Annotated in this window: 36 protein-coding genes, 1 tRNA gene and 2 pseudogenes (1 of these 39 only partly in view); 22 read left to right on the top strand and 17 right to left on the bottom strand. The window is 73.8% G+C overall.

Annotated features, from left to right (window positions below):
• Together ACH5AR_RS03890 and ACH5AR_RS03885 are read right to left on the bottom strand one after the other, a co-directional pair.
• A protein-coding gene (locus tag ACH5AR_RS03890) for a nucleotide disphospho-sugar-binding domain-containing protein (protein ID WP_396299781.1) crosses the window boundary here: on the bottom strand, positions 1-1,005 show its 5' portion. Its footprint begins 144 nt before the window's first position; only the first 1,005 of its 1,149 coding nucleotides appear in the window; the start codon lies at positions 1,003-1,005; its stop codon lies off the left edge, out of view.
• Positions 1,006-1,060: 55 nt separating this feature from the next.
• Complete coding sequence (locus tag ACH5AR_RS03885) at positions 1,061-1,783, bottom strand: class I SAM-dependent methyltransferase (RefSeq protein WP_396299780.1); 723 nt, start codon at positions 1,781-1,783, stop codon at positions 1,061-1,063.
• A gap of 161 nt (positions 1,784-1,944) precedes the next feature.
• Here ACH5AR_RS03885 and ACH5AR_RS03880 point away from each other — a divergent pair, with 161 nt between their 5' ends.
• From ACH5AR_RS03880 to ACH5AR_RS03870, 3 genes are all read left to right on the top strand, one after another.
• On the top strand, positions 1,945-3,084 hold the full coding sequence (locus ACH5AR_RS03880; RefSeq protein WP_396299779.1) for an aromatic ring-hydroxylating dioxygenase subunit alpha: 1,140 nt from the start codon (positions 1,945-1,947) through the stop codon (positions 3,082-3,084).
• A 261-nt stretch (positions 3,085-3,345) separates the two neighbouring features.
• The gene (locus tag ACH5AR_RS03875) at positions 3,346-3,591 is read left to right on the top strand and encodes a DUF397 domain-containing protein (RefSeq protein WP_396299778.1); all 246 of its coding nucleotides are present in this window, start codon (positions 3,346-3,348) and stop codon (positions 3,589-3,591) included.
• Positions 3,592-3,709: 118 nt separating this feature from the next.
• Positions 3,710-4,657: a helix-turn-helix domain-containing protein gene (locus ACH5AR_RS03870; RefSeq protein ID WP_396299777.1), complete on the top strand. Its 948-nt coding sequence runs from the start codon at positions 3,710-3,712 to the stop codon at positions 4,655-4,657.
• Positions 4,658-4,710: 53 nt separating this feature from the next.
• Here ACH5AR_RS03870 and ACH5AR_RS03865 read toward each other — a convergent pair whose 3' ends face one another.
• The 3 genes from ACH5AR_RS03865 to ACH5AR_RS03855 all read right to left on the bottom strand — a co-directional run bounded on the left by ACH5AR_RS03865 (position 4,711) and on the right by ACH5AR_RS03855 (position 7,015).
• Complete coding sequence (locus ACH5AR_RS03865) at positions 4,711-5,514, bottom strand: SAM-dependent methyltransferase (RefSeq protein WP_396299776.1); 804 nt, start codon at positions 5,512-5,514, stop codon at positions 4,711-4,713.
• 168 nt (positions 5,515-5,682) lie between these two features.
• Positions 5,683-6,180 (bottom strand): hypothetical protein, encoded by a 498-nt coding sequence (locus tag ACH5AR_RS03860; protein ID WP_396299775.1) that lies wholly within the window; start codon positions 6,178-6,180, stop codon positions 5,683-5,685.
• Between the two features lie 274 nt (positions 6,181-6,454).
• Entirely contained in the window at positions 6,455-7,015 is a 561-nt protein-coding gene (locus tag ACH5AR_RS03855; protein ID WP_396299774.1) for an EF-hand domain-containing protein, read from the bottom strand.
• A gap of 262 nt (positions 7,016-7,277) precedes the next feature.
• On the opposite strand from ACH5AR_RS03855, the gene ACH5AR_RS03850 reads away from it, so the two are divergent.
• The 6 genes and pseudogenes from ACH5AR_RS03850 to ACH5AR_RS03825 all read left to right on the top strand — a co-directional run bounded on the left by ACH5AR_RS03850 (position 7,278) and on the right by ACH5AR_RS03825 (position 13,526).
• The gene (locus tag ACH5AR_RS03850; protein ID WP_396299773.1) at positions 7,278-7,565 is read left to right on the top strand and encodes a hypothetical protein; all 288 of its coding nucleotides are present in this window, start codon (positions 7,278-7,280) and stop codon (positions 7,563-7,565) included.
• Between the two features lie 190 nt (positions 7,566-7,755).
• Positions 7,756-9,474, top strand: coding sequence for an FAD-dependent oxidoreductase (locus ACH5AR_RS03845; protein ID WP_396299976.1), 1,719 nt, complete (start codon positions 7,756-7,758; stop codon positions 9,472-9,474).
• Positions 9,475-9,561: 87 nt separating this feature from the next.
• Positions 9,562-9,678 (top strand): annotated as a pseudogene (locus ACH5AR_RS03840) (MarR family transcriptional regulator); the annotation flags it as partial.
• Between the two features lie 743 nt (positions 9,679-10,421).
• Entirely contained in the window at positions 10,422-12,155 is a 1,734-nt protein-coding gene (locus ACH5AR_RS03835; RefSeq protein ID WP_396299772.1) for a peptidoglycan-binding protein, read from the top strand.
• Positions 12,156-12,870: 715 nt separating this feature from the next.
• Positions 12,871-13,302 (top strand): hypothetical protein, encoded by a 432-nt coding sequence (locus tag ACH5AR_RS03830; RefSeq protein WP_396299771.1) that lies wholly within the window; start codon positions 12,871-12,873, stop codon positions 13,300-13,302.
• Positions 13,299-13,526 carry a hypothetical protein gene (locus ACH5AR_RS03825; RefSeq protein WP_396299770.1) on the top strand — a complete coding sequence of 76 codons (228 nt, stop codon included), beginning with the start codon at positions 13,299-13,301 and terminating at the stop codon, positions 13,524-13,526. Before ACH5AR_RS03830 ends, ACH5AR_RS03825 begins: the two co-directional genes overlap by 4 nt.
• A 72-nt stretch (positions 13,527-13,598) precedes the next feature.
• Here the strand turns inward: ACH5AR_RS03825 and ACH5AR_RS03820 are convergent, their stop codons facing one another.
• The 10 genes from ACH5AR_RS03820 to ACH5AR_RS03775 form a co-directional block, all read right to left on the bottom strand.
• Entirely contained in the window at positions 13,599-14,729 is a 1,131-nt protein-coding gene (locus tag ACH5AR_RS03820) for a nucleotide disphospho-sugar-binding domain-containing protein (RefSeq protein ID WP_396299769.1), read from the bottom strand.
• A gap of 62 nt (positions 14,730-14,791) precedes the next feature.
• Positions 14,792-16,147 carry an acetyl-CoA carboxylase biotin carboxylase subunit family protein gene (locus ACH5AR_RS03815; RefSeq protein WP_396299768.1) on the bottom strand — a complete coding sequence of 452 codons (1,356 nt, stop codon included), beginning with the start codon at positions 16,145-16,147 and terminating at the stop codon, positions 14,792-14,794.
• A gap of 166 nt (positions 16,148-16,313) precedes the next feature.
• On the bottom strand, positions 16,314-18,344 hold the full coding sequence (locus ACH5AR_RS03810) for a PEP/pyruvate-binding domain-containing protein (RefSeq protein WP_396299767.1): 2,031 nt from the start codon (positions 18,342-18,344) through the stop codon (positions 16,314-16,316).
• A 374-nt stretch (positions 18,345-18,718) separates the two neighbouring features.
• Complete coding sequence (locus ACH5AR_RS03805) at positions 18,719-20,401, bottom strand: ABC transporter ATP-binding protein (protein WP_396299766.1); 1,683 nt, start codon at positions 20,399-20,401, stop codon at positions 18,719-18,721.
• A complete protein-coding gene (locus tag ACH5AR_RS03800; RefSeq protein WP_396299765.1) occupies positions 20,398-21,387 on the bottom strand; it encodes an ABC transporter permease in 990 nt (329 codons plus the stop codon). The genes ACH5AR_RS03805 and ACH5AR_RS03800 overlap by 4 nt, the downstream gene beginning before the upstream one ends.
• The gene (locus tag ACH5AR_RS03795) at positions 21,384-22,445 is read right to left on the bottom strand and encodes an ABC transporter permease (RefSeq protein ID WP_396299764.1); all 1,062 of its coding nucleotides are present in this window, start codon (positions 22,443-22,445) and stop codon (positions 21,384-21,386) included. Before ACH5AR_RS03795 ends, ACH5AR_RS03800 begins: the two co-directional genes overlap by 4 nt.
• A 37-nt stretch (positions 22,446-22,482) precedes the next feature.
• On the bottom strand, positions 22,483-24,201 hold the full coding sequence (locus ACH5AR_RS03790; RefSeq protein ID WP_396299763.1) for an ABC transporter substrate-binding protein: 1,719 nt from the start codon (positions 24,199-24,201) through the stop codon (positions 22,483-22,485).
• Between the two features lie 145 nt (positions 24,202-24,346).
• Complete coding sequence (locus ACH5AR_RS03785; protein WP_317620150.1) at positions 24,347-24,439, bottom strand: Ms4533A family Cys-rich leader peptide; 93 nt, start codon at positions 24,437-24,439, stop codon at positions 24,347-24,349.
• A gap of 158 nt (positions 24,440-24,597) precedes the next feature.
• Positions 24,598-24,879 carry a hypothetical protein gene (locus tag ACH5AR_RS03780; RefSeq protein WP_396299762.1) on the bottom strand — a complete coding sequence of 94 codons (282 nt, stop codon included), beginning with the start codon at positions 24,877-24,879 and terminating at the stop codon, positions 24,598-24,600.
• 965 nt (positions 24,880-25,844) lie between these two features.
• Positions 25,845-25,921: transfer RNA gene (locus ACH5AR_RS03775), tRNA-Met, on the bottom strand.
• Positions 25,922-26,544: 623 nt separating this feature from the next.
• On the opposite strand from ACH5AR_RS03775, the gene ACH5AR_RS03770 reads away from it, so the two are divergent.
• The 3 genes from ACH5AR_RS03770 (at position 26,545) to ACH5AR_RS03760 (ending at position 29,200) form a co-directional block, all read left to right on the top strand.
• Complete coding sequence (locus tag ACH5AR_RS03770; RefSeq protein WP_099897249.1) at positions 26,545-26,748, top strand: cold-shock protein; 204 nt, start codon at positions 26,545-26,547, stop codon at positions 26,746-26,748.
• A gap of 367 nt (positions 26,749-27,115) precedes the next feature.
• On the top strand, positions 27,116-28,663 hold the full coding sequence (locus tag ACH5AR_RS03765) for a DEAD/DEAH box helicase (protein WP_396299761.1): 1,548 nt from the start codon (positions 27,116-27,118) through the stop codon (positions 28,661-28,663).
• A 156-nt stretch (positions 28,664-28,819) separates the two neighbouring features.
• A complete protein-coding gene (locus tag ACH5AR_RS03760; protein WP_396299760.1) occupies positions 28,820-29,200 on the top strand; it encodes a CBS domain-containing protein in 381 nt (126 codons plus the stop codon).
• 36 nt (positions 29,201-29,236) lie between these two features.
• Here the strand turns inward: ACH5AR_RS03760 and ACH5AR_RS03755 are convergent.
• Both ACH5AR_RS03755 and ACH5AR_RS03750 read right to left on the bottom strand, forming a co-directional pair.
• Positions 29,237-29,317, bottom strand: a pseudogene (locus tag ACH5AR_RS03755) (riboflavin kinase); the annotation flags it as partial.
• Positions 29,318-29,677: 360 nt separating this feature from the next.
• The gene (locus ACH5AR_RS03750) at positions 29,678-31,024 is read right to left on the bottom strand and encodes an MFS transporter (protein WP_396299759.1); all 1,347 of its coding nucleotides are present in this window, start codon (positions 31,022-31,024) and stop codon (positions 29,678-29,680) included.
• A 931-nt stretch (positions 31,025-31,955) separates the two neighbouring features.
• Between ACH5AR_RS03750 and ACH5AR_RS03745 the strand changes: the two genes are divergently transcribed.
• The 10 genes from ACH5AR_RS03745 to ACH5AR_RS03700 all read left to right on the top strand — a co-directional run bounded on the left by ACH5AR_RS03745 (position 31,956) and on the right by ACH5AR_RS03700 (position 57,498).
• Entirely contained in the window at positions 31,956-38,033 is a 6,078-nt protein-coding gene (locus ACH5AR_RS03745; RefSeq protein ID WP_396299758.1) for an acyltransferase domain-containing protein, read from the top strand.
• On the top strand, positions 38,030-39,880 hold the full coding sequence (locus tag ACH5AR_RS03740) for an amino acid adenylation domain-containing protein (protein WP_396299757.1): 1,851 nt from the start codon (positions 38,030-38,032) through the stop codon (positions 39,878-39,880). The genes ACH5AR_RS03745 and ACH5AR_RS03740 overlap by 4 nt, the downstream gene beginning before the upstream one ends.
• Positions 39,881-39,920: 40 nt before the next feature.
• Entirely contained in the window at positions 39,921-41,687 is a 1,767-nt protein-coding gene (locus ACH5AR_RS03735) for a beta-ketoacyl synthase N-terminal-like domain-containing protein (protein WP_396299756.1), read from the top strand.
• Positions 41,688-41,689: 2 nt separating this feature from the next.
• Positions 41,690-42,934 carry a cytochrome P450 gene (locus ACH5AR_RS03730; protein WP_396299755.1) on the top strand — a complete coding sequence of 415 codons (1,245 nt, stop codon included), beginning with the start codon at positions 41,690-41,692 and terminating at the stop codon, positions 42,932-42,934.
• Positions 42,931-43,623 (top strand): formyltransferase family protein, encoded by a 693-nt coding sequence (locus ACH5AR_RS03725; RefSeq protein WP_396299754.1) that lies wholly within the window; start codon positions 42,931-42,933, stop codon positions 43,621-43,623. Before ACH5AR_RS03730 ends, ACH5AR_RS03725 begins: the two co-directional genes overlap by 4 nt.
• Positions 43,624-44,277: 654 nt before the next feature.
• The gene (locus ACH5AR_RS03720; protein ID WP_396299753.1) at positions 44,278-48,675 is read left to right on the top strand and encodes a LamG-like jellyroll fold domain-containing protein; all 4,398 of its coding nucleotides are present in this window, start codon (positions 44,278-44,280) and stop codon (positions 48,673-48,675) included.
• An 86-nt stretch (positions 48,676-48,761) separates the two neighbouring features.
• Positions 48,762-55,220 carry an RHS repeat domain-containing protein gene (locus tag ACH5AR_RS03715; RefSeq protein ID WP_396299752.1) on the top strand — a complete coding sequence of 2,153 codons (6,459 nt, stop codon included), beginning with the start codon at positions 48,762-48,764 and terminating at the stop codon, positions 55,218-55,220.
• A gap of 113 nt (positions 55,221-55,333) precedes the next feature.
• Positions 55,334-55,867 carry a hypothetical protein gene (locus ACH5AR_RS03710; protein ID WP_396299751.1) on the top strand — a complete coding sequence of 178 codons (534 nt, stop codon included), beginning with the start codon at positions 55,334-55,336 and terminating at the stop codon, positions 55,865-55,867.
• Between the two features lie 66 nt (positions 55,868-55,933).
• The gene (locus ACH5AR_RS03705; RefSeq protein WP_396299750.1) at positions 55,934-56,539 is read left to right on the top strand and encodes a DUF4291 domain-containing protein; all 606 of its coding nucleotides are present in this window, start codon (positions 55,934-55,936) and stop codon (positions 56,537-56,539) included.
• A 200-nt stretch (positions 56,540-56,739) separates the two neighbouring features.
• A complete protein-coding gene (locus ACH5AR_RS03700) occupies positions 56,740-57,498 on the top strand; it encodes an alpha/beta hydrolase (RefSeq protein WP_396299749.1) in 759 nt (252 codons plus the stop codon).
• The last annotated feature ends 173 nt before the right edge of the window (positions 57,499-57,671 follow it).

Below are 57,671 nucleotides of genomic sequence, written 5' to 3'. Positions count from 1 at the left end.
CTCGGCCACCAGCCCGATGCCCCGGGCCGGCAGCAGGTCGGCGCCGGTCTGCTGGTAGGAGCCGCGGGGGATGACGCACTGCGGGATTCCGGCGGCGGCCGCCGTCAGCAGGGTCCCGCTGCCGCCGTGGTGGACGATCGCGGCGCAGGTGTCCAGGAGCAGGTCGAGCGGGGCCCATTCGACCAGCCTGACGTTGGGCGGGACGTCGCTCAGGAGCGCCGGGTCCCCGCCCCCGAGGGTGACCACGAACTCGGCGTCCACGCCCCGGGCGGCCTTCAGGAGCGGCTCCAGGACGGCGATGCCGCCCCACTGGGCCTCGATGGTGCCGAGCGTGACGGCGATCCGGGGCGCCCGCGGGCGCTCCGTCAACCAGCCGGGCAGCACGGCGCCGCCGTTGTAGGGCACGTGGCGCAGCAGCCCGGCCCCGGGGGTGCGGCGCTCCTCGGGAAGGAGCGCGGTGAGGCTCGGGGGGAGGGTGGTGAGCGCGACCGTGGCCGCGGGTTCGCCGGTGACGCCGTGGCGGTCCCAGTGCGGTGCCGTCCCGGCGCGGAGCAGGGTGCCCAGACGGGTGCCGCTGTCGTACGAACCGAGCCGGGGCTCGACCAGCGGCACGCCCAGCGCGGCGGCGACCAGCCGTCCGGCCGCCTGGAGGGGCGGTGCGACCACCAGGTCGGGCGGCCAGTCGCGGGCCGCCGCGAGGACGCCGTCGACCATGACCCCGGACACCCGCGCGAAGAGCGTGGCGAGTTCGGCGTCGTCGGGGTCCTCCGCGAACATGGGGTGGTCGGTGGGAACGCCGTCCCCGTTCTCGCGGGGCAGGTAGACCGGCAGGTAGTCCAGGCCCGGGGTGACGTCCACGACGTCGAAGCCGGCCTCGGCCGCGGCGAGGCTGAGCCCCCCGGTGGCGTACCGGACCCGGTGGCCCGCGGCGCGGAAGGCCTGGGCGAGGGGGATGGTCGGGAAGAGGTGGCCGAGGCCCGGGGAGGTCACGAACAGGACGCGCATGCTGCTCCCAGCTGGGGTGGTCGGGGCGGTCGTCGGCGGGCGCGGTGCGGGCGTGTCACGGGCTCCCCGGAGCGGTCCCGAGGAACAGGCCGCGGCCGGCGTGCAGGCCGGGGACGTACGTGACGTCGAGGCCGGCCGCCCGGAACGCGGCCTCGTAGGTGGCGCGGGGGAACAGCGAGATGCGGTGGGTCTCGGAGAAGTGCCGGACGCCGCTGCGGGGGTCGGCCACCACGTAGTGCACGTCCATCCGGCAGGCGTCGCCCGCCCGCGCGGAGTGCGAGACCCTGGCGACGGTGCGCCCCGCCACGGTGGCGACGTCCCCGGAGACGTAGCCGTCGAGGTAGGTCTCGGGGAACCACCAGGGGTCGACGGCGACCACTCCCGCCGGCGTCAGGTGCCGGGCGAAGGCGGCCAGGGCGGTGTGGAGTTCGGCCGGGTCGGCGGCGTAGCCGAGCGACCCGAACAGGCAGGTGACCACGTCGAAGCGGGAGTCGAGCCGGAAGTCGCGCAGGTCTCCGGTGTGGACGGGAACGTCGGGCAGCGCCCGCCGGGCGGCGCGGACCATCGGCTCGGACAGTTCGAGGCCGGCGACCCGGCCGAAGAGGCCGGCGAAGTGGCGCAGGTGCGCCCCGGTGCCGCAGGCCACGTCGAGCAGGGAGTCGGCGTCCGGCCGCAGGGCGCGCACCCGCCGGGCGAGGTCGTGCGCCTCGGCCGCGTAGTCCTTGCCGCGGCTCTCGTGGATCAGGTCGTGGATCTCGGTGAGGTCAGCCCCGTACATGGACGGATCGTCGGAAGCCGCGCTGGAGAAATCGCCCAGGGCGGATGGAGGCGCCGCGCGGCGGCGCCGAGGGCGGGTCCATCGCGATCCGACCGGTTCACGAGTGCGCGCGGCCACCCTCGGCCGGAACCGGACGAAGCCGGACCGAAGGGAGGACCGACGTGGACATCGGTGAGATCACGGCGGAGCTGGAGCGGTATCTGGGGCCGGACGCCGAGGACCTGAGCCTGCCGCCGGCGGCGTTCACGTCGCCCGAGCTGTGGGAGCTGGAGCGGCAGTCGGTCTTCGGCCGCTCGTGGGTGCTCGTCGCGCACGTGGACGAGCTGGCGGAGACCGGGTCCTACGTGTCCGTGTCGGTGGCGGGCGAGCCGGTGGTGGTGGTGCGCGGCGAGGACGGCGCGTTGAACGGGCTCTCGCCGGTGTGCCGGCACCGGCTGATGCCGGTGGTGGAGGAGGGCGCCGGGCGGACCGACGTCTTCACCTGCCCCTACCACCTGTGGCGCTACGCCCTGGACGGCCGCCTGGTCGGCGCCACCCACATGAAGCGCAACCCGGCCTTCGACCCGTCGACGTGCCGGCTGCCCGCCTTCGCGGTGGAGGAGTGGCAGGGGTTCGTCTTCGTCAACCTGGACGCCTCGGCCGAGCCGTTGGGGCCCCATCTGCGGCGGATCGGCGAGGACCTGGCCAACTACCGGCTGCCGGAGCTGGTCCAGGTGGCCGGCTGGACCGAGGAGTGGCACTGCAACTGGAAGATCGCCGTCGAGAACGCCCACGAGAACTACCACGTCATGGGCTTCCACCCGGAGACCCTGCAGCCGACCACGCCGGGGGGCGCGCGGACGACCGTCCGGGCGGACTCGCCGTGGGCCGACAGCATGCGGGTGCGCTACGCGGAGCCGCTGGAGCCGGTGGTCCTCGACCTCACCGAGGAGGAGCGCGCGCACCTGTACGGGTTCTTCGTCTTCCCGTCGGGCAGCCTGGCCGCCTCCGGTGACATGGTGGTCTGGCTCAGCCTCGTCCCGACGTCCATCGACCGCACCCTGGTCCGCGGCGGGGTGCTGATGCCCGGCGCCCTGCTCGACGGCCAGGACCGCGAGGCCGTCCGCAAGGGAGCGGAGGCGTACGCCGCCCGGATCAACGGCGAGGACCGACGCGGCCTGGAGGCGGTCCAACGGGGCGCCGCCTCGCGCTTCGCCGAGCGCGGCCACCTCTCCCCCAAGGAACCCGGCGTCCTGCTCTTCTACCGCGGCCTGGCCCGCGCGCTGCTGCGCGGCGACGCCGACTGGCCCGGCGAACTCTGACCGCCCCGGAGGGCGCGGTCCGCGGTCGCGCCGGGCCGCCGAATATCGGTCAAATACTATTCTTAACAAATACGCACTAAGCCCTTTATTCACTCCTCGCTACACCATGGAGGCCTCGAATTTCCAGCGGCTGGAATTGTCGTTGGTCTGCGTGCTGAAATTGCAGCAGGCAGACTATCGGCCCTGCGACCCGGGCCTCGGCATGCCCCGGGCGGGCATGCGTCCGAGGGGCCCGGCGCGCACCACTGGAAGGATGATCAGATGAAGGAACTCTTCAATGGCATGCCCGCCGGCCGGATCCCCGGGGCGACCTGGGTCAAAGCCGCAACCAGCGCAGAGACCGGGGCCTGCGTCGAGATGACGCCGCTCCCCTCCGGCGGAGCCGCGATGCGGAACTCCACCGACCCGGAAGGCGCCGCGCTGGTCTTCACCGCGAGGGAGTTCCGGGCGTTCCTCGGAGGCGTCAAGAACGGCGAATTCGATCATATGGTCGCCGCTTCCTCCTGAGATTCCACGGCGGCTGGTCGGTTCTGCCGTAGCACCCGTCAGGATTCACCCGGGAACGGGGCGTGCGGGCTCCCGCGTGTGCGACGATGAGCACAATTGAGTCGCTTATGGAGCCCGCGTGCCCGACCTGCCCGAAATCGGCGACCGCCTCGCCGGCGCCACCCCGCGCCGCCGGGCCGGTGCGGATCCCGCCAACAATCCTCCGGCCGCGGCGCTCATCCTCGGCGCCCGGCTGAAAGCGCTGCGGGAGGGCCTCGGTCTGACCCAGTCGGCGGCGGTCCGCTCCACCGAGTTCTCGAACTCCACGCTCTCGCGCCTGGAGCGCGGCGAGAGCCCGCCCGAGGAGGCCGACGTCCGGAAGCTCGCCCGCGTGTACGGGGCGAGCGCCCAGGAGGAGGAACAGCTCATGCAGCTGGTGGCCCAGGCGCGCCGCCCGGTGTGGTGGTCGAGGTTCCTGGAGACGACGGCCGGCTACCTCACCACGTACATCGGCCTGGAGGAGGCCGCCCGGCGGATGGCCACCTACGAGGCGCTCGTGGTGCCGGGCGTCCTCCAGACCGAGGCCTACGCGCAGGACCTGATCGAGCGCCACTTCCTCGCCAGCGAACAGGACAAGGTGTCCCTGGCCGTGCAGCTGCGCATGGAGCGCCGACGCCGCTTCCTCGCCTCGCCGCCGGAGTCGGCCGTCTTCCTGATCAGCGAGTTCGTCCTCCAGCCCCTCGTGGAGGACCGGAGCGTGATGGCCGAGCAGATGCGCTACCTGCGCACCATGGCGATGACCCCGGGCATCAAGGTCCGGGTGGTGCCGATGTCCAGGATCATCGGCCTGCAGATGGCCTCGATCACCCAGCTCGAGTTCGAGGACGGCGGCCTGCCGCCCATGATGTACCTGGAGGGGTACGAGAGCGCGGACTACCGGCCCCGGGCCACCGGCTCCGTGGGCGGACGCAACAACGGGGCGGACTACGAACGGCACCTCCAGCTCCTCGTCAAGATGAGGGCCCGGGCCGCCACCCGCCACCAGAGCATGCGTCTCATCGAGAACGCCATCGAGCGGTACTCCTGACGCCCCCGGCCCGTGCGGGGCCGCCGCTCCCGCGACGGGCGGGCCGGAGGGCCTCAGGGCACGCGCGCCACCCCGCCGAAGGCCGTCAGCTCCAGGCTTCGCTGGTGCGGGCGGACCTCGGACTGCGGACGCCAGTCGGTGACGTCGACGAGACCGGGCCGCTCGACGTCCAGCCCCTCGAAGTAGGCGTGGACGTCCCGGCGTTCCCGGACCCGCCCCCAGAACCTCTTCAGCTGGCGGTTCATCAGCTCGGTGACCTGGGCGCGGATGCGGGCGTCGTCACTGACGAGCTCGGAGATCACCACGAAGCTCCCGGGGGCCAGCCGTGACACGACGCGGCGGACCACCTCGGCCGGGTCCAGCTCGTCGGGGACGCAGTGCAGGACGGCGGAGAACAGCACGGCGGTGGGAGCGTCCGGGCGGATCAGGGCGCGCGTGGCCCGGTGGCCGAAGACCGCGTCCGGATCGGTCATGTCCGCCCTGACCATCGCCGTGCGGTTGTTCTCGTCCAGCGACTCGCGCCCGTAGGCGATCACGATGGGGTCGTTGTCCACGTAGACGATGCGCGAGTCCTCGTCGACGCGCTGCACGACCTGGTGGAGGTTCTCGTCCATCGGCAGGCCGCAGCCGTAGTCGAGGAACTGGCGGATGCCGTACTCGGTGGCCAGGGCGTGCACCGCCCGGCGCAGGAACAACCGGTTGTTCACGGCCAGCTGTCTGCTGGTCGGAGCGATGTGGAGCAGCCGCTCCCCGGCCCTCCGATCGGCCTCGAAGTTGATCGACCCGCCCAACAGCCAGTCGTACACCCTGGCGTCGCCGGGCACGGTGACATCAATGCCGTCGCCTTTGCTCCCCATCGGGCCCTTCAACCGTTGGCAACCCCGTCCGGAGGCAGGGTGGTTGCCGATCAGTGTAGGGATCCCCCCCTGAGGGCGTCATCACCCTACGGGGTGGAAAAGGGCACAGGAAGGAACTCCGGGCCGCTTTCCCCGCCTCCCGGTACGACTGATCGGACTGTGTCGGCGTCAGATGTGCGGAAGGACCTCCCTCAGGTCGGACAGGTACTCGCTCAGCAGTCGCCTGCCCGCCAACGCGCCCGCTTCGACCACGGAGCGTTCGATTCCCATCAGCGCGGCCACGGCCTCGGGGCCGATGCCGAGGCGGTGGCGCAGCAGGACGATGTCGGCGATCGGGTCGGGCAGGAGCCGGTGCAGCAGGTCCTCGCCGGAGGCCGTGCCCGCCCGGTCGCGGGCGCGCCGCGCGGCGGTCACCGAGCGGCGCAGCGCGCACCAGGCCTCCCGCGCCGGGCTCGGCCCCCGCAGGACGACGTCCCACCGCCCGTGCATGCGGTACAGGGCCTCGACGACCGCGGCCTGGCCGGCCTGTTCGTCCTGGAGCCTCGCCCGCGCGTACAAGAGGTAGCGGCTCCGGGACAGGGTGACGAATGCGCCGAAACCCAGGGGCGCGCGGCCGGCAGCCGGGGTGTTCTGGTGGATCGGTGCTCCTGGGGTGCCGTGCTCCATGTCCGTTTCTCTCTCACCGTGGACCGCTTGGCGGGCGAGCGGCACGCGCGGATCGCGGAGCCCCACCGAGGCCCCTTGACGACTCCGTCCACCGCCGGGAATCCACGGTCTGCGGGGCCGGTCACAATGTACTGGGCAATATTGGCCCGATACGCGGTCAGGGACTCCCCTGCAAAACCACGGGGCAAATCCCGGCGCGTACGATCCGCACTCGCGCACATGTTTCCGGCGCCCGCATTCCCGTTCGACGGAATGCGGGCGCCGGGGCGGGAGGCTAGGGCGTGAGCGGGTGCTCGCCCGTCCACCAGTTGCCGGGGGCCTCGGGGTCGCGGCTGGTCCAGTACTCCACGATCGCGCCGATGAACTCCTCGCGGGACAGCACGCCGTCGCCGTTGCGGTCCAGGTGGCGGAAGGCGGTGTCGGCCCGGTCGCGGCCGAGGTGCGGGAAGTGGCCGCGGTGGAAGGCGCGGAACTCCTCCGGGTCGACCGTGCCGTCGCCGTTCGCGTCGGCGACGGCGAGGAAGACCTCTGCGAGCCGGCCGACGGTGGCGGCGGCGGCTCCCGGGTCGTCGGCCAGGGTCAGGGTGGAGGCGATGAACTGCTCCCGGCCGATCTCCCGCGCGCCGCCGGCCCGGGGCTGGTGCAGGTCGCGCCAGACCGAGACGTAGGCGTCGACGATCCTGCGCTCGGCCCCGGAGCCCGGCGGGTGCCCCAGGGCACGGGCGGAGGCCTGGCCCATCAGGACGTGGTCCTGTTCGGTGAGGCGGCCGTCGCCGTCGGCGTCGAGGTGGTCGAAGCCGCGGGCGATCTTCGTGGTCAGCAGGTCGTCGGTCACGGGGGCCCTTCCTGGTCGTGTCCTGGTCGCGGTGGGGACCGCTGGACGGTCGTGGCCAGCATCGCGCGGCCCCCGCCGGGTCCGGCGCAGCACCGCCCGAAGCGGCGGCGATCGGCCGGGCCCGGTCCCCCGGGCGGCGGCTCGGGCGGGGCGGACGTGAACGGCGGCGCGCCGACGTGGACGGCGTCGCGCCCGGCCGGCGTTAGCATCCAGACAGCCGCGGCCGCACGGCCCGGACCGCACCGGACAGACGGAGAGCGCCATGGCAGTGGAGATTCGGGTCGAGCCCCTGGGCGACCACGAGCACCTCGTCAGGGTCCGCGAGGACGCCACCGAGGTCGAGACCCGCGTCCGGGCCACCGACGGCGTCCTCGACCTGCCGCAGATCGCCGGCGCCGACGAGGCCAGGGTCGTCCACGAGACGGTGGCCTTCCTCGTCGAGCACCAGCCCGTGATCGACATCCCGCCGATGATCGACCTCGACGACCTCGCGGACGCCTACGGCGCCCCCTACCTCGACCACCTCCGCCTCCGCCTCACGGGGGCGTGAGCCCGGCCCCACCGAGGGGTGACCGCGACCGGGCCCGGTCGTTGCACAGCCGGGGTCGTCCCGCCACCGGGGCGACCAGCGAGCCGGAGGTGCGTGCGTCGTGGGGTCGGCCGAGGAGCAGCAGGGCACCGCGCGGCGCGGGCGGACGAGGCGGCAGTTCCTCGCCCGGGCGGCCGCGTTGGGCGGGGCGATGGCCGCCGGTCCGGCGGTGGGCGCCGCCGCCCGCGCGGCCGGCGGGCGGAGCGTGGCGGTCCTCGGCGGAGGGGTCTCCGGCCTGACCGCGGCGCACGAACTGGCCGAGCGCGGCTACCGGGTGACGGTCTACGAGTACCACGACGCGCTCGGCGGCAAGGCCCGGAGCATGGACGTGCCGGGCAGCGCGAGCGGTGGCCGCCGGGCACTGCCGGGCGAGCACGGCTTCCGCTTCTTCCCCGGCTTCTACCGCAACCTGCCGGACACGCTGCGCCGCATCCCCTACCCCGGCAACCCCGGCGGCGTCCACGACAACCTGCGCGACGCCACCCAGGCGCTGCTGGCCTTCGACGCCCCGCGCCCGGGCCTGCTGCTCCCGTTCCGGAGCGTGACCCGCCCGCTCGACCTGGGCGACCTCGCCCCGGACACGCTGCGGCGGATCCTGGTCGGCGCGCTGGACGAGGTGCTGCACCTGCCCGCCGACGAGCTGGCGTACTTCGTGGACCGGGTCCTGGTCCACCTGACCAGCTGCGACGTGCGCCGCGAGGAGCAGTGGGAGCGGGTGCCGTGGTGGGACTTCATCCGGGCCGAGCGGATGTCCCACGACTACCAGCGCCTGCTCGGGGTCGGCCTGACCCGGGACCTGGTGGCGACCCGGGCCGAGCAGGCCAGCACCCGTACGGTGGCCCGCACGGTCGTCGAGGCCTTCCTGCTGAACGGGCTGCTCGGGCGCGGCGGCGACGGCCAGCCGGACCGGGTGCTCGACGGCCCCACCAGCGAGGCCTGGATCGACCCGTGGGTGGCCCACCTGTCCTCGCTGGGCGTGGAGTTCCGCACCGGGACGGAGGTCCGGGAGGTGCTGTACGCCGACGGCCGGATCACCGGCGTCCTGGTGGCGCCGTCCGGCAGCGGCGCCACCAGGACGGTGCGGGCCGACCACTACCTCAGCGCGCTGCCGGTCGAGCACGCCCGCGCCACCTGGGGCCCGCGGCTGCGCGCCGCCGACCCCCAGCTGGCGCGCTGCGACGCGATCGGCACGGACTGGATGACGGGCATCCAGTTCTACCTGCGCCGCCCGGTGCGGCTGGTGCACGGCCATGCCGTCTGCCTGGACTCGCCGTGGTCGCTCACCGCCGTCGGCCAGGCGCAGTTCTGGGACCGCGACTTCGCGGCCGCCTACGGCGACGGCACGGTGCGCGACTGCCTGTCGGTCTGCGTCTCGGAGTGGGACCGGCCCGGGATCCTCTACGGCCGGACGGCCAAGGAGTGCACCCGCGAGGAGGTGGCCCGCGAGGTCTGGGCGCAGTGCCGGCGGGCCTTCGACCGGCCGGGCGCCGGGTGGCCGGCCGACGCGGACGTGCACTCCTGGTTCCTCGACCCGGCCGTCACCGGGCTCGGCGGGCCCGCGCCGGCCAACCGGGAGCAGTTGCTGGTCCACCCCGTCGGGACGCTCCACCGGCGGCCCTCCGCCGCGACGGCGGTGGGCAACTTCTTCCTGGCCGGCGACTACGTCCGCACCGACGTCGACCTGGCCACCATGGAGGGGGCCAACGAGTCGGCCCGGCGGGCCGTCAACGCCCTGCTGGACGCGGACGGCGCGGCGGCCGAGCGGTGCCGGATCCGGCTGCTCTTCCGGCCGCCGGAGCTGGAGCCGCTCAAGCTGGTCGACGAGACCCGCTACCGGCTGGGGCTGCCGAACACCTTCGACCTCGGCTGAGGGCACGGTCCAGGAGGCGCCGGCCGCGGTGGCCGAGGCGGCCGGCGCCGCCGGGCCGGACGACTGGCCGAGCTGTTGGCGCAGCTCGGCATGCCGCGCAGGGTGGGCCGGGTCCTCGCCTGCCTCTACCTCACCGACTGCGGCAGCCTCACCTCCGCCGAGCTGGTGCAGCGGCTCGGGGTGAGCCCGGCGTCGGGCTCCAAGGGCGTGTCTGACAATTCGCGTCGGACCAGGGCGCGGCGTCGGGGTGCGTGCATCGCAAGGCGGAGGAGGGAGCCACTGCGGAGCATTGGCGACCGACGACAACGCGGCGAGGTGCGTGCCCGGACGCCGCGCACCCGGCGAGAATTGTCAGACACGCCCTAGGCGATCGGCTCCCTCGAAGGCCAGGAGCTGGTTCGACGCGAACGGGACGGCGGCGCCCACCGCGAGCGGTACGTCGTCGACGACGACATCTGGTACCGCGCCCTGCTCGCGAGCGCCCGACGCAACACCGTACCGGCCGAGTTCACCCGCGACGGCGCGGACCTGCTCGGCCCGGCCGCCCCGGCCGGGGCGAGGATGGCCGAGGCCTCCGCCTTCCTGGAGCACATGGGGGGAGGACATCGTCCGCGCCGCCCGGCGGAGGCGGCCGCGCCGGCCCGCCGACACCCCGCCGCCGCCCGGCGCGTCCGGCGCCCAGGGCGGGGGCGCCGCCGCGCCCTGAGCCGTCCTTGTGCCCCTACCCGCCGTCCGCCGCCCGCCGACGGGGGTTGCCGGTGGCACGGGGCAGTGGTACGGGACTCCTCGCAGGGTGGGTGGATCGTGCAAGAGGCTTGAAAAACAAGGAAGTTGACCTATCGTCAGCTGTACCGTGGGGTGTGCATGACGCTCCGGCCGGCGTCGTGGGCCCCGGGCTCGGGGCCGGTCGGCCGCAGCTGCCATCGGCGCGAAGGGGGAGCTTCCTGATGGCATACGCGAAGGGTTACGACGTCTCCGACTTCCAGTCCGGCATTCCCGGGGACGCGGAGTTCGTCTTCATCAAGGCGACCGAGGGCGGCCACACCGACCAGTCGGGGTACGCGGGCAAGCTCGCGGACGCCCGGGGGCGGGGGCTGGTGGTCGGGCACTACCACTTCCTGCGCGCGGAGAACCCCGTCGACGGCGAGGTGGAGCACTTCTGCCGGGTCGTGGGGCAGGTGCCGCCGGGCGAGCTGCTGGTGCTGGACTTCGAGCCGTACGGGCAGTCGGTCGCCGACGGGGACGCCACCGCGGCCAAGAACCGCTGGCTGGCGGCGGTCAAGCAGCGCTACCCGGACCGCCTGGTCGGGCTCTACACCAACCGGGACTACTGGTTCCGGACCGACGACAACGCGGGCGACTTCCTGTGGATCGCGGACTACGTGGCCGCCGGCTCGCCGCGCGTCCAGGCGTCCTGGCACTTCCACCAGTACAGCGACGACCCGCTCGACGCGGACGTGTTCAACGGCTCGCTGGACGAGCTGCGGGCGTGGGCCGGCTGCGGCCGGGCCCCGGCCCCCGGCACACCCTCGCGCAACCCCACTCCCCCGGTGCCGGACTGGCCGGGGCTCCAGCTGGTGAGCCGCGACCAGTGGGGGGCGCGGCCCTGGCGCGAGCCCAACGGCTCGATCCCGTACGCCGGTCCGCGCGCCGGGGTGAAGGTGCACTACCTCGGCACGGCGTACACCTACGACACCCACGACACCTGCCCGGCCTACGTCCGGCGGCTCCAGGCCTCGCACATGGACGAGGACCACTGGTCGGACATCGGCTACAGCTTCGTGGTCTGCGAGCACGGCTCCGTGTTCGAGGGCCGCGGCCTGAACCGCCGCAACAGCGCCAACGGCGACGTCCCGCTCAACGAGGCGCACTACGCGGTGTGCGGGCTGGTCGGCTCCTCCGGGTCGACCGAGCCGACCCCGGAGCTCCTCAACGGGCTGCGGGACGCGATCGAGTACTGCGAGCAGCAGGGCCCGGCCGGCCCGGAGATCAAGGGGCACCAGGACGGCTGCTCCACCGACTGCCCCGGCCGCGCGCTGTACGCCTGGGTGACGTCGGGCGCGCCGCGCCCGTCCGGGCCGGTGGGCACCCCGCCCCAGCAGCCCGCGCCGCAGCCGGACCCGGCCCCGGCCCCGGCCCGGTACCGGAGCAGCATCGGCGGCCTGCCGTACGGCTACGGGGCGCACGGGGCGCACGTGACCCTCGTGGGCGAGGCGCTGCTGGCGGCGGGTTTCGGCGCGCACTACAGCCAGGGCCCCGGCCCGGACTGGACCGACGCCGACACCCTCAACTACGCCGACTTCCAACGCAGTCTGGGCTACGTCGGCGGGGACGCGGACGGCGTGCCCGGCGAGGCCTCGCTGCGCCGGCTGCTGGGCGGGGCCGTCCCGCTGGCCGAGGTGTCGAAGGCGCGGGTGGTCGCGGCGGCCCGTCAGGACCCGGACGCGCCCCAGGGCGCCACCACGTACCCGGACGACGTGTACACGGTGGAGCAGGCCCTCGTCGCCGAAGGACTGCTCGACCGGCAGTGGGCCGACGGCTCGTTCGGTACCAGGACCGTCGACGCCTACTCCGAGCTGCAGCGCAGGTACGGGTACAGCGGGCAGCAGGCGGACGGCATCCCCGGCATCGACTCGCTGACCCGGCTCGGCCGGGCGCACGGCTTCGCGGTCGCCGACTGACGCCCGCCGGGCTCCGCCGAGGAGGACCGATGCACCGGATCGCCCTGCCCCTGTGGCGCACCTGCGTGCCCTACGTCGTCGCGTTCCTCGTGGTGCAGGCCGCCCGGCTCGGCATCCACCTCGACAACGCCTCCGTCACCTCCGCCCTGGTCACCGGCTTCGGCACGGCGTACCACGCGCTGTTCCGGTTCCTGGAGCACCGGTTCGGCGCGGCCTGGGGCTGGTTCCCGGGGGCCGCCCGGCCGCCGCCCTACCAGCCGCCGGGCGGCCGCGCCGGGTCCCGTACCGGCTCCGGCGCCCGCGCCTACCCCGCCGGCGCCCGCACCCGCACCCGCACCCGCACCCGCCGCAACGCCCCAGCCGACCCCGGTTTCGGCGCCGCACCCGACGGACCCGCCGGCGGCCCGGCCCGACTACCGGAACCTGCCCGAAGGCGGCTGACCCGCCGCACCGGACGGCGACGCGGGAATTGCGGAATGCGCGGATCTGCAACTCCCACACGATCGTCACAGTCCCAGTGGCGTCCGTACCGTCACCGCGGTCAGCACCTCGGTGACCGCCTTCGTCGGGGCGACCCGGCGCGGCCCGCTCGACCAGCCCGTCACCGTCACCAGCTTCGCGGACTTCGAACGCCCGCTTCGGCGGGCTCGCGAGCCGGAGCCCGGTCGGCTACGCCGTCCAGCAGTTCTTCCTCAGCGGGGGCTCGGCCGGTGTCGTGGTCCGGGTCGCGGCGGCCGGCACCGGCGCCGCCGCGGGCGTCGCGCTCGCCTCGACGCAGACCTCCACCGCCACCCCGGCCCTGGAGGTCACGGCCGTCGAGCCGGGGCCCCGGGGCGCGGCGCCGCGGGTCTCCGTCGACTACCTGACGCCAACGCGGGCGAGCCTTCAACCTCCGGGTGTCGGCACCTCCGGCACCGTCCGGGCGGCCTTCGCGGACCTCTCCGTGCGGGCCTCCGACCCACGGTTCGCCGAGGCGGTGGTGGACAGCGGCTCGGCGGTCGTCCGGGTGAAGGTCCTGGCGGAGAGCCGGCCGGACCGGGTGGGCACCGTCTCCGAGCGACGGCCGGGGTGCCTCGCCTCCGACAACGGAAAGCCTTGCCGATGGATCGCCACCAACTCCTCGCGCGTCTCACCGGGGCCGGCGTGAGCCCCCGTTTCCACGGGATCAGCACGCGGGACCTCTCGACGTCCACGCACCGCCACGAGGCGGCCCCCGTCCTCACCGAGCAGCGCGACGGCCGACGGACGATCGACGACTACGAGCGCGGCGAGCACTGGGAACAGGCGGGTTTCGCCTCAAAGGAGGAGGCGTGCGCCTGCCTCTACGCGGAGGTCGTGAGGTTCCGGGAGGTCTGCCACGGTCCTCGGTGAGGCAGAAGACCGGCGCGGGCCCCGCCGGGGGCCCCGCGCCGCACCCGCCCCGGCGGGCGGCCGGGGGCGGGCTCAGCCGGCCAGGCCGGTGAGGTCCCGGGCCACGGCCTGCGGCGAGGGCATCGTGGCGATCTCGGCGCCGACCTCGCGGGCGGTGCGGGCCAGTGCGTCGTCGGTGAGCAGGCGGTCGAGCAGCGCGGGCCCGATCTCCTCGGCGCCCGCGCTCAGCCCGGCGCCCCGTTCGCGCACCGCGTCCGCGGTGATGAAGCGGTCGGAGCCGTCGGGCAGCACGAGCTGCGGGACGCCCGCGTCCAGCGCGCCGAGCGCGGTGCCGCTGCCGCCGTGGTGGATCGCGGCCGCGCAGGTGCCCAGCAGCTCCCGCCACGGGACCCAGCCGTACGCGCGGACGTTGTCCGGCAGGGCGCCGAGGGTGCCGAGTTCGAGTTCGCCGGTCGCCAGCACGAACTCCGCGTCGACCTCGGCCGCCGCCGCGATCACCCGTTCGATCCTGGTCAGGCCGTCGGTCTTGGGCGGCACGGTGCCCAGCGTCACCGCGACCCGCGGGCGGCGGGCCGGGGCGGCGAGGTCGGCGGGGAGCACACCCTCGCCGTTGTAGGAGACGGGCCGCATCGGCCGGCCGTACCGCTGCGGCCCGGCCATGCTCGGCGGCGCGAGGTCGATCGTCGCGGCCGGTTCCGGCAGCGGGTCGACGCCGTGCCGGGCGAAGGCGTCCGCCATCTCGGCGAGCATCAGCGCGCGCAGCTTCGGGGTGCGGGCGAAGCCCAGGTCGTGCTGGACGGCGGGCACGCCCAGGCGGGCGGCCGCGAGCAGGGCCACCGGGAACAGGTACTCGTACACCACCAGGTCGGGGCGCCACCGCTCGGCGAGCCCGACCACGGCGTCGGCCACCCCGGCGTTGACGTGGGCGGCCAGCGGCACGAAGGCCTCGCGGTCGGCCGAGTTGCTCTCGACCACCCGTCGCATCAGGTCGGGCCGCCGGGTGCGGCCGGCCTCCCGGATGTCCCGGCGCCAGTCGACCCCGGGGGCGACGGACAGGTAGGGCAGACCGGAGGCGGCGACCGCCTCGCCGCCGTCCATCGTGGCCACCGCGACCTCGTGGCCGAGCCCGCGCAGCGCCCTGGCCAGCGGGACCAGCGGGAAGAGGTGGCCGATGCCGGGCGCGCCGGCGAACAGTACACGCATGGGGGAACCTCGGTCGTCGGGTGGGACGGGGGTCGTCGGGCGGGTCGTCGCGCGGTTCGGGCTCAGGAGGCGGCCCGGTGCAGGGCGGCTTCCATGCCGTTCAGCACGGCGTTGCAGTCGTGCCGGAGGGTCTCGGCGTCGACGGCGCTCAGCAGGTAGACGCCGAGCCAGTTGCGCGAGCCCGCGGAGGGGTCGAAGGCGGGGACGGGCCGGCCCGCGGGCAGCGCGAACGCGGGGACGGCCTCGATGGTGCTGCCCGGGGACAGCAGGCTCCGCCAGTCCACGGCCTGCGGGTTCCAGACCGGGCTGGTCCGCCAGGGCACGCCCGAGGCGTCGGCCGGGACGACGGCCAGCGAGGCGGCGGCCCGGGCCCCTTCGACGGGCATCGCCCCGGGGTACTCGACCCGCTCGCCGAGCAGCTGGCGGACCAGCATGCCGATCGGGTCGAGCCCGAAGACCTCGTGGACCTGGCGGGTGGTCAGCAGGCCGCCGAACCTGGCCGCGGTCTCGATGACCACCAGTTCGCCGTCGGCCATCAGCTTCAGCTCGGTGTGGGTGCCGCAGTTCTCCAGCCCGAGGGCGTCGACGGCCCGCCGGGAGACCTCCTCGATCCGGCGTTGCAGCGGCACCGCCATGACGCAGGGCGAGGTGCTGGCCACCTCGACGAAGGACGGGACGGTCGGCAGCTTGGCGGTGATGGCCAGCGGGTGGTAGACGCCGTCCGCGACGACCCCCTCCACGCTCACGTAGTCGCCGTAGCCGGGCTCGTCGTACCAGCCCTCGGTGGAGCCCTGGGCGATCTCCTCCACCAGGCGGTCCCGGTCGGTGTCGGCCGCGTAGAGCTCGTTCATGCCGACCTTGCTGCCGGCCCGCAGCCCATGCTCGATCGCGCTCCACGCCGGGGCGGCGTCCGCGGGCGAGTCCAGCACGATCTGGGCGACCGAGCCGGCGCCCCAGGCCGGCTTCAGCAGCAGCGGGGGCGTGAGGTCGGCCAGCGCGGCGTCCAGGTCGGCGAGGCTGTCGACCCTGCGGAACGCGGGGACGGGCACCCCGGCGGCGGCCCAGGCCTCGCGCATCAGCCGCTTGTCTCGGGCGCGCAGGATCCCGGGCCCGGGGCCGGCCAGGTTGAGCCGGCTCGCGGCGTGCGCGACGGCCAGCACGGCGAACTCCGAGAGGGTCAGCACCGCGTCGGCCCCGATGGCCTTCGCGTGGTCGACGATCAGCTCGACCAGCTCCTCGCCGCGCGGGGCGTCCGGCACCAGCTCGACGGCGGTACAGCTGGGCCGCCACACCTCCTCCCCGGCGGTGGGCAGCGGTGCCAGGGCGAGGACGTGCAGCTCTCCGCAGGCGGCGATCCGCGGGAAGGCGTACTCCAGCGGAGCGCCGCCCTTGACGTAGACGTACAGGATCCTGTTCAACGTTCGTTCTCCTGAGGGGAGTTCAGTGGGTTTCGGGCACGCCGGACGCGCCTCGCGCCGCCCTCGGCGGGCGCGGGCGGTACGGGCGGTGCGGGCGCGGTGTCGGCGGTGCGGGCGCGGTGTCGGCGGTGCGGTGCGTCGGCCGCGCCGGAAGCGGCGGCGGCCGTCAGGCGGCGGTGCGGAAGGGCCGCAGCTGGAGCAGGCTGACCCGCCCGCCCTCGATCGCCCACTCGATGTCGACCGGGGCCGCGTACGTCTCGTCCGGCGAGAAGTGCGACTGGAGCAGGCGGCTGATCAGCGCGAGCCGGCGCACGAGTTCCCTGGTCCCGGTGTCCAGGTCGGTGCCGGCGGTGCCCAGCGAGACCGTCCGGCTGCCGCCCTCCATGGTGTTGCACAGGTACTGGAGCGGGGCTTCCCGGCCGGAGACCACGTCGGCCACCGAGCGCGGCGAGATGTTGAGGTAGACGTCGCGGAAGTCCCGCGGGCGAAGCGGGTTGCAGGTGACGAGCACGCCGCCGACGGTGGCACCGACCTGCTCCTGGACGATCACGCCCATCCGGCAGCGGTCCAGCGGGATGCCCGCCTGGCGGCGCAGCAGGACCGCGCGCGGCGAGAACAGCGAGGCCCAGACCTCGCGGACGGCGTCGAGGACCGCCTCCGTGCCGCTGACCTGCGCCACCGACTCGTAGAGCCCCGCGGCGGAGAAGCCGGGCAGGTCCTCGGCGTTGGAGGAGCTGCGGACGACCTGGACGGCGCAGCCGTACAGGTGCCGGTCCAGCGCCCGGTCGATCTCGGTGCGCAGCGGCTCGGGCAGCGGGGTGCCGCGGACCAGCCGCTGGACGTCCCGGCAGAGCTCCTCGATCCGCTGCTCGGAGGGCGCCTGCCCGTCCCGCAGGGCGGCGTCGAGCCGGGCGACGGCGTCCCGGAGCTCGGCCGAGGAGTCGAGGAAGCGCTGCTGGTGCCAGAACGGCAGCACGATCCCGCGCGGCACCTCGGCGTACTCCTTCACCAGGAGCCGCGCGGCGGCGTCCAGCTCGGTGTCGTCCGCGTCCTCCGGGAGGCCGAGCTGCCGGGCCAGGTAGCGCAGCAGGTCCTCGCGGGGCGGCCGGGGCACCCGGTAGAAGCCGAGCCAGCGCGGCGAACCGTGCTGAAGCAGGTGGGTGAGCTCGCCGAGGTTGGCGGCCTTGGTGCCGAAGCGGACGTGGTCGCCCTCGCGCAGGGCGGACAGCGGGGTGACGGGCACGGGGGCGAGGTCCGGCCGCTCCACGGCGACGCGTTCGGCCGGCGGGGCCGGCCGCGCTCCCCCGCCGCCCGGCGGGGCGGGTTCGAGGTGGAGGTCCGCGGCGCCGGTCTCGACGCGGTAGTGCACCCAGCGGCCGGCCAGCCCGGCGCGCTCGATCCGCTCGGCGGCGCCGATGCCGACGGCGTTGGGGATGCGCCACCCGGCGGCCATCACGTTGATGTGGGACAGCGGCGTGGTGTGCTCGGTGTGGATGATGCCGGACACCCGGGGGACGTCCTCGGGCACCCGGGGCATCACCACGATGTCGTGCCACTCCAGCGGTTCGGGGTCGGCCCGGTACTCCTCCTCCGAGCGGTACACCCGCAGCCGCCCGTGGGCCGTCCCGGGGTTCAGCGGTACGAAGGCGGCGGCGGAGTAGAGCTCGTGGGAGAGCACGCGCGGGATCTCGCTCTCCGGAACGGCCGCGAGGTAGGCCTCCTGCCGGTGGCCGGCCGGTTTGAGCACCAACCGCAGCGCGGGGTCGATGTGCTCGCGCACCCGGTGGTAGAAGAACCGCAGCATCTCCCGGGACATGGTGTCGACGTCGACGGTTTCCAGGGACAGGAATTCCTCGGCCGGGCGGCCGTCCTCCGTGGCACGGCCGGTGTGCAGGGCGAGGGATCCGAGATAGAAGCGGCGGTCGGGATTCCGGTAGACGTCGTCGTTGAACGCGTCGAGCCGGCTCGCCAGTTCGTCGATCGACATGCCGAGGATCTCGCACGCGATGTAACGGACGTGGAGCATGCCGTCGGCGCTGTCGATGAAGTGGAGCACCGACTCCTGCCGGTCGAGCACGATCTTCACATAGGGATAGCCCCCGACCTGGCCGGCGAGCCCGGTGAACTGCTCAAGGGTCAGCTTTCCGCCGGGGAGGCGGGGCCGTGTGGTCGCGTCGTTGCGATCCGAACGGGTCATGCGCACGGTTCAGCCATTCTTCATCATGTACACGATCAGAATATCTGGCACAGAAGGGTTGGTACGGACCTCACCCACAGTGCCATTCGGTCTGAACATCTGACGAATGGTCATGCAACATTTGGCCATCCCGCATCGATCCGGCCACAGCATTCCCGTCGGGGAATTCCCGGGCTGTGGCGGACCTCACACCGGGCCGCGCCGGTCCTCGGCACACGATCGTTGCAGGCCGGAATAGTTGATTCCTGCACGACCAAGTCGTCCGGGAGTCCGGGCAACGGCCGCCGGGAACGGCTCCGGCCCCGGCGCCGGCTGCGACGGGGCCGGAGCCCGGCGGTCGGACGGCTGCTCGGGGCAGCGGCCCGGGCGGCCGGTCAGGCGGGGGCGGAGGCCAGGCGGGCGTGGCGGCGGGCGGCCGCCTCGGCCGGGTCGAGCACCGGGACGGCGGCCAGCAGGCCCTTGGTGTAGGGGTGCTGGGGGGAGTCGTACACGGCGGCGGCGTCGCCGTGCTCCACGATCCGCCCGGCGCGCATCACCGCGACCCGGTCGCTGACCTGCCGGACCACGGCGAGGTCGTGGGCGATGAAGACCAGCGCGAGGCCGAGGTCCCGCTGCAGCTCGCCGAGCAGCTCCACCACCTGGGCCTGGGTGGTCACGTCCAGCGCGGAGACCGGCTCGTCGCAGACGACCAGCCGCGGCCCGGGGGCCAGCGCCCGGGCGATGCCCACCCGCTGCCGCTGCCCGCCGGAGAACTCGTGCGGGTAGCGGTGGTACCAGTCGGGGTCGAGCCCCACCCGTTCGAGCAGCTCGCCGACCCGGGCGCGGATCCGGCGCTCGTCGCCCTCGCCGGCGATGCGCAGCGGGTCGGCGACGGACTCGCCGATGCTGCGGCGCGGGTTGAGCGAGGACACCGGGTCCTGGAAGACCATCTGGAGCTCCCGGCGCAGCGGGCGCAGCTCCTTGTCCCCGAGCGCTCCGATGTCCCGGCCCCGGTAGTGGAGCCGGCCGCCGGTCGGCTCCAGCAGCCGGACGAGCATCCGTCCGAGCGTGGTCTTCCCGGAGCCGGACTCGCCGACGATGCCCAGCGTCTCGCCGGCCCGGACGGTGAGCGAGACGCCGTCGACGGCGGTCACCGGGGCGGCGCGCCGGGTGAGGCCGCCGCGGGTGGCGAACTCCCGGCGCAGGTCGACGGCTTCGAGCAGCACCTCCCCCGCCTCCGGCCCGCTCGGGGCCCCGGGCGCGACCGGGGCCGGGGCCTGCGGGGCGTCCACCCGGGACACCGCCGCCAGCAGCGCCCGGGTGTAGGGCTCGCGCGGGGCGCCCAGCACCTCGGCGACCGGGCCGTGCTCCACCGCCCGGCCGTCCTTCATCACCAGCACCCGGTCCACGCTCCCGGCGACCACGCCCAGGTCGTGGGTGACCAGGACCAGCCCCGCGCCGGTCTCGGCGCGCAGCTCGTGCAGCAGGTCGAGGATCTGGGCCTGGACGGTGACGTCCAGCGCGGTCGTCGGCTCGTCGGCGACCAGTACCCGCGGCTCGCAGGCCAGGGCCATGGCGATCAGCACCCGCTGGCGCATCCCGCCGCTGAACTCGTGCGGACGCGAGCGCGAGCGGCGGGCCGCGTCGGGGATGCCGACGCGGCCGAGCACCTCGACCGCCCGGGCGCCGGCCTCCCGGCGGGAGACCTTCCGGTGCACCCGGACGACCTCGGCGATCTGGTCCCCCACCGCGTGGTACGGGTCGAGGGCGGAGAGCGGGTCCTGGAACACCATCGCGGCCAACCCGCCGCGCAGGCGCCGCAGTTCCTCGCCCTCGGCGGTGACGGCGTCCACCCCGGCGACCCGCACCGAGCCGCCGATCCGGGCGCCGGTGCCGCGGTGCAGGCCGAGCAGTCCGTAGGCGACGGTGCTCTTGCCGGAGCCGGACTCGCCGACGATGCCGAGCGCCTGCCCCGCCTCCAGGGTGAAGCCCACGCCGTCGACGGCGCGGACGTGGCCGTCACCGACCGGGAAGTCGACGACCAGGTCCCGGACGTCGACGAGGGAATCGGCGCTCACGACAGGACCACCCTTCGGTCGGACACCGCGTAGAGCACGTCCGCGATGACATTGGCGAGGACCACGCAGAACCCGGTGACGAGGGTCAGGCCCACGACGGTCGGCAGGTCGATCAGCCCGACCGAGGTGACCAGCAGCTTGCCGAGCCCGGGCAGGCCGAAGAGCGACTCGGTCAGCACGGCGGAGCCGAACAGCGTCCCGAGGTCGATCGCGGTGAGCGCGATCACCGGGGTGAGGGCGCCGCGCAGGGCGTGGCCGGTCACCAGGCGCCGCTCGCTGACGCCGTACGCCCGGAAGGTCCGGATGTGGTCGTCGGCGAGGGCCTCCAGCATGGACGAGCGGGTCAGCCGGGCGTACTTGGCGGACTCGATCAGGGCCAGCGAGACCCAGGGCAGCAGCAGGCCCCAGAACCACTGCTGGGGGTCCTCGGTGAGCGGCACGTAGCTCGGGAACGGCAGCCACTGGAGCTGGGCGCACAGCACGATGAGCAGCACCAGCCCGATGATGAACACCGGCACGGAGCTGCCGGCCAGGGTCAGGCCGGTCAGCAGGCGCTCGCTGAGGCGGCCCCGGCGCAGCGCGGAGACCAGCCCGGTGCCGACCCCGAGGAGCAGCCAGAGCACCATCGCGCCGAGCGCCAGCGAGGCCGTCACCGGGAGCCGGGCGGCGATCATGTCGGTGACCTGCTCGCCGCTGCGGTAGGAGACGCCGAGGCAGGGGGCCGGGCAGTGCAGCACTCCGGTGCCGGCGCTGAAGTCGCGGCCGGCGACGATGCCCTGGAGGAAGTGGGCGTACTGGAGGTGGACGGGCGCGTCCAGGCCGAGCCGCTCGCGCACCTGGGCGACCTGGGCGGGGCTGCACTTCTCGCCGCAGGCCAGCTGGGCCGGGTCGCCGGGGGCGAGGTAGAAGACCGCGTAGACGACCACGGAGAGGACGAGCAGGACGCCGAGCATGCCGACGGCCTTGCGGAGCAGGAAGCGGGTCATGCGGTCGCCCCCTCGGTGGCGTTCGACGGGTCGGCGTCCGGGCCCTCGTGCGACGGGCCGGCGCCCGCCGGGGCCGGGGCCGCACTCGCGCCGCCGCGCGCCGTCCCGACCCGCAGCCGGGAGGCCGCCCGGGGGTCGAGCTCGGTGCGCACGGCGTCGCCGAGCACGGTGAAGGCGAGCACGGTGACGAACAGCAGCGCCGACGGCAGCAGCACGTACGTCGGGTCCGCCCGGAACCAGGTGGTCGCGCCGGAGAGCATCTGGCCCCAGGACGAGGTCGGCGGCTTGACGCCCACCCCGAGGAAGGACAGCCCCGCCTCGGCGACCACGTTGGACGGCAGCAGCACCGCCGCGTAGGTGATGACCGGCGCCGCCAGCGACGGCAGCAGCTCCCGGCGGGCGATCCGCCACCGGGAGGCACCGGCCAGCCGCGCCGCGGCCACGTAGTCGAGCTGCCGCAGGCTGAGCGTCTGGGCCCGGACGATCCGCGAGGTGCCGGCCCAGCCCAACAGCCCGATGACCAGGGTCAGCAGGAGCGGGCGGGGGAAGCCGGAGGGCACGACGGCCATCAGCGAGATGGCGAAGACCAGCGTGGGCAGCGCGAGCAGCACCTCGGTGGTGTTGCCGATCAGCTGGTCGAGCACCCGGCTGCCGAGGCCGGCGGCGAGGCCGAGCAGGACGCCGATGGCGACCTGCACGAGGGTGGCGCCCACGGCGACGAGCAGCGAGATCCGGGCGCCGTGCACGAGCCGGGCGAACACGTCGCGCCCGGTGCCCGGTTCGACGCCGAGCCAGTGCTCGGCGCTGACCCCGCCGAAGGAGCCGGTGGGCACGCCGCCGGCCGCCGAGTCGAGCAGGTCGTTGTGGTAGCTGGTGGGGTCCTGCCCCTCGATCGCGCTGAGCAGCGGGGCCGCCGCCGCGATCAGGACGAGCAGGACGATGACGAGGCCGGCGGCGCGGGCGGCGCGCCGCGCGAGCAGCCGCCGCCACACCTGCCGTCCCCCGGGGGCCGGGGAGGCCGCGGGGGCCTCCCCGGCCCTGGGTTCCTGTGGAGCCATGGTGGTCTGGTCCGATCGATCCGTCCGGTGCCGTCCGCTACTTGACCGCGACCTGCGAGATGTCGAACACGCCGGTCCAGTCGCTGATGACGATGTTGCGGACGTCCTTGCCGGAGAGCCGCTTGTAGACGGGGTGGAACAGCGGGACGGTGAGCGCCTGCTCGCCGATCCGCTTGTCCAGCGCGCCCCAGCGCTTGGCGGCCTCGGCGTGGTCGGTGATCTTGTTGATCTGGTCGATCTCGTCGTTCACCGACGGGTCGTCCAGCTGCGCGGTGTTGAAGTTGTAGCCGTCGGTGACGATCTGCCGGCCGTCGAAGATCGGCGCGAGGAACGGGCCGCCGGACGGCCAGTCGGCGCCCCAGCCGGTGAGGAAGAGGCCGGGCTCGGTGCCGACGCCGTGGATCGTCTTGGAGTACCTGGTGGAGTCCAGGGCCTCCAGCTGGACGGTGATCCCGGCGGCCTTCAGGCCGTCCTGGACGGCGGTGGCGAGGTCCGGGCCGTAGCCCTTGCCGGTGGCGCTGGAGTGGGTGAGCGTGATGGTCAGGCCGTCCGGGTAGCCGGCCTCCTTCAGCAGCTCCTTCGCCTTCTCCGGGTTGCCGGTGGCACCGGCCGGGAACGGGTCGTACGGCGTGTGGCCGAAGGTCTCCTGCTCGGGCAGGAAGGTGGTGGCGGCCTCGGCGAGCGAGGAGCCGCCGGCGGCGTTGACGACCGAGGTGCGGTTGACCGCGTAGGCGACGGCCTGCCGGACCTTCGGGTTGTCGAAGGGCTTGACCTTGGGGTTGAACGCCAGGTAGTTGACGAAGCCGAAGTGGCCGGTGCCGACGCGGGCGGCGAGCGCCTTGTCGTCCTTCACCTGGGCGAGTTCGGAGGGGCCGAGGTTGGTGTCGGTGGTGACGGCGGCGGCGTCGGCCCCGGTGCTCGCGGCGAGCCGCTGGTTGATCACCGCCGGGTCGAGCCCGGACTGGACGTCGATGGTGTCCGGGTACGCCTTGCGCTGGTCGTCCGTCTCCGTCGACCAGTTGGGGTTGCGCTTGAGGACGAGGTGGGCGCCGTCGTTCTCGTTCTTGACGACCTGGTAGGGGCCGGAGGAGACCGGGTGGTCCTGGTACTTCGCCCCGGTGTCCTTGGCCTTCGGCACGGGTGCGAACTGCGTCTGGGTCGCGAGGTACGGGAAGTCGCCCTCGGGCTTGTTGAGGCGGAAGACGATGGTCTTCTCGTCCGGGGTCTCGATGGCGCTCAGTCCGCCGCCGTCCTTGTACGGCCCCTGGTAGTCGGCGGCGCCGATCAGCCAGTCCCTCAGGAACGGTGCGCCGCCGGAGAGTTCGGGCGCGAAGGAGCGCTCGATGCCGTACTTGATGTCGGCGGTGGTGATCGGCGATCCGTCCTCGTACTTCAGGCCGTCCTTGAGCCGGTAGGTCCACACCGTCGCACCCTCGGACGGGGTGCCGGTGTCGGTGGCGAGGTCCGGGACCACCTTGGTGCCCGCCGCGCCGTCGGCCCGGTTGCGGGTGGTGAGGGTGCGGAAGACCAGGGAGGGCACGTTGCCGCCGCCGGAGGTGTAGAGCCGTGCGGGGTCGAACTGCTCCTGCGGGTTCTGGTTGAGGACGGTGAGGGTGCCGCCCGGCTGCGGCGCGGCGCCCTTGTCGGCGCTCCCACCGCCGTCGGCCTTCGGTCCGCACGCCGCCGCTCCGACGACCAGGGCGACGGTGACGGTCGCCGTGGCGAGGCGGCGAGGGGTGAAGGTGGTTCGAGACATCGGAAAGGGAGCCTTTCGCTACCGATGGTGTACGGAGGAAGGCGGGCGGCAGTGAGGCCTCGGGGGGAATGAGCGGCACCGCGCCCGCCGGAAGGGGCGACGCCCCGACACGGCGATCACGCGGAACGCGTCGGGACAGGCGGAGTCAGCGACAGAGATTGTCGGAAACGCAGTGCGCGGCCACGCCGATCAGCGCCAGCTCGATGGCGGCGCACTCGATCGGGTGACGGTCAGACATGCCGAGAAGACTGTAGGACTTTAAGAGAAATGTCAAAATCCCCGTCCCCCCGGCCGCCGCGGAAGCCCCGGGGACGGATTTCCGCCCCCGGGGGCCGGGAGATTACGGGGAAACGGGGGAATGCCGGGGGGCGAACGCTCCGCCCCGCGCCCGGCCGGTCAGCCGCCCCAGGAGGCGGTCGGGGTGGACGGCCCGGACGCGGCGGTGCCCGGGGCGGCGCCGCCGCCCGAGGCGGTCGTCCGCACGCCCGGGGCCGCGGGGCCGGGCGTCGCAGCGCCGGAGGTGCGCGGCCCCGCGGTCTGCGCCGTGGTCCGGGCGGCGGTCCGGGCGGCGACCTGCGCGGTGGCGCGGGTGCCGGCCTGGTCGGTGCTGGTACGACGGGCCGCGGGGGCGGCCGAAGGGGCGTCGCCGCCCGGCAGCACCCGCTCGATCCGCAGCACCAGGTTGCGGGCCCCGGCGCTCGTCGCCCCCGTCCTGGTTGCGGCTGTGCACCTGCCGGGTCGGCACACCCCCGGTGCCCCGCCAACGCCCCTGTACCGCACGGATATTGGGGTACCACCGGCCCTGCTCCAGGTGCGCCACGTCGGGCTGCCAGCGCTCCGCCGCGACGAGGTGGCGCGACGAGGTGGACGGCGCCGACCTCGCCGGGGATCTCCACCGGGGCCGCTCCCGGGACGGTCACCACCGCACGCTGCGGGAACCGCCCCTCCACCGCCGTCACCGTGATCCGGCTCGCCCCCGGGTACCAGGCCCTCGCCGCCCCTTCGTCCGTCCCGCGGGGCCGACTGCCGACCGCCGCCCGGTCGGCAGTACGGCCGGCGCGCCGCCCCGGGTCCGATCGGCCGCGCCCGGCCCGGACCGACCGGACCGACTGCTGCCGGTGCTGGTCGAACTCCTCGGCGCGACCACCCGGCCGACCAGTGGCGCACCCGGCAGGCCAAACGGGAGCGCAGGCGGCGGCCAGGCCGCCACCGGCCGCGCGGGGGCCGCCGAGCCGTCCCTGCCGCCGGTGACGGACCCGCCGGAGGACCGTCCCTCGAAGGAGGCATGTGGGCGACGATCCGCCGGCCGGCGTCCGACCCGGGCCACGATGACGGAGCTGATCCGCGACCGCGACCGCACCGCGACGCCTTCGAGGGCCGGCAGCACTACCGGACCACCTGCGGCCTGCTCGTATGGGCCCCCAGGTCGCCCCGATCCGACCGTTGCGCGGTGCGCCCCCGTCCCCGGCAGTCACCGGAGGTTGCTCGACAGCCGGTCGCGCCCGGGCCCTTCGCGGCTGCCGCTGTCGACGGATTTGCAGGCAGTCGGGAAATCCGACATCCCAGGGTCTGCCGGCAGGCCGGTAGGTACGAAGAAAACGCCGAGGGCGGATGCGGCACCGCGCATCCGCCCTCGGCGTTCGTGGTAGCGGGGACAGGATTTGAACCTGCGACCTCTGGGTTATGAGCCCAGCGAGCTACCGAGCTGCTCCACCCCGCGTCGACGGGTTCGACTGTACGGCACCGGCCGCCGATCGCAAATTCGGATCCGGGACCGCTGTTTCCCCGCCCGCCGTGCTGTCGGCGTGGCCGCGGCATCCGACACGGACCGGTGGCGGCCCGGGGGCGGGGTGGACGCACCGGGTCACACCTTGTACATCCGTGCCCTGATTTCCGAGCCGCGGCAGGAATTTCGCGTACGCCGTCCGTAATGATCACGGCCGGCGCCGGTGGGCGCGCTGCGTGGCCGGCGCGGCGGGGCAGATCCATCCTTGGCGCTCGTGGGTTCGCCCATCCGAGGAGAGCGGGGCGCTGGCGTCGAGAGGGCGGATCTGTCGGGCCAACGTGGCTGTGCCTCACGCGTGTTGGAGGTCATGCCGCCTCCCGCCCCGCGGCCCCGGGGCAGCGGCCTGCAGAACTGGGGGTGGAATTTCCGCCCGTGGCGGGCCTGGACCTGCTAGAGTCGTTTTAGTTGCAGTAGTGGTTCCCATGAACTTTGTGTGTGCCTGCTGATGTTTCGCAGGCGCATTTTTGTTTCCCGGCTCTTCCCCGGGTGGGTGCTCATCGCGGCGACTCGAAGTCCGCACTGTGCGGGTTTTGGACAGCCCTCGAAGGAGATTTTTTATGGCTAATGGCACTGTGAAGTGGTTCAACGCGGAAAAGGGCTTCGGCTTCATCGAGCAGGACGGTGGCGGCGCTGACGTGTTCGCCCACTACTCGAACATCAACGCCAACGGCTTCCGTGAGCTGCTCGAGGGCCAGAAGGTCGAGTTCGACGTCACGCAGGGCCAGAAGGGTCCGCAGGCCGAGAACATTCGTCCGCTGTAGTTTCTGCCACGGCACCCGCCTGGTAGCGAGGGGCCCGCACCGCGTACATATGCCCGGTGCGGGCCCCTCGGCATTGCGCCACACCGCATACCCCGGCCGTTCAGGCCCCTGGCTCCGCCACCGGCGGCCATCCCCACGCGAGACGTCCCGCGCCGCGTCCGGATCGGCGCCCTGCCGTGAACACCCACGGTTCGAGGATCTTCGCTCCTTGCCCTTCGCGGTGAGCGCGGACCTGAGGTGACGTGCCGCACGGTTTCACCGTCCACGCTCCGCCCTCCCCATACTTCCGGCCCGTTCCTCGCGATCTCCTGCCGGCGCCCCGCGCTGCGGAGCCGCCTCGTGACGTGCCGCCCCAGGAAGGTTTCCCATGAACCGCTCCAGTCGCTCCCCGCACCGCAACACCACCTCCCGCTCCTCGGCCTCCGCCCGCTCCGGCAGTTCCTACGGATCCCGCTCCGGCGGCAGTTCCTTCTACGGCGACCGACCCGCCGGCGGCCGGAAATCCCGTCAGGGCTCTTCCGCGCAGGGCGAGTTCGCGATGCCGGTGAGCACCACCCCGGCGCTGCCGGCCGTCGAGGCGTTCGACGAGCTGGACATGCCGAAGGCGCTGTTGTCGGTGCTGACCCGGCAGGGCGTCACCGCACCGTTCCCGATCCAGGCCGCCACGTTGCCCAACTCGCTGGCCGGCCGTGACGTCCTCGGCCGGGGCCGGACCGGCTCCGGCAAGACCATCGCGTTCGGCCTCGCCGTGCTGGCCCGCACCGCCGGCCGGCGCGCGGAGCCGCGCCGGCCGCTGGCCCTCGTGCTGGTGCCCACCCGCGAGCTCGCGCAGCAGGTCACCGACGCCCTCACCCCGTTCGCCCACGCGGTGCGGCTGCGCATGGCGGCCGTGGTCGGCGGGATGTCGATCGGACGCCAGGCCCACGCCCTGAACCAGGGGGCCGAGGTCGTGGTCGCCACCCCCGGTCGCCTCAAAGACCTGATCCAGCGTGGTGACTGCCAGTTGGACGGGGTCGGCGTCACGGTCCTCGACGAGGCCGATCAGATGGCCGACATGGGCTTTCTGCCGCAGGTCACCGAGCTGCTCGACCAGGTTGCCGAGGGCGGCCAGACCATGCTGTTCTCCGCCACCCTGGACCGCAACGTCGACCGCCTGGTCCGGCGGTTCCTGAAGGATCCGGTCACCCACTCGGTGGACCCGTCCGCAGGCGCGGTCAGCACGATGGAGCACCACGTCCTGCACGTGCAGAACTACGACAAGGCCGCCACGATCGCGCACATCGCCTCCCGCGAGGGCGGCGTGATCATGTTCATCGACACCAAGCACGGCGCTGACCGCCTGGTGGAGGACCTGCTCGCGAACGGGGTGAAGGCCGCCGCCCTGCACGGCGGCAAGTCCCAGCCGCAGCGCACCCGCACCCTGGAGCAGTTCCGCACCGGCCAGGTCACCGCCCTGATCGCGACCAACGTCGCTGCCCGGGGCATCCACGTCGACGGCCTCGACCTGGTCGTCAACCTCGACCCGCCGAGCGATCACAAGGACTACCTGCACCGCGGCGGGCGCACCGCCCGGGCCGGCGAGTCCGGCACCGTCGTCACCCTCGTGCTGCCCAACCAGCGCCGCGAGATGGCCCGCATGATGGCCACGGCCGCCATCACCCCCGTCACCACCCGCGTCAGCGCCGGCGACGACGACCTGGCGCGCATCACCGGCGCCCGGGTGCCCACGGGCATCCCGACCGTGATCGCCTCCCCCGTCGTCGAACGCCCCCGCCGCAGCGCGTCCACGAGCCGCGGGCGTCGCAGCCGCCCCGCCCGCGCGGGAGTCGACAACCGCGCCACCGCCACGGGCCGCGACAGCAAGGGCTCCTCCGGCCGCCGCCGGGCACCTCGCCGCGTCGCCCTCGCCGCCTAGCGTGTACGGGGGCGGGGACTGCCGCCCCCGTCCTGGCCTCTACCGCTCGCCAAGCGACCAGCATCCTCGGCCCGCTCCTGCGCACCGCCGGCCGTCCCACCGTCAACGCCCTGCCTACCGCCGGTCCCGGCGGTGGATACGCGAAGGAGTCCGCCCATGACCATCACCCTCGAACGCACCGGGACCGCCGCCACGGTCGGCGACCTCATGAAATGCCCTGAGCTGCAGATCAGCGACGACGCCATGGTCGACACGGCGATGGACGTCCTGCAGAGCTCCGGCACCGACCACCTCCTGGTCCGTGACGACGACGGCCGCTGTGCGGGGCTGCTGACGCGCCTGCACCTCGCGCCGTTCCAGGCCCGCTCCTGGTACACCGAGCGGACCCCGGTGCGCGACATCGTCCTCGACCGTGCCCCGTTCGCCACCGCCGACATGTTCGCAGACGCGGCGGCCGCCGCCATGCGCGCCCGGGGCCTGGACGTGTGGCCGGTGGTGGACCATGACGGCCACGCGATCGGCCTGCTCAGCTTCTAGCTTGATCTTGACCACCGACGTCGAACAGTCTTCGGCGGTGGGGAAGCCCAGCCCCCTCCCCCGTCCGGCACCGTGGACCACGGTGCCGGACAGCGGAGCCGCCGGGGCGCCGGCCACGGGGCGTGAGCTCACGGAGCCGGCTGGTGTGGAAGACGACCGACCCGGGCGGCCAGGCGCACCCGGGAGCCGAGCCGGGCGGCCGCGACGGCCTGGTCCGGCCCCCTTTGCCGCCGAGGCCCTCCACGAGGCCCCGCGCGGGGCGCCCCGGCCGACGCGAGGCGATCCGGACTGCTGACCCGACAGGTACGGGGCAAGCCGGGCTCCCGGCCCCCGGCACTCACGAGGCGACCCGGGCGGGACCCGACAGGCGCAAGCCGCCCGAGCGGGCCCCGACGAGGGCGGGGCAACCACCGGCGGCTGGGCAGCCCGGGCCGGGGCCCCGCCACACACCCCCGCCCGGGCCGCTGCGCCCCGCCGCTACGCCCGGCGGCGCGCCGCGATGAGCGCCGCGCCCGCGACGCAGGCGGCCGCGGCCGTGAGGTAGGCGAGGTGGTAGCCGGCGAGCTGGTCCGCGCTCGTCCCCGCGACCAGGACGATCACCGCCACGCCCGCGCTGGCGCCGACCTGCTGCATCACCACGTTCACCGCGCCCGCCACGGCGTGCTGCCGCTCCGGGACACCCGAGAGCCCGGCGGACGTCATCGACGGGAAGTTCAGCCCCTGCCCGATGCCGCTGACCACCAGCCCGGGCAGGACGTGCAGCACGTAGTCGCCGTCCTGCGGGGTGGCCGCCCACAGGCCGGTGCCCACCCCGATCAGGACGAGGCCGACGGCCATCAGGGTGCGCGGCGGGTAGGTGGCGAGCAGTCGGCCGGTGGCGAAGTTGGCGGTGAGGAACACCGCCAGGGACATCGGCACCAGCGCCAGGCCGGACTCGAAGGGCGAGTAGTGCAGCATCCCCTGGAGGTACAGCGGGGCGAAGAACAGCATCCCGATCGAGCCGGTGTACTGGAGGAACGCCGAGAGGCTCGCGTCCCGCACCGCGGGGATCCGGAAGAGCGCGAGCGGGAGGACCGGATCGGGGGTGCGGTGCTCCCGCACGACGAAGAGCACCAGGCACGCCACCGCGGCGGCGAGGACGGTCCAGGCCGTCGCGCCGCCGCTGCTCGCCCCGACGACGAGCAGGGTGAGACCGAGGGTGCCGGTGACCGCGCCGGGCAGGTCCAGCCGGCCGCGGTGCCCGGCGCTGTCGGGCAGCCCGATCCGCGTCGCGCCGAGCACGCCGGCCCCCAGCAGCACCGAGAACCACAGCACCGAGCGCCAGCCGAGGAACTGGGTCAGCACGCCGCCCAGCAGCACCCCGCCGCTGAAGCTCACCGCACCGACCGCGGTGTACACGCTGACCGCCCGGTTGCGCGCCGGCCCGACCGGGAAGATCGCGGTGAGCAGGCCCAGCGCGGCCGGCCCCGACAGGGCCGCCCCGATGCCCTGGACGGCGCGCGCGCCCAGCAGCGTCGCGGCGTTCGGCGCCACCGCGCCGACCAGCGCGGACGCGGTGAACAGCGCCACGCCGACCTCGAACACCCGCCGCCGCCCGAGGACGTCGGCCAGCCGGCCGCCCACCAGCAGGAAGCCGGCGAAGGTGACGGCGTAGGCGGTCATGACCCACTGGAGCGTGGTCTCGCCCAGCTGGAAGCGCTCCCCGACGGCCGGCAGGGCGGCGTTGAGCACGCCGAGCCCGCTCACGTCCAGGGCGAACGCCCCGGCCAGCACCCCGAGTGCCAGACCCGGCCGACGGGCCGACGCGACCGCGGTGTCGGTCATGCGGGCCGTCCCGCAAGGTCGCGGGCGGATCGTCCGGCCAAGGGGCCGTCCACGTTGACTGATGACCTGTCAATATTCTCAACTGGCATGCGGTCAGCTTGCATTGGTCGCTCATCCGCTGTCCACCCCGCCCGGCGCGCATGATAGCGGCAGAGCGTCCGCCCCGGAGTCATTCGACCACCATCGACCCGAGCCCGACGGCGGCGGCCCGCCGCCGCACCGGACCAGGGCCCGGCGGGCGAACCGCCCCCCTCCCGTGAGCACGCATGATTTCGGCCGAAGGGGCGGGACTTTCGCACACCCATCCCATTCGGAGAAGTCGAATCGGACACTTTGGCGATCAAATCCCGCCAGCGCTCCACCCGGCCGCCGAAATGCGCGATCCTTGAGCCCGATGACCACGTAGTCGACCCACCACTCCGCACCCCCAGGGGCGGACGAACACGCCCGCGCCGCTCGATCGCCCGCAGCGCAAGGGCCAGGACGTCAGACCGGCGAGTGCAGTCGATCGGCAAGTGCCGCACGCGTCGGCGAGAACTCCACAGTGAGCCGCTGATCAGTGAGCCGCCGGACGGCCACCACGCGAACCACTCCGAAGCCGCAGCCCCTCACCCCGGAGCCGTGCCGACGGGCCGAAAGGCAACGCCCGCGCGCCGGCTACCGCCCGCTCCACCGGCCTTCCCGAACCCTCCACCTGGTCTCCCGCTCGTTCCACCGGACCTCCGCCCGCCGCGCGCACGCAGGCCCGGGGCCCCGATTCCGCCCCCTGCCCCGCGCCGGTTCCACCGCGGCGCCCGGCCCGGCGGAGCGGTCGTCCCACGCCACCCCCCACGTCCCTGTTTCCGGCTGCCCGGATATCCCCCCCCCCCCCCCGCCCGCCGGTCCGCCGTGAAACCCGTCACCATTCCACCCGTCCTGCCGAGGAGCCGCCATGCCGCAAGAGCGCGCAGCGCGAGACATCGCCACCGTCACGGATTTCCTGCTGTCCCGCTTCGCCGACCTGGTGGACGTGTCCGCGGACGCGCTGGACCGCGCGGCGCCGATGCACGGGTACGGGCTGGACTCGGTGAAGTCGGTGGGCCTCGCGGCCGCCCTGTCGGAGTTCCTCGGCCGGCAGGTCCCGGCGACCTGGATGTGGCAGTACCCGACCCTCGACGAGCTGGCCCGCGCCCTCGTCGCCGGCCCGCCCGCCGAGGACCCCGCCCCGGGCACCGGGCACCGCGGGCCCTCGCACGAGCCCGTCGCGGTGGTGGGCATCGGCTGCCGCTTCCCCGGCGGCCCCGACCCGGCCTCGTTCTGGCGGCTGCTGGTCGAGGGCGGCGACGCCGTCGGGCCGGTGCCGGCCGAGCGCCGCGAGCTGCTGAACGGCTCGGTCCGCTGGGGCGGGTTCATCGACGGCATCGACCGCTTCGACCCGCTGTTCTTCGGCATCTCGCCCCGCGAGGCCGTCCAGATGGACCCGCAGCAGCGCCTGGTCCTGGAGCTGGCCTGGGAGGCGCTGGAGGACGCGGGCATCCCCCCGCACACCCTCGTCGGCAGCGACACGGGGGTGTTCATCGCCTCCTGCTGGAACGACTACGCCGCCCTGGCGCACTACCGCGGCCCCGACGCCGGGATCACCCCGCACACCGCGACCGGCATGCACGACGGCATCATCGCCAACCGCGTCTCCTACGCGCTCGGCCTCCAGGGCCCGAGCATGGCGATCGACGCCGCCTGCGCCGGGTCGCTGGTCTCGGTGCACGTCGGGTGCCAGTCGATCCAGCTGGGCGAGAGCGACCTGGTGCTGGCCGGCGGCGTCAACCTCAGCTTCGTCCCCGACTACTACACCGCCATGGACCGGCTGGGCGCGATCTCGCCGGACGGCCGCTGCAAGACGTTCGACGCCCGGGCCAACGGCACCATCCGCGGCGAGGGGGCAGGCGTCGTCGTGCTCGCCCCGCTGAGCACCGCGCTCGAACGCGGCCTGCCGGTGTACTGCCTGGTCAAGGGCAGCTCCTCCAACAACGACGGCCCCAGCAACGGGATGACCGCGCCCAACCCGCAGGCGCAGGAGAAGATGCTCCGCACCGCGTACCGGCGGGCGGGGATCGCCCCGCACCTCGTGGACTACGTCGAGTGCCACGGCACCGCGACCCCCCTCGGCGACCCGATCGAGGCCAACGCCGTCGGCGCCGTCCTCGGCGGGGCCGACCGCGCGGCGCCGCTGCGGATCGGCTCGGTGAAGTCCAACGTCGGCCACCTGGAGGCGGCGGCCGGCATCGTCGGCCTGGTCAAGCTCGCACTGTCGATGCGCAACGGCGTCCTGCCGCCGAGCCTGCACTACAGCGCGCCGAACCCGCAGATCCTGTTCGACGACTACAACCTGGCCGTCCAGGACCGGCTGACGCCGTGGCCGCGGCGCTCGGACGCCCGGCGGGCGGGCGTCAGCTCCTTCGGCTTCGGTGGCGCGATCTGCCACCTCGCGGTGGAGGAACTGCCGCGCCCCGAGAGCGCGCTGCTCCTGCTGGCCGCGGACTCCCGGGAGGAGCTGGCCGAGCGGGCCGGGGCGCTGCGCGGCGAGCAGGACCTGCGCGCCCTGTGCCGCCGCCGGCCCGGCGCCGGCGCGTTCCGGCTCGCCGCCACCGCCCGCGACACGGCCGAACTCCGCAGCAGCCTGGACGCCTTCGCCGCGGGCGCCGCGGCCCCCGGGCTGAGCGTCGGCGAGGCGGCCGGCGGCCGGCCCCGGGTGGCGTTCCTGTTCTCCGGCAACGGCTCGCAGTGGCCGGGCATGGGCCGCCAACTGCTCGCCGGGCACCCGGTGTTCCGCCGCTCCCTGATGAGGTCCGACCGGCGGATGCGGGAGCTGCTGGGCTTCTCCCCCGTCGAACAGCTGCTGGCCGCCGACGGCCGCATCGACGACATGGACGTCTTCCAGCCGCTGCTGTTCTCCCTCCAGGTCGCGCTGGCCGACACCTGGCGCTCGCTCGGCGTGGAGCCGGACGTCGTGGTGGGGCAGAGCGTCGGCGAGTTCGCCGCCGCCCACGTCGCCGGGGCGCTCGACTTCGACGACGCCTCCCGGCTGGCCGCCCACCACGGCCGGCTGCTCCAGCTGCTGGCCGTGGGCCGCGGCGAGGGCATCGTGGTGACGGCCCCCGCGCAGGAGGTCCGGCCGCACCTGACCGGCGGGCTCACCCTCTCCGGCCGCAACGGCCTCGGCTCCACGCTGGTCACCGGCACCCCCGAGGAGGTCGACGACCTCGTCGAACGGCTGACGGCCGCGGGCGTCACCACCCACCGGGTGCGGATGGGCCACGCCCCGCACTCGCCGCTGGTGGACCACGTCCTCGCCCCGCTGAAGGCCGAGCTCGACGGCCTCCGGCCCCGGACCGCCCGCGTCCCGATGATCTCGACGGTCACCGGCGCCCTCGTGGACGGCGCCGAACTCGGGCCGGACTACTGGGCCGACAACCTGCGCCGGGAGATCCGGGTGGTCGACGCCCTGACGGCGCTGCGCGACCACGGCGTGGACGCGGTGGTCGAGCTCAGCCCGCACCCGCTGCTGCTCAGGTCGGCGGCGGAGATCCTCCCGGGCGCCGCCACCCTGCCCTCGCTGCGGCGCGGCGCCGACGAGGCCTCCGTGCTGCTCGGCTCGCTCGGCGCCCTCTACACCGCCGGGCTGGACGTCCCCGCCCACCCGTTCCTCGCCGGGGACGGGGGCCGTCACGTCGCGCCGGGCAGCGGCGACACGGCGGACGACGGGCGGGTGCACCTGGTGCCCGTCACCGCCCGCAGCGCCGAGGCGCTGGCCGACACCTGCCGCGCGCTGTCCAACCACGTCGAACGCGACCCGGCGCTGCGGGTCTGCGACCTCGCGTACACGCTCGCCGCCCGGCGCAGCCACCACGGCCACCGGATCGCCCTGCTCGCCCGCAACCGGCAGGAGGTCCTGGACGGCCTCGCCCGGATCGCCGACGGCCGACCGCACCCCGACCTCGTCACCGGCACCGTCTCCCCCGCCGCCGACCGCCGGGTGGCCCTGGTGTTCTCCGGCAGCGGCACCCACTGGGCCGGCATGGGCCGCGAGCTGCTGCGCTCGCACCCCGGCTTCCGGGCCTCGATGGAGGCCTGCGACGCCGCCGTGCGCGCGGCCGGCGGCGGCTCGGTGCTCGACCCGCTCACCGCCCCGGCCGAGCAGGCCCGGTACGAGGAGCTGGACGTCCAGCAGCCCGTGCTGTTCGCCCTCCAGGTCTCGCTGGCGAAGGTCTGGCGGGAGCTCGGCGTGCGGCCCGCCGCCGTCGTGGGGCACAGCCTGGGCGAGGTCGCGGCGGCCTGCGTGGCCGGGGCACTGTCCCTGGAGGACGCCGCCCGGGTGGTGGTCGCCCGCTCGCAGCTGCTCCAGCACGAGGCCGCCCCGGGCGCGATGCTCTCCGTCGACCTGCCGGAGCCCGAGCTGCTGCCCCGCCTGGCCGGGTACGCCGGGCAGGCGGCCGTCGCCGCCGTCAACAGCCCCACCAGCACGGTGGTCTGCGGCCCGGCCGGGGTGCTCGACGCCCTGGCGGCCGAGCTCGGCCGGGACGGGGTCCCGGTCAGGCGGCTGCGCGTCGAACGGCCGATGCACGGCCCCGGGATGGACCGGCTCACCGGCCCGCTGCGCGAGCGGCTGGGCGGCATCACCCCGCTGGCGCCGGACGCCGACTTCCACTCCACGGCCCTGGCCGGCGCGGTGAACCCGCCCGTGGACGCCGACTACTGGGCGCACAACCTGCGCGACCGGGTCCGGTTCGCCGAGGCGGTGGGCGCGCTGGTCGACCGGGGCGTCTCCACCTTCCTCGAAATCGGACCGCACGAGACGCTGCGCGGCGCCGTCGAGGAGATCGGGCTGTCCCGGGGCGCCCGGGTGCACGCCGTCAACTCGCTGCGGCGCGGCCACGGCGACCTCCGCTGCCTGCTGGGCGCCGCCGCCGAACTGTTCGTCAGGGGCCTGCCGCTGACCTTCGACCCGCTGTTCGCCGACGACGTCGAGGTGGTGGAGACGCCGCTCGTCCAGTGGCAGAAGGAGCGCTACTGGATCGACACCGAGCCCCGCCGCGAGCCCGCCCCGGCCCCGGCCCTCGGGGCGCCGCAGGCGGCGCAGCCGGCGCAGACCCCGGAGGCACGACGAGCGGAGGGGCTGGGCACGGAAGCGCCGGACGCGCAGGCCCCGGCGGCGCAGCGGCCGGTCGCGGAGGTGGTCCTCGCCGAACTCGCCGACGCCCTCGGCGTCCCGGCGGACCGGTTCGACCCGGACGCCGGCCTGCGGGACTTCGGCCTCGACTCGATGCTGGCGATCCGCCTCGTCAACCGGATGCAGGCGGTGCTCGGGCACCGGGTCTCGCCGGTGGTGTTCCTGGACGGGCGCTCCGTCGCCGAGGTCGTCGAGCACTTCGCCGGGCTCACCGGCGCACCGCCCGCCCCCGCGCCCGCCGCGCCCTCCACACCGGCCGCACCCCCGGCCCCGGCCCCGGTCGCCGAGGTGCCGGCGCCTGCCCCCGTGGCCGCGCCGAAGCCGCCGTTCCCGGAGGGCCTGTCCGAACTGGACGCCGAGGAGCTGCTGGAGGAGCTGGACGCGCGCGGCCTGCTGACGGCCACCGACGCCCCGGCGCTGGAGCAGCTGCGCGCCGACGGCCTGGGCCTCGCGCTGGCCCCGGCCTCCCACGGCCAGGCCTCGCTCTGGTTCATGCAGATGATCGCGCCGGACGCGGTGCCCTACAACTACATGGTGACCGCCCGGATCCGGACGGCGGTGGACGAGGAGGCCCTGGAACGCGCCGTCCGGGCCGTGCTGGAGCGCCACCCCGCGCTGCGCACCGTCTTCGTGGAGGCGGGCGGCACCCCGTACCAGGTGGTCCTGGACGAGCCGCGGTACGAGTTCCTCGCGGTGGACACCACCGACCTGGACGACGAACAGGCCCGGGAGGAACTCGCCCGGTACGGCCACGAGCCGATGGACCTGGACAACGGGCCGCTGGTGCGGGTCGTCCTGCTGCGGCGCGGCCCGGCCGACCACTACCTGCTGGTGCTGGTCCACCACATCGCCTCGGACGCCGCCTCGGCCGACGTCATCATCCGCGAGCTCCAGGAGTACTACGGGGGAGCCGACCCCGCGCGCAGCGCGCCCGTCCCCCCGTACACCGAGTTCGTCGACCGGGAGCGGCAGTGGCTGGCCGGCCCGGCGGCCGAGGCGGCGCTGGACTGGTGGTCGCAGCGGCTCGCCGACCCGCCCGCCCACCTCGACCTCTCCGCCAAGGAGCGGCCGCCGGGCGTCACCTACGAGGGCCGCGACCTCGCGTTCCGCTGGAGCGCCGAGGAGACGCGCCTGCTGCGGGAGTTCGCGGTGCGCGAGGGCGTGTCGGTCAGCACCGTCGTGCTGGCCGGGTTCTTCGCCGCGCTCAACCGCGCCGTCGGCGCCGAGGACGCGGTGCTGGCCACCGCCATCGCCCAACGGGCCGAGGCCGGCTGGGAGTCCGCCGTCGGCTACTACCTGAACACCGTGCTGGTCCGGGCGGCCCCGGCCGCCGACCGGAGCTTCCGCGAGCTGCTGCGCGAGGTGCACGCCTTCTCGCTCGGCCTGCTGGAGCACATGAACTACCCGCTCGACCTGCTGGCCGCCCAGCTGAAGCCGCCGCGCGCCGAGGGCCGCTCCCCCTGGTTCGACACGGTGGTGAACTGGCTGTCCTCGGACGCCTTCCCCCGCTCGGTGAAGCTCTTCCACGGCGTCGGCGAGACCCTCGAACCGGACGGCGCGCTGCCCCTCGAACCGCTCCCGGTGCGCCGGCACCTGGCCAAGTTCGACCTGGAGATCTCGATGGCCGACATCGACGGCCGGGTGGCCGGGCACGTCCAGTACAAGCCGGACTACCTGGAGCGGGAGACCGTCACGGCGCTGCTCGCGCTGTTCCGCACCGTGCTCTTCGACTCGATCGCCCGCCCCGACCAGGCCCTCGGCGCCGTCGCGTCGCCCGGCCTTCCCAAGGAGACGGACCAATGACCCAAACCCTGCACGCCGAGTTCGTCGCCCAGGCGGTCAAGAACCCCGACGCGACGGCCGTCTACTCCGACGCCGGCGTCCTGACCTACGGCGAACTGAACGAGCGCTCCCGGGTACTGGCCGAGCGCCTCGTCGCCGACGGAGCGGGCCCGGGCGTCCCGGTCGGCATCTGCGTCGAGCGCACCCCCGACCTGCTCGTCGCCGTCCTGGCGGCGCTGCGCTCCGGGGCCTGCTACCTGCCGCTGGACCCGCACTACCCCGCCGAGCGGCTGGGCTTCATGGTCCGGGACAGCGGGACGCGGCTGCTGCTCACCACGCCCGCCGCCCGGGCCCACTGCCCGAGCGGGCCGACGGTCGTGGTCCTCGGGCCGGAGGTGACCACCGAGTCCGGCGTGAAGCCCGTACCGGTCGTGCCGGAGGACACCGCGTACGTCGTCTACACCTCGGGCTCCACCGGGGTGCCCAAGGGCGTGGCCGTCCGGCACGCCGGGGCGGTGGCGATGCTCGCCGAGATGGACCGCGTCCTGGAGGGCTGCGACCTCGGCGGCGTCTCGGCGGCGAGCTCGATCTGCTTCGACCTGTCCGTGATGGAGCTCTTCAACGCGCTGTGCCGCGGCGGCGCCGTCGTGCTCGTGGAGAGCGCCGTGCAGCTGGCCGAGAGCCGCTACGCGGACCGGATCACCCACCTGAGCGTCGTCCCGTCGGTGATGAACGGCCTGCTCGACGCCGGCGCGGTGCCCCCCAACGTGCGCTCGATCGTGTTCGGCGGCGAGGCGCTGCGCCGCAAGCTGGTGGACCGGGCCTACCGGGAGACCGGCGCCACCCGGGTGTTCAACGCCTACGGCCCCACCGAAGGCACCGTGTTCTGCACCTTCGGGCCGGTGCCCGAGGGCGGGCGGGACGAGCCGACCATCGGGCCGCCGACCGCCACCGACCTGGTCTACCTGCTCGGTGCGGACCTGGCGCCGGTGCCGGCCGGGGAGCCCGGCGAGCTCTACCTCGGCGGCGTCGGCCTCGCGCACGGCTACGTGAACCGGCCGGGCACCACCGCCGAGCGCTTCGTGGCGGACCCGTTCCGCGCGGGCGAGCGGATGTACCGCACCGGGGACCTCGCGCGGTTCACCGAGGACGGCGAGCTGCGCTTCCTCGGCCGCACCGACCACCAGGTGAAGCTGCGCGGCCACCGGATCGAACTGGAGGAGGTCGAGGCCCGGCTGACGGCCTGCCCGGAGGTCCGCGAGGCGGCCGCCACCGTCCGCGGCGACCGGCTGGTCGGCTACGTGGTGCCCGCGGGCGAGGGCGCGCCGCTGCCCGGGCCCCGGCTGGACACCGCGCTGCAGGGCGCCGTCACCGGCCGGCTCGCCGCCGAACTGCCCGACCACCTGGTGCCCGCGACGCTCGTCCTGCTGGACGCCCTCCCGCTGGGCCCGGGCGGGAAGCTCGACCGCGGCGCGCTGCCCGAGCCGCCGGCCGTCGGCGCCGACGGGCCGCGGACGGCCGCCGGCACGCCGACCGAGGTGGCGCTGGCGGAGATCTGGGGCGAACTGCTCGACCTCGACCCGTCCACCATCGACGTGCAGTCCGCGTTCTACGACCTCGGCGGCGACTCGCTGCTGCTGGTCCGCCTCGCCCGGCTGATGACCCGGCGCTTCGACCGCCGCGTCCGGGTGCCCGACCTCTTCAGCTTCCGCGACATCGCCTCGCTCGCCCGCTGGCTGGACGACGACAGCGGTGCCGCCCCCGAGGCCGTCCGGTCGGCCCGCCTGCGCGCCGGCGCCCGCCGGGCCGCCCTGCGCGGCCGCGGCGGCGGCGCGGCCGGAACCCCCGGCCCGGGCACCGGCCGCTGAGCCCGGCCACCCCCACTCGACACGAAGCAGGAGCCCTTCCATGACCGACAGCCCCGAGCAGGAGTACGACCCGGGTGACGTGGCCGTCATCGGCATGTCCCTGCGGGCGCCGGGTGCCCGCACCAAGGAGCAGTTCTGGGACAACCTCGTCCACGGCCGGGAGTCCGTGACGTTCCTGGCCAAGGAGGACATCCACGTCGACGAGACGCTGATCCACAACCCGTCCTACGTCCGGGCCTGCGGCGTGCTCGACACCTACGACCGGTTCGACCCGTCGGTGTTCGGCATCAGCGACCGGATGGCCGCCGCGATGACCCCGGAGAACCGGCTGTACCTGGAGAGCGCCTGGGAGGCCCTGGAGGACGGCGGCTACGACCCGGACCGGCTCACCGCCGAGATCGGCATGTACGGCGCCAACAACCCGCAGACCGCCGCGCTCTACAGCTCCCCGCCGGACCGCGCGTCGGTCGGCCCCGAGGCGATCGAGGCCAGCCTGGCGTGGTCGCCGGACAGCATGACCTCCAACGCCCTGTACTACCTGGGGCTCACCGGCGAGGCCGTCACGGTCGCCGCCGTCTGCGCGGGCTTCCACTACGCGGTGCACCTGGCCTGCCAGTCGCTGCTGCTGGGCGCGTGCGACATGGCGATCGCCGGCGGCTCGATGGTGCGGCTGCCGCACCCCCGCGGGCACCTGTGGGAGGAGAACCGGATCCTGTCCCGGGACGGCCACTGCCGCCCGTTCGACGCCAACGGCACCGGCACCGCGCTGTCCAGCGGCGTGGTGACCCTGCTGCTGAAGCCGCTCGGCCGGGCCGTCGCCGACCGCGACCACGTCTACGCCGTGGTCAGGGGCACGGCCGTGAACAACAACGGCGTCAGCGCGATGGCGTACGGCCTGGCCCAGCCCGAGCGGCTGAGCGCCTGCATCGCCGCCGCCATGGAGGTCGGCGGCGTCGCCCCGGACACCGTGTCCATGTACGAGGCCAACGGCCTCGGCCTGCCGGTCACCGACGGGCTCGAAGTGCACGCGGCGGCCATGGCGTTCGGCAAGCAGACCGCCACCGCGTCGATCGGCGGGGTGAAGGGGAACGTGGGCCACGGCGGGGTGGTGTCCGGCGGCTTCGGCACGGTGAAGGCCGCGCTGGCCCTGTACCACCGGACGCTCCCGGCGACGATCAACCTGACCGAGGTCGACCCGGACCTCGACCTCCCCGCCACCCCCTTCGTGCCCCAGATCGAGACCGCCGCCTGGGAGCCGGAGGCCGGCATCCGCCGGGCGGGCATCACCTCCCTCGGCGGCGGCGGCTACAACGCCCACCTGGTGCTGGAGGAGCCGCCGGCGCCCGCCGGGCGCGCCCCCGAGGAGGTGGGCCGGCCGCGGCTGGCCACCCTGTCCGCGATGGACGACGAGGCGCTGGCCCGTCAGCGCGCCCGGCTGCGGGAGTGGCTGGAGGACCGCCCGGACCTGCGCCTGGACGACGTCTGCTTCACCCTCAACCTCGGCCGCAAGGTGATGGGCCGCCGGTGGGCAGCGGTGGTCCGCAGCCGCGCGGAGCTGGTCGCGGCGCTGTCCGACGACGCCCGCGGCGCGGCCGCCCCGTCCGCCGCCGCCGGCTCCTCCTCCGGCGGTGGCCGCGGGCTGGTGCCGTCCGGCCAGGACGCGTCCGCGCTGGCCGACCTGGCCGCCGCCTGGCTGGCCGGGCAGCAGGTGGACTTCGACGCCCTGCACCGGGACGGGGCCGGGCGCCGGGTGCCGCTGCCCACCTACCCCTTCCGGCCCCGCCGGTTCTGGCGCACGGACTGGTGAGCATGACGACACCGTTGGGCCCACCGGCCCTGGACACCGTGGACCTGGGCGACCCGGCCACCTTCGCGGAGCACGACCTCGACGGCTTCTGGCGCACCCTGCGGGACACCGCGCCGCTGCACTGGAACCCGCCGGCCGGCGGGCGCCGGGGGTTCTGGGTGCTCTCCCGCCACGAGGACATCATGGCGACCTACCGGGACGACGTGCACTTCACCTCCGAGCGCGGCAACGTGCTCGTCACCCTCCTGGAGGGCGGCGACGCCGGGGCCGGCCGGATGCTGGCCGTCACCGACGGGCCCCGGCACCTGGAGCTGCGCAAGATCCTGCAACGGGTGCTCTCGCCGCGGGTGCTCGACGAGGTCGCGCGGACGGTCCGGGACAACACCCGCCGGTGGATCCGTGAGGCGGTCGAGTCCGGCGGCTGCGACTTCGCGGAGCGGATCGCCGCCCGCATCCCGATGACCACGATCTCGAACCTGCTCGGCGTGCCCGAGCGGGACCGGGAGTACCTGCTCGGCCTGACCAGGACGGCGCTGTCCGCGGAGGACGAGGACATCGACGAGGTCGACTCCGAGATGGCCCGCAACGAGATCCTGATGTACTTCATGGACCTCGTCGAGGAGCGGCGCGAGGCCCCCGGCGAGGACGTGATCAGCATGCTGGTCGCCAGCGCCGTGGACGGCGTGCCGCTGTCCGACGAGGACGTCGTCCTCAACTGCTACAGCCTGATCATCGGCGGCGACGAGACCAGCCGGCTGACGATGATCGACTGCGTCCGCACGCTCGCGGCCCGGCCCGGGCAGTGGCAAAGGCTCAAGCGGGGCGAGGTCGCGATCGAGACCGCCGTGGACGAGGTGCTGCGCTGGGCGTCCCCCACCCTGCACTTCGGGCGCAGCGTCGAGCGGGCGACCGAACTGCACGGGGTGCGGCTGGAGCCGGGCGAGATCGTCACGCTCTGGCACGCCTCCGGCAACCGCGACGAACGGGTCTTCGAGCGGCCCGGGGAGTTCGACCTCGGCCGCACCCCGAACAGGCACCTGGCCTTCGGCTACGGCCCGCACTTCTGCGTCGGCTCGTACCTGGCCAAGGTGGAGATCGCCGAACTGCTCCAGGCCCTGCGGGACTTCACCCTCGGGATCGAGCAGACCGGCGAGGCGCGGCCGATCCGCTCCAACTTCCTGACCGGCTTCTCCACCATGCCGGTGCGTTTCGAACCCGACCACTCCGGGCTGAGGGAGTGCCGATGAACATATACATGTCAGGGCAGGGCGCGTTCGCGGTGCAGGTCGCGGAGGCCCTGCTGGACAAGGGGCACAAGGTCGTCGGCGCGGCCGCGCCCCGGCTGCGCAAGGGCCGGACGGACGAGCGCGACGCGATGTCCTGGGACCGGCTGCGGGCCTGGGCGTTCCCCCGGGACATCCCCTGGACGGACGCGGCCGAACTGCGGGCGGCGCACGTCCCGGACGGCGTGGACGTCATCGTCGCCGCGCACTCGCACGCCTTCCTCGGCCGCCGGACCCGCGCCCGGGCCGGGGTCGCGACCATCGGGTACCACCCCAGCCTGCTGCCGCTGCACCGCGGCCGGGACGCGATCCGGTGGACCATCCGCGACGGCGACAGGGTGACGGGCGGGAGCGTCTACCACCTCACCGAGCGCACCGACGCCGGCCCGCTCGCCGCCCAGGAGCACCTGTTCGTGCCCCCGGGCTCGACCGCGCAGAGCCTGTGGCGCGACCACCTGGCCCCGCTCGGCGTGCGGCTGCTGGTGAAGGTCGTCGCCGACCTCGCCGCCGACCGGCGGATCGAGGTACCCCAGGACGAGAGGCTGGCGACCTGGGAGCCCGCGATGGACGCGCCGCCGCTGTTCAAGCCCGAGTTGATCGCCCTGCCGGGTTCGGTGCGGGTCGAGGGCAGCGCGCGGGCGCTGCACGAGTGAGGAGGGTGCGGCGCCGCGACGACTGAATCGCTGCGAGCAACTCCTCGGGTGCCCCCGGGTGTTCGGTCCTCCGGGGGCACCTCTGTGCTTTCACGACGCCCGAGTTGGCAATTCCGCCGCGCTATTTTCCGGCAACTCCGCGGTAGCGAAGCCTGGTTATCCGACCTGACGAACAGCCAGTGGCCATTTGGATTTCCCGCGCCGAACACCGCACAAGCGATCTTTCGGACTCCGGGAACCGTACGGCCCCGCCGAGCGTCGGGCCTCGCGCCGCCGCCCTGCCCCCGCTCCACCCTCGCCACGAGACCTCGGATGACCAGCGGCGATGCCCAGACGGAGCGCCGCCGGCCCGGCAGCCGGACCGGCCCGCCGGTGCCGTGCGTCACCGCTCGCGACCGTCGGACGGGCCTCCGAGGCCGGCTGGCGAGCACCCCTTCCGATGTGATTTGCCTCACGGCCAAGTGGCCGGTTCATCCGTTTTCACCCGAGCTGCCCCCCGCCCGGCACGGCCGTACCAAGGGCATATTTCTCACGCTTTTCTGATGAAGCGTTGACAGTTCTTTTAGGTGTCCATAAGGATCCGCTCAAACTTCGCCCACATTCGGAAGTCGGAGCTTACGCACAGTGAGAACAGCAGCAAGACGGTCGGGCAGCATGCTCGCCGCGGCACTCGCCGCGGTCGCGCTGGCCGCGACCGCGGTGGTGCCGGCCGCCGCCGCCACCCCCGGAGGGACACCTCCGCCCGGCGCGACGGAATCCCAGGACACCGCCGAGACCCAGGCCGTCCACGAGGCCGCCCGCACCGGTCAGCCGGTCGAGGTGCTCGCCAAGCGCAGCGAGACCAGCGACACCGTCGCCCAGCCGGACGGCAAGCTGAAGACCACCACCTACGTCCAGCCCAAGCGGGTGCGCAAGAACGGCGCCTGGGTGGAGCTGGACCCGACGCTGCAGTCCCTGCCGGGCGGCGCGATCGCCCCGAAGGGCTCCACCGCGGACCTCCGATTCTCCGGCGGCGGCAGCGAGCCGCTGGTCACCATGGCCCGGGCCGGCAAGGAGCTCAAGCTCAGCTGGCCCAAGCCGCTGCCCAAGCCGACCGTCAACGGCGCGACCGCCGAGTACGCGTCGATCCTGCCGGACGTGGACCTGAAGCTGTCCGCCACCAGGACCGGGTTCACCCAGGTCATCGTGGTGCACACGCCCGAGGCCGCCAGGAACCCCGAGCTGGACCAGCTCCGGCTCGGCCTCCAGGGCCACGGCCTGACCTTCAGCCAGGAGGCGGACGGCACCCTCAAGGCGAAGGACCCGTCCGGCGGCGGCACCGTCTTCGAGGCGCCCGTGCCGGTGATGTGGGACTCCTCCAAGCCGGCCGGCGCCGCGCCGAGCGCCCCGACGAGCGCGCCCGCGAGCGCCCCCGCCGCCGCGCCTGCCGCACCGAGGTCCTTCAAGGCCGCGCCGCAGGCCGCCCCGCAGGCCGAGGCTCCCGCCGCTCCGGCGCAGACCGCCCCCGCCCCCGCGCAGAGCGACCCGGCCGCCGCCGGCTACGGCGACCTGCCCGGCGAGGGCGCCAAGATGACCCGCCTCAAGGTCGACCTGCCCAAGGACGGCCTGGTGCTGTCCCCCGACCAGACCATGCTGGCCGCGCCCGACACCGTCTACCCGGTGATGATCGACCCGGCGTGGAACACCCCGCACGCCGGCGACTGGGCGGGCGTCTCGCGCACCTACCCGAACCAGGCGTACTGGCACTTCACGTACAACAGCACCTACGTCCACGACTGGGGCGTCGGCTACTGCGGCGACACCTCGCGGTGCGCGCCGACCGACGTGAAGCGGGCCTTCTTCCAGGTGTCCAACCCGTTCGTCGGCAAGCAGGTCCTCGCCGCCACCTTCGGCACCTACGAGAGCTGGTCGTACTCCTGCGACGCCCGGCCCGTCGAGCTGTGGAACACCGGCTACATCTCCCCCGGCCTGAACTGGAACGCCCAGAACGCCTCCGGCTTCTGGGGCCGCTACCTCCAGACCATCAACACCGCCAAGGGCTGGAGCGGCAACTGCCCCGGCGGCTGGCTGGAGTACGGCGAGGACGGCGCGGTGCGCAACCTCGTCCAGGACGCCGCCAACTGGGGCTGGCCGACCATCACCTTCGGCCTGAAGGCCCAGAACGAGGGCGACACCCTCGCCTGGAAGCGCTTCACCGACGACGCCTACCTGTCGGTGTACTACAACCTGCGGCCCAACCAGATCCCGATGTCCGACATGACGATGTCGCCGGGTTCCGTGTGCCAGTACCCGGGCATCAAGATCAACAAGATGCCGCAGGTCACCACCCGGGCCACCGACCCGGACGGCGAGGCCGTCGGCGTGCAGTTCGCGGTCGGCTGGGACGACGGCACCGGCCTGCGCCGGCGCTGGTGGTCCACCGGCTCGGAGGACGCCGCACCGGGCTGGGACACCTTCAAGGCCTCCGGCTCGATCTTCTCCTGGCCGCTGCCCACCAGCCTGCCGCAGAACATCCAGCTCGACTGGGAGGCCCGCGCCTGGGACGGCGCCCAGTGGGGGCCGTGGTCCTCCGACGGCGACCCGACCGGCTGCTACTTCATCGTCGACACCTCCGCCCCGGACGGTCCGGCGATCACCTCCAACGCCTACCCGGGCTCCAAGGACGCCACCGCGGCGCTCCCCTGGACCGACGGCGTCGGCCGGACCGGCTACTTCACCCTGAAGTCCGCCGCCACCGACGTGGTCAAGTACCAGTGGGGCCTGGACACCTCGCCGTCCGCGGCGAACGAGGTCGCCACCAGCGGCGGCGCCGGGCAGGCCGTGCGCGTCCAGCCGCAGACCGCCGGCGTGCACTTCCTGTCCGCCCGGGCCGTCGACGGCGCGGGCAACGCCTCGCAGCCCGAGACGTACTACTTCAACGTGCTCGCCGGGCAGCCGCAGCGCGCCGGCTGGTCGATGGACGACCCGAGCGGCACCAGCGTGACCGGCACGGGCGGCGGCTTCGACACCACCCTGGGCTCCGGCGCCACCCCCGGGGCGGCCGGCCACCTCCGCGAGGGCCTCGCCCTCGACGGCACCGCCAACGGCTACGCCGAGGCCTCCTCGGCCGTCCTGGACACCTCCCGCAGCTTCACCGTCTCCTCCTGGGTCAAGTTCAACGGCGGCGACTACAACCGTGCGGCGGTCAGCCAGAGCGGCCCGGACTACTACGCGTTCCAGCTCGGCATCGAGAACGTCGGCGGCGTCCCCAAGTGGGGCTTCAAGGTCCAGACCGCGGCCGGCAACCAGGACGCGACCACGGTCGGCATCCAGTCCACCGACCCCGCCACGACCGGCGTGTGGACCCACCTGACCGGCGTCTGGAACGCGGACGCCCGCACCATCCAGCTGTTCGTCAACGGCAGCCTCATGAAGTCGGCCACCGTCGGCACGGTCTGGGACGGGCACGGCCCGCTGGAGATCGGCCGCAACCGCTGGAAGGGCCAGTGGGTCGGGAACTGGCCCGGCTCGATCGACGAGGTCCGGGTCTGGGACCGCTCCCTGAGCACGGCCGAGGTCACCGACGTCGCCGCCGACAAGCAGCTCGCCACCGGCCGCCCCGCGAAGGCGGTCTGGCACCTGGACGGCACCGACGCCAAGCCGGTCGGCACCGCCGAGAACGACAACCTGACCGCCTACAACGGCGTCGCGCTCGGCCGCCCGGGCATCGCCGACAAGGCGATCCACCTGGACGGCGTCGACGACTACCTGCGCGGCACCCGCCCGCAGGTGGACGGCACCCGGGACTTCTCGGTCTCCGCCTGGGTCAAGCTGCCGGCGCCCACGCCCGGCGACGGCACCGCGAAGATCGCCGTCTCCCAGATCGGCCAGCACAACAGCGAGTTCTCGCTGTACTACTCCGCCTACTGGCAGCGCTGGGCCTTCGGCCGCTACAAGGAGGACACCTCCGCCGACACCCTGGTGCGCACCTGGCAGCCCGACTGCACCCCGGGCACCCAGATCAACGGCGCGCCCTGCTTCGCCGGCACCACCGGCGAGTGGACCCACCTGCTGGGCGTCTCCGACACCGCCGCGAAGAAGCTGCGCTTCTACATCAACGGCTTCCTGGTCGGCGAGTCGGACTACACCCAGAACGCCCCGTGGGCCAACCCCGGCCCGATCCAGATCGGCGCCGTCAACCGCGAGGGCGTCAACGGCGAGTTCTTCGGCGGTGACATCGACGACGTGCGGATCTACGACCGCGTCGTCACCGGTGCGGAGGCCGGCGCCATGGTGCAGCAGCGCCCGCAGCTGGCCGGCCGCTGGAAGCTCAACGCGGCCGCCGGCACCCCGGCCGTCACCCCCGACGAGGGCCCGGCCAAGGCCGGCGCCCAGCTCGGCGGCGGCGCCTCGATCAAGGCCGACGGCGGCCTGTTCCCGACCGCCGGCACCCTGCTGCTGGACGGCGCCACCGGCTACGCCGCGACCGCCTCGACCCCGCTGCACACCGGCCAGAGCTTCACCCTGGCCGGGTGGGCGAACACCGCGGGCGTCCCGACCCGGAAGATGACCGCGTTCTCGGTCGCCGGCGCCAACAACAGCGCCGTCACCGTGCGCTGGGTGCCGCTGGGCAACAACCCCGTCACCGGGCAGCCGTACGGCCAGTGGGAGGCCGAGGTCAGCGACACCGACGCGGGCACCGGCGCCAAGCGCACCAGGACGGCCCACACCTCGGCCGTCTCCGTCATGGAGAACTGGACGCACCTGGCGGTCAGCTACGACGCCTTCTCCGACCGGCTCGCCCTGTACGTCAACGGCCAGGTCGAGAACCAGGGCTGCGCGGACGGCGACAGGACCTGCACCGCGCACATCTCCTGGGCCGCGGGTGTTCCGCAGCCCTACGAGGCGGGCGGCGGCGTGCAGTTCGGCCGGAACCGGGAGTCCGGTGCGTGGGGTGAGTACTTCTCCGGCGAGCTGGACGACGTCTGGCTGTACCAGGGCGTGCTGAGCCCCGCGCAGATCGCCAAGCTGGCCGACTACAACGCCGTGCTGGACACCTCCACCGGCGTCTGATCCCGATGTCCAGGGGCCGGGCGGACACCGACCGCCCGGCCCGTGGTCTGTCATATCCCCATCCTTTCCGAGGAGTTGTTCCACCCATGAGCAGGAAGAGGTCGGTGCCGCGGCCGACCCGCACCAGAGTGTCCGCGGTCATCGCGGGCGCGCTGGTCGGGTCGCTGCTGCCGGCACTGCCGCTGGCCGCCGTCGCGGCGGCCGCGGAACCGTACACCAAGCCCTCGGCGGTCTCACCCGAGAAGCCGGTCAAGGGCTCGGACGCGAAGGCCAAGGGCCGCAAGGCCGACACCACCGTCAGCAAGACCGACGGCAAGCACGGCGCCCTGCCCGGCGCGGGCAGCGCCACCGTCGACGTGCCGGGCGAGAAGGGCAAGGCCGTCAAGGCCGGCAAGCTGCCCGTCGCCCTCTCCTCCGCCGGCTCGGCCGGCAGGGCGAAGGTCGAGCTGTTCGGCCAGGACGCCGCCGCGAAGGCCGGCGTCAACGGCTTGCTGCTGACCGTCACCGGCGCGGACGAGAACAGCGGCCTGGCCGTCGACTACTCGTCCTTCGCCCAGGCCGCCGGCTCCGGCTTCGGCTCCCGGCTGAAGCTGGTCCGCCTGCCCGAGTGCGCCCTGACCACCCCGGACCTGCCCGAGTGCCGGGTGCAGACCCCGCTGCCGGGCGGCAACGACACGGCGAAGCAGACGGTGGCCGCGGACGCGCTGACCGCCGCCCCGGCCGGATCGATGCGGCTGAACGCCGCGCCGGGCGCGATGGTGCTGGCCGCCACGACCGGCAGCGCCGGGCCGAGCGGCGACTACAAGGCGACGCCGCTGTCCAGCGCGTCGAGTTGGTCGACGGCGCTGAACAGCGGCTCGTTCAGCTGGTCGTACGACATGCCGCTGACCGCGATGCCCGGCGGGCTGACCCCGAAGATCGGCCTGTCCTACAACTCCGGCGCGATCGACGGCCGGACGGCCAACAGCAACAACCAGGCCTCCTGGGCGGGTGACGGCTTCGACCTGTCGCCGGGCTTCGTCGAGCGCAGCTACAAGGCGTGCGCGGACGACGGGGCGCCCAAGACCGGAAGGTCCAGCCCCGGCGACCAGTGCTGGGGCACCGACAACGCCACCATCAGCTTCGCCGGGCACGCGGGCGAACTGATCCCGGTCTCCGGCGACGAGTGGCGGATCAAGAACGACGACGCCACCAAGGTCGTCCGTGTCCGCGACACCGGCCGGGGCAACGGCGACAACGACGGCGAGTACTTCCGCGCCACCACCACCGACGGCACCACCTACTACTTCGGCTACAACCGAATGCCCAACTGGAGCGCGGGCAAGCCGGAGACCAGGTCCGTCTACACCGTGCCGGTCTACGGCAACAACGCGGGCGAGCCGTGCAACGGCGCGGACTTCGCCTCGTCCTGGTGCCAGCAGGGCTGGCGGTGGAACCTGGACCTGGTGGTCGACGCCCACGGCAACGACGTCACCTACTGGTACACCCCCGAAACCAACAACTACGGCCGCAACCTGAAGGCCACCGACCGCACCCCGTACGTCCGGGGCGGGCGGCTGGACCACATCGAGTACGGCCAGCAGAAGCAGGACATCTACTCCGCCACCGTCAAGCCGATGGGCCGCGTCGACTTCGCCACCGCCGAGCGCTGCCTGGAGACCGACACCGCACTCTGCGACCCGGCGAAGATCGACACCAACCGGCAGTACTGGTACGACACCCCGTGGGACCAGAACTGCAAGGACGGCACCGACTGCACCGGCCAGTACGCGCCGACGTTCTTCACCCGCACCCGCCTCACCCAGGTCGCGGCCAAGACCCTCCAGGCCGACGGCACCTACGCCACCGTCGACACCTGGGACCTGACCCACAAGTGGGGCACCGCCGACTACGACTACCAGCTGCTGCTGGACTCGGTCAGGCACACCGGCTCCTCCGCCGCCCCCTCCGTCACGCTGCCCAGGACGACCTTCGCCTACAAGCAGCTGGCCAACCGGCTCGACAAGGTCGGCGACGGCCGCATGCCGTTCATCAAGCAGCGCCTCGGCACCGTCACCGACGAGCTCGGCGGCCAGATCGACGTCAACTACTCGGCGCCGGCCTGCGACTGGAACGCACTGCCGACCCCGGAGAACAACACCACCCGCTGCTTCCCGCAGATGTACCAGCCCTCCGAGGAGACCCCGGTCACCACGGAGTGGTTCAACAAGTACGTCGTCGACGCGGTCATCGCCACCGACCGCACCGGCGGCGCGCCCGACATGGTCACCCGCTACACCTACCTCGGCGACGCCGCGTGGCACTTCGACGACGAGGACGGCCTGACCAAGGAGAAGCTCAAGACCTGGTCCCAGTGGCGCGGCTACGCCCACGCCCGGATCGAGACCGGCGGCGTCACCGGCATGTCCACCCAGGCCGACCACTACTTCCTGCGCGGCATGGACGGCGACCGCAACAACCCCGCGGACAAGAACGCCAAGCGCAGCGTCACCGTCGACGACGGCCAGGGCGCCACGCTCACCGACGACGACGCCTGGGCGGGCTACGAGTACCGCACCGAGCAGTACGACAAGCCCGGCGGCGTGGTCCTCGTCAAGACCGTCAACACCCCGTGGAAGAAGGAGACCGCCAAGCGCGTCCGCGACTGGGGCACCACCACCGCCAACATCGGCGGAATCAGCGGCACCCGCACCTTCACGTCCCTCGACAAGGGGGCCGGCAGCGCGTGGCGCGAGACCCGCACCGGCACCACGTTCGACGACTACGGCCGCGTCGTCCAGGCCGAGGACCTCGGCGACGTGGCGACCGCCGCGGACGACAAGTGCACCCGCACCACCTACGCCGACAACGTGGGTGCGTGGATCCTCACCGGCTCGATCCGGACCGAGACCGTCGCCGCGGGCTGCGCCACCGCCGTGGACCGCCAGACCCGGGCGGACGGCACGTCAGTCGTGCTGTCCGACACCCGGAGCCGCTACGACGGACAGGCCTACGGCGCCGCCCCCACCAAGGGCGACGTCACCCTGGCCCACACCCTCAAGTCGCAGAGCGGAAACAGCGCCACCTACCTGGACACCGCGGTGTCGTTCGACGTCTACGGGCGCGCGCTGACCTCGACCACGCTGGCGTCGACCACCGTGTTCGACACCACCGGCGCCACCGGGCCGGTCACCACCGCGTCCCCGAACGCCCGGACGACGACCACCGCCTTCAGCCCGGCCACCGGCCGCCCCACGAAGTCCGTGGCGACCACCCCGCCCGCCAAGGCCGGGGACGCCACCACCACCCAGACCACCACCACCGACTACGACCTGCTGCGCGGACTGGCCACCGACACCGTCGACGCCAACAACCGCCGCACCGACCTCCAGTACGACGCGCTCGGCCGCACCCTGAAGGTCTGGCTGCCCGACCGCTCCAAGGCGACGGGTCAGACCCCGAACCAGGAGTACGCCTACACCGTCGACGAGGGCCGGATCGCCGCCGTCGCCAGCCGTTCGCTCAACGACGACGGCTCCCAGCAGACCGCCTACAGCCTCTACGACGGCCTCGGCCGGCTCCGGCAGTCGCAGTCGCCCGGCGACAACGGCGGCCGGGTGCTGACCGACACCTTCTACGACGAGCGCGGCCAGGCGGCCCTCGCGTTCGCCCCCTACTACGCCACCGGCGCGCCCTCGACCGCCCTGTTCAAGCTCGACGACACCGTCGGGGTGGAGTCGCAGACCAAGCAGGAGTTCGACGGTCTCGGCCGGGTCGTCAAGTCCACGCTGCTCGCCGGCAACGGCGTCGGCACCCCGGTCTCCACCACGCTCACCGAGTACGGCGGCGACCGGGTCACCGTCACCCCGCCGCTGGGCGGCACCCCGACCACCGCCATCAGTGACGTCGCCGGGCACACCACCGAGCTGCGGCAGTACAACGCCGCCACCCCGACGGGCCCGTACGAAGCCACCACCTACGGCTTCGACCCGGCCGGTCACCTCACCAAGCTGACCAACCCGGCCGGCACGGTGTGGAGCTGGACCTACGACCAGCTCGGCCGGCAGACCAAGGCCGTCGACCCGGACAGCGGCACGTCCGTGAAGACGTACAACGACCGCGGCGAGGTGACCGCCTCCACCGACGGGCGCGGCCGGACGGTCGCCAGCGTCTACGACAACCTCGGACGCCTGACCGAGACCCACGAGGACTCGGCGGCCGGCCCGCTGCTGACCTCCCAGGCCTGGGACCCGGCCGGCAACAAGGGCCTCCAGTCCTCCAGCTCCCGGTTCAGCACCGTCGGCGGCCGGACCTACGAGTACAAGACGACGTACTCGCTGTTCGACGCCCGTTCCCGGCCGACCCGCACCACCGTCACCGTTCCGTCCGTCCCCGGGCAGGAGGCGCTGGCGGGCAGCTACGTCACCGGCACCGTCTACCGCCTCGACGGGCAGGCCAGGAGCACCGCGTACCCGGCGGCCGGGAACCTGCCGGCCGAGTCCGTCGCGTTCACCTACGACGCCCTGAACCGGCTGACCGCCTCCGAGGGCCTGACGAAGTACCAGACCGGGCAGACCTTCAGCCTCACCGGCAAGCCCTTGCAGACCACCCTCGGCAACGGCACCGCCGGCAAGGACGTCTACGTCACCAACGCCTACGAGTGGGGCACCCAGCGCCTCGCCTCGACCCGCACCGACCAGTACGGCGTCACCGGTGCCACGCGCGCCGCCGCCTACACCTACGACCAGGCCGGCAACGTCACCTCGGTCACCGACACCTCCCGCTCCGGCACCGACCGGCAGTGCTTCAGCTACGACCACCTGGTCCGCCTCACCGACGCCTACACCCCCGGTTCCGGTGGCTGCTCGGCCCCCGACGGCACCCGGCTCGGCGGCCCGGCCCCGTACTGGACCAGCTGGACCTACAACGCCAACGGCACCCGGGCCAGCGAGACGCGGCACGACACCACCGGCAACACCGCCCAGGACGCCACGACCGCCTACACCTACCCCGCCGCCACCGCGGCCAAGCCCCACTCCCTCACCGGCACCAGCACCGTCACCGGCGCCAACGGCGCCCCCGTGCAGGAGAGCTACGCCTACGACGCGTCGGGCAACACCACCGAGCGGCACCTCAGGCCGGGCGCCGGTCGGACCAGTGACCAGGCGCTGACCTGGAACTCGGAGAACCGGCTCGCCAAGGTCACCGACACCGTCACGACCACGGCCGCCTCCCCCACGACCGTCACCTCCGACTACCTCTACGACGCCGGCGGCAACCGCCTGCTCGGCCACACCCTCGACACCGCCGCCCCCGCCGCCGAGAGCTGGACCCTCTACCTCGGCAACACCGAACTCAAGCTGGTCAAGGGCGCCGCCAAGGCGACCGCCACCCGCCGCTACCCCCTCGGCGCGGCCACCGCGGTCCGCACCGACGACAACAAGCTGACCTTCCAGATCAACGACCACCACGGGACCGCCGAGGTCGGCATCGACGCCACCACCGGCGCCGTCGCCCAGCGCCGCACCACGCCCTTCGGCGGCGTCCGCGGCGCCGGCCCCACCCCCTGGGCCGACAACCGGGGCTTCCTCGGCGGTGTCCAGGAGGCCAGCGGGCTCACCCACCTCGGCGCCCGCGACTACGACCCCGCCACCGGACGGTTCATCTCGGTGGACCCGCTCCTGGAGGCGGACAAGCCCCAGACCACGAACGGCTACACCTACTCCGCCAACAACCCCGTGACGTACTCCGACCCCAGTGGCATGGCCTTCGAGGAATGCGTGAACGGGATGTACGTCTGCACCAACATGGGCACCAAGCCCGTCGAGGAGGGGAAGCGCTACAACGAGATCGTCGCGGAGAACCACCGCGCCGAGGAGGTCCAGCGACAGAACATCAAGAAGGCGGCACGCAGCGAGGAACTGGGCCGTCGTGCTGCCGCGGCCTACACCTCGGGCGGGAACTTCGACGCCAAGGCCGTCCTGGATCCCGACGCGCCCCAGATCGCCGCGTTCTTCTTCATGGGGATCGCTCCCAGCGAGTACCACTTCGACGAGAACGACAAGTTCACCGCCCAGGTCCGCCAGCACATGTGGCTGGACGTGGTCCGCAAGTACCTGGAGCAGCGTCCGGGCACCAAGCTCGGCGAGACCATCACGGGCCTCGACTACAAGACGACCTACGGCGCCAGCCTCAACGACATCCCGTTGAAGCTGATGATGGCCGCCGAGCTCTCCGACTTCGGGTCGTACCTGATCGGGAACCGGGATCCGGAGTCGGTCGAGGGGTCGGCCCGTGCCATCCTCGGGTCCTTCAACCTGAAGGCGACCGTCACCGACTACGGGAGCCTCAACCACACCGCCAAGGTCCAGTTCGAGCTCACCCAGAGCATGACCAAGGAATCGCTCACCCGAGGGGTCTCCCCGGAGGGCTACTCCTCGGGCGCGAAGGAAGGCGGCGCCGAGGCGCTGTCGGGTGCCATGTCGTCGGTGTTCCCCGCCGGCCAGCGTGCCGTCGGCTTCACCGTCACCTGGACCGAATCCATCCGGATGTCGGTCGACCAGTAACCTCGTGACCCTGCGGGCGGGCCGGTACTCCGTACCCGGCCCGCCCGTCGTGCTCCACAGAGAAAGGCAAGTCCGTGCTCCTCCCCGCACGATCCGCGTTCACGGCACTCCCGGTGGTCGCAGCGCTCGCCCTCCTGACGTCGTCCTGCGTCGACAACCGGACCGCCCCGGCGCCTCCGGTCGTCCAGGTCACGGCAGCGGACCTCGAAGGGACGTGGACGGGCTGGGGCGGCAGCAGCGTCACGCTCGGTCCGGCCGGCGCGGCACGGACCGCACGGCTCGACGGCCAGGAGTTCCGGTTCGACGACAACTGGCGGATGACCGGCCAGGGGAGCTGGGAGCTCTACGAACCCGGGCGCTACCGGGGCGGAAACACCGTGGGCCGCGGCTTCGTCGTCCACCTCACCGTCACCTCCGACCCCGGCGGGGCCGCACCGGGCGGGGAGGCACCGACCGAGCCCGCCGCGGCCTCCGCATCGCCGTCCACCGGCGTCGACGAGCGGGAAGCGGCCGGCCGGACCGCGCCCGCACCGGCCCAGGGCACCTGGGACATGGGTGTCACCCGGGACCGCGACGGCCGGACCATCCTGTACTTCCTCACGTCCGACCCCGACAACCGGGACACCTACTCGCTGTCGAGGAAGTAGCCGGCGCTGCCCGTCCTCAGGGCCCAGGCCCCGGAAATCCGCTGGCACCGGGCGGGCCGGGGACCGATGCTGGGCACCGTGTCAGAACCGAAGCAGCGGATCCGCGCCCTCCACACCGACTCCACGGTGACCGTCTACCAGGCGTACGCCCCGGCGATCGGCCTGCCCGCCGCGCGGGACGGGCGGTTCCCGGCGGCGTGGAAGCGGGACCGGATGACGTGGATCAAGCCGTCGTTCCTGTGGATGATGTACCGCTGCGGCTGGGCGGCGAAGGAGGGCCAGGAGACCGTCCTGGCGGTCGGGATCACCCGCGAGGGCTTCGAGTGGGCGCTGGCGAACAGCTGCCTGTCCCACTACGTGCCCGGGCTGCACCCGGACCGGGCCGCCTGGAAGCAGCAGCTGCAGCGCTCCCCCGCGCGGGTGCAGTGGGATCCCGAGCGCGATCTGCACCTGCGGCCGCTGCCGCACCGGTCGCTGCAGCTCGGCCTGGCCGGGGAGGCGGCGGAGCGGTACGCGGACGAGTGGATCGTCTCGGTGGAGGACGTCACCGCGCTCGCGCACGCGGTCCACGCCCGGGTGCGGGCCGGGGACCTGGACGCCGCCCGGCGGCTCCTGCCCGCCGAGCGCCCCTATCCGGCGGGCGACGCGCTGCTCGCCCACCTGGGCGGCTGAGCGCGGGGCGCCGGGAAAAGCGCTTGGAGGAACCCCGGCCGGCCTGGTAGCTTTCCGGTCGACCGTGACACCGTCCGAGGAGGTGAGACCCGTGAACGCAGTATCGACGTGGGTGCTCCCCCTTGTGGTCACGGCCGGCGGCTGACGTAGGCGTCGCCGGGAGCGCCTCGATCACCAGGCACTCCCGAAAGGCACCAGCCGTGCATACTCTCCGTTTCACCTCCGAGTCGTCGTCGAACGGCATGACCGAGCGCGACTTCACCGTGGGCGACGTCCCCGGTGTCCTCTGGTCGCCGGCCTCCGGCGCCGACCGCGCCCCGCTCGTCCTGATGGGCCACGGCGGCGGCACCCACAAGAAGCACCCCTCGATGACGGGGCGCGCCGAGCGCTTCGTGAACGGCTGCGGCTTCCACGTCGCCGTCATCGACGCGCCCGGCCACGGCGAGCGCCCGCGCAGCGCGCAGGACGAGGCCGACGTCGCCGAGCTGCGCAGGGCGCAGGCGGCGGGCGCGCCGCTGGGCCCGGTCGTCGTCCCGTTCAACGCGCGGCTGGCGGAGCTCGCCGTGCCGGAGTGGCGGGCGACGCTGGACGCGCTCCAGCAGCTCCCGGAGATCGGTCCGGACGGGCCGGTGGGCTACTTCGGCATCGCCATGGGCACCGCGCTCGGGCTGCCGCTGGTGGCCGCCGAGCCCAGGATCAGGGCCGCGGTCCTCGGCCTGATGTGGCCCGACGCGTTGGTCGAGAAGGCGAAGCAGATCACCGTCCCGGTGGAGTTCCTCCTCCAGTGGGACGACGAGCTCATGCCGCGCGAGGCGAGCCTCGCGCTGTTCGACGCCTTCGCCTCGCAGGAGAAGACGCTGCACGCCAACGCGGGCCGGCACTTCGACCTGCCCAGGTTCGAGGCCGACAGCGCGGCCCGCTTCTTCGCCCGGCACCTGCGCCCGGACCGCGCGGCGTGACGGGGCGAGGTGTGAGGGGGCGAGGTCTGACGAGGCGAGGTGTGACGAGGTGAGGTGAGCGGTGGCGGGGCCCCGCCCCCCCGCCCGGCGCCGCCCCGGCGTCCCCGGGGGCCCGGCGTACCCCCCCATGCTCGCCCTCTGAAGGGGGGGTTACACCCCCAAAAATCGGTTGG

Source organism: Kitasatospora sp. NPDC018619 (genome assembly GCF_044391605.1).
Taxonomy (GTDB): domain Bacteria; phylum Actinomycetota; class Actinomycetes; order Streptomycetales; family Streptomycetaceae; genus Kitasatospora.
This window is presented reverse-complemented; position numbering and strand designations above follow the sequence as displayed.

Bases quoted from the DNA above. Each gene is read 5' to 3' on its own strand.
- ACH5AR_RS03845 (WP_396299976.1), top strand. From the start codon at position 7,756: ATGGCCGCCGGTCCGGCGGTGGGCGCCGCCGCCCGCGCGGCCGGCGGG.
- ACH5AR_RS03740 (WP_396299757.1), top strand. From the start codon at position 38,030: ATGACCCAAACCCTGCACGCCGAGTTCGTCGCCCAGGCGGTCAAGAAC.
- ACH5AR_RS03800 (WP_396299765.1), bottom strand. From the start codon at position 21,387: ATGACCCGCTTCCTGCTCCGCAAGGCCGTCGGCATGCTCGGCGTCCTG.
- ACH5AR_RS03860 (WP_396299775.1), bottom strand. From the start codon at position 6,180: ATGGAGCACGGCACCCCAGGAGCACCGATCCACCAGAACACCCCGGCT.
- ACH5AR_RS03760 (WP_396299760.1), top strand. From the start codon at position 28,820: ATGACCATCACCCTCGAACGCACCGGGACCGCCGCCACGGTCGGCGAC.
- ACH5AR_RS03770 (WP_099897249.1), top strand. From the start codon at position 26,545: ATGGCTAATGGCACTGTGAAGTGGTTCAACGCGGAAAAGGGCTTCGGC.
- ACH5AR_RS03885 (WP_396299780.1), bottom strand. From the start codon at position 1,783: ATGTACGGGGCTGACCTCACCGAGATCCACGACCTGATCCACGAGAGC.
- ACH5AR_RS03745 (WP_396299758.1), top strand. From the start codon at position 31,956: ATGCCGCAAGAGCGCGCAGCGCGAGACATCGCCACCGTCACGGATTTC.
- ACH5AR_RS03820 (WP_396299769.1), bottom strand. From the start codon at position 14,729: ATGCGTGTACTGTTCGCCGGCGCGCCCGGCATCGGCCACCTCTTCCCG.
- ACH5AR_RS03810 (WP_396299767.1), bottom strand. From the start codon at position 18,344: ATGACCCGTTCGGATCGCAACGACGCGACCACACGGCCCCGCCTCCCC.
- ACH5AR_RS03735 (WP_396299756.1), top strand. From the start codon at position 39,921: ATGACCGACAGCCCCGAGCAGGAGTACGACCCGGGTGACGTGGCCGTC.
- ACH5AR_RS03730 (WP_396299755.1), top strand. From the start codon at position 41,690: ATGACGACACCGTTGGGCCCACCGGCCCTGGACACCGTGGACCTGGGC.
- ACH5AR_RS03750 (WP_396299759.1), bottom strand. From the start codon at position 31,024: ATGACCGACACCGCGGTCGCGTCGGCCCGTCGGCCGGGTCTGGCACTC.
- ACH5AR_RS03875 (WP_396299778.1), top strand. From the start codon at position 3,346: ATGAAGGAACTCTTCAATGGCATGCCCGCCGGCCGGATCCCCGGGGCG.
- ACH5AR_RS03765 (WP_396299761.1), top strand. From the start codon at position 27,116: ATGAACCGCTCCAGTCGCTCCCCGCACCGCAACACCACCTCCCGCTCC.
- ACH5AR_RS03705 (WP_396299750.1), top strand. From the start codon at position 55,934: ATGCTGGGCACCGTGTCAGAACCGAAGCAGCGGATCCGCGCCCTCCAC.
- ACH5AR_RS03715 (WP_396299752.1), top strand. From the start codon at position 48,762: ATGAGCAGGAAGAGGTCGGTGCCGCGGCCGACCCGCACCAGAGTGTCC.
- ACH5AR_RS03790 (WP_396299763.1), bottom strand. From the start codon at position 24,201: ATGTCTCGAACCACCTTCACCCCTCGCCGCCTCGCCACGGCGACCGTC.
- ACH5AR_RS03785 (WP_317620150.1), bottom strand. From the start codon at position 24,439: ATGTCTGACCGTCACCCGATCGAGTGCGCCGCCATCGAGCTGGCGCTG.
- ACH5AR_RS03865 (WP_396299776.1), bottom strand. From the start codon at position 5,514: ATGGGGAGCAAAGGCGACGGCATTGATGTCACCGTGCCCGGCGACGCC.
- ACH5AR_RS03850 (WP_396299773.1), top strand. From the start codon at position 7,278: ATGGCAGTGGAGATTCGGGTCGAGCCCCTGGGCGACCACGAGCACCTC.
- ACH5AR_RS03835 (WP_396299772.1), top strand. From the start codon at position 10,422: ATGGCATACGCGAAGGGTTACGACGTCTCCGACTTCCAGTCCGGCATT.
- ACH5AR_RS03725 (WP_396299754.1), top strand. From the start codon at position 42,931: ATGAACATATACATGTCAGGGCAGGGCGCGTTCGCGGTGCAGGTCGCG.
- ACH5AR_RS03720 (WP_396299753.1), top strand. From the start codon at position 44,278: ATGCTCGCCGCGGCACTCGCCGCGGTCGCGCTGGCCGCGACCGCGGTG.
- ACH5AR_RS03795 (WP_396299764.1), bottom strand. From the start codon at position 22,445: ATGGCTCCACAGGAACCCAGGGCCGGGGAGGCCCCCGCGGCCTCCCCG.